We start from the raw sequence: 57,671 nt of genomic DNA, 5'->3' as shown, positions 1-57,671 counted from the left end.
CAAGGCTTAGTGGCCAGTTGTGATACCAGTGCCCAACCGAAATTAGCACAACGATTTATCGAAAAGATTGATAAACAATGGCCAGAGCAATTAATAAGCCATAGAACACTGGGCTCAATTGAACATATTGCGCAATTTATTCCGGCTTTTAGTAGCGCCGAAGCAGCAGCAAAACCGCTCTTTGGTGCCCAACAAATTCCGGGTGAAGATGCTGATTTACGCGCCGCCGATGTGTCTTTTTATGGTAAACACTATGCCCGTACTGAGATTGTAAAAGCCTCCTCTGCACTCGCTGCCGCGGATGCTATTTTAGCGGATTTAGTGGCTTGTGATTTAATATCGGCTGCAGAGCTTGGCTGTTATTTAACAGAGCATTACTTTCCTGTCAGCCAACAATGCAGTGAAGCACAAGTAAGTGATAGAGCCATGGAATTAGCAGCGCAACGAGAATACCCGCTTGCTTTGGCTAAAATATTCAGCTGAAGTTAAGACCTAAGACCTAAGACCTAAGACCTAAGACCTAAGATCTAATACTTTAGCTAAGTGCTAGCCTAAGCTAGTGTTGTAAAAAGGCAACTAAATCGGCAAAACTATCAAAGCAGTAATTAGGTTGGTAGTTGGCAATGTCTTCACCATAATTATAACCATAAGTTAAGCCGACACTGTCGATATTGGCCGCTTTTGCTGCCAAAATATCGTTTTTAGAATCGCCAATCATTAAACACTGCTCAGACGAAACATTAAGCTGTTTTAGTGCATAGTTTAGCGGGGCTGGATGGGGTTTTTTATCAGCTAACGTATCGCCGCCAATAAGAATTTCAAACAGCTCACCTATACCTAAACCTGTTAACAAAGGTTGGATAAACACTTCAGGTTTGTTAGTTATAATGGCTAAACGAAAGCCAGAATTTTTTAAGGTTATTAAGCCTTCTTTAACACCTTGGTATAAGGCAGAGTTGATACATACACCATCGCTATAATGTTGCAAAAATATTGCTAAAGCATCATTGACTAGCGCAGGCTCTAATTGCTTATTGATTTCGGCACTACCAGACAATGCTCGCTCAATTAACATCTTGGCACCATTTCCGACCCAGTAGCGAATTGTCTGCTCGTCATATTCAAGCAATGATAAATCTCTTAGGGTTTTATTCACCGCTAAGGCGAGATCAGGTGCGCTATCGACTAAAGTACCATCGAGATCGAATAACAGCATGTTTTTATTTTGAAGTTTCACAAAGGTCTCATCGGTGGAAAGTTATGCGGAGCGTAATATATCATGACTTAGCGAGTCTTTGCGTATGGTGACCGCTATTTTTTGCTTTATTAATGTCGTTTCACTGTCTATGGCAATGACTGAGTGATGAGCAGTCATTGCCAAGTTGTGGGGGCGTTACAATTGATGTATTGCTAATTAATCCCTATTTACTTAAAGTCTCGGCAAATTTATTGTTATAGCCTTGCTGTAATAAGCATAATTAAAGTTTAAAGGAAGTGTTGTGGAGTTTGCCAGCTTAACCATTGAAGTAGCCTTATTTTTATTTACCATCGCCTTGGTCGCGGGTTTTCTCGATACCTTAGCCGGTGGTGGCGGTTTGTTAACCCTGCCAGCGTTAATGATGAGTGGTATACCACCTTTAGCCGCCTTAGGGACAAATAAGCTGCAATCTAGCATGGGCACTGCTACTGCCACGGTAATGATGTTGCGTGGTAGGCGAGTGCGTTGGCAGCAAGTGAAATACCTTATGCTTTCGGCCTTTATCGGTTCGGTGATAGGCACTGTGATTCTGCAATTTATTGATGCACAAATGCTGACGGTTGTTATTCCTATCGTTATTAGCATTATTGGACTTTATTTTTTATTTACGCCGACAATTGATGAAGATAACAAGGTCGAAAAAGTCTCATCGGCTAACTATAAAAAATTTGTTGTGCCGCTCATTGGCTGTTATGACGGCATCTTTGGACCTGGTACCGGGTCGTTTTTCACCTTGGCAGGCCGTGCGTTACGCGGACAGAAATTTCTTGAAGCTACCGCGATAGCAAAAACACTAAACTTTGCTACTAATATAGCTTCGTTGATTATTTTCATCTTTGCCGGACAAGTCATTTGGTTGGTTGGGCTTATTATGATGTGTGGCCAGTTTATTGGTGCTTGGCTAGGCTCCCATTGCTTGTTCAAAATCCCCGTGACTTACTTACGCTATTTAGTGGTGTTTATGTGTTTTGCGATGCTAATTAAGTACGTGACTCATTAGCATTAGAGCGCTAGGTAAGTATTGAGGAACCAGTGACTGCCTTTAATGTTTCAAAAGTAAAAGTAAGCGTCGAGTCGAGCATCTCGATTCAAAGCTTATTTTGAAAAAACTAGATCGCTAAGCGCATTCTTAAGCCATAAATAAGTGTGCTGCTATCAATGGCATTTAATGCCGGGTTGGCAATGTATTGCACATCAGCGGTCACTTCTAAATAATCTAACGGTTTCATAATATAGAAAACCTCAGTGGTGTATTGGTCATCACTGCCTTTCACTTGTCCCCAGTTCATCGCCACACCAAGGTTGTTTGCTTCACCACCTAAACCGTAATAGCCAAAACCAGCACTGATAGATTTTTCCATTAAGGTGCCAGCATCTTGAGAATAACCGGCGCGAACAAAGGGTAACCATTGACCTTCAATTAAGCGTGAGGCAGAAAAATTTACTCCGTAACCTTTGGTTGAACCTTGCACTTCACTTGCGTCAGCATGCCAAAGCGTGGCGTGGATATTATCAACATAAATTTGGCCCTGAGATTTGGTCCAGCCCAGTTCAATACTTTTAAAGTATTTGTTGTCAGTAAAAAAAGAATCAAAGCCGTCAAAAGGTTTAGAGGAGACTGAGTTCATATCTGCAAAACTACCAACAAGGTAATATTCGTCGGATAACATCATACCGCCAGCGATCCCTAAGGTAGCATCACCAGGCAATGCTATGGTGGTAGTGCCGGTACTAAAGGCAAAGTTCATAAAACCTGTCCATGGGCTTGCCATAGCAAATACATCAACAAAGTCAGTGACATCAAGAAATCCAGCGACAATAGTCGCTTTACCGTCCATTAACTTTTGCTTCCAATACAAGTTTGTTAAACGGGTGCCTTCATCGCTAAAAGGTGGCGTTATTAAGCCTAAGCCGCCAGTACCAAATTCAAAGTCTTTCACTGAAGTATCGGTATAAGAATGTCGATGTTCTACTTTCCATACTAAACCGCCGGTGTCTTTAGTACCGATACCAACAGGATTCCAGCTACCATAAAAACGCATCATGCCACTACCAGCATTATCATCTGAGCCAGGTAATACATTATTGGCACCCAGAAATATCGCTGAGTAATCTAGACCCATGCTGACATTATTTAGCTCAAGCTGCGTTTTAAAATCAGGTTTTGATTTTTTGTTATCTTCGGCTATTTGGTTATCAACGGCATCAGGGCCACCAAAGTTAATGCCCTTGTTTGTTGCGGAAACAGTTTTTTCGGAAAGGTCTTCGGTCGCCCAGGTAGGTAATGATATTAATATGCCAGATAGTGCAATACTAAGTAGAGATATTTGAGTCGACATAAATTTATTCCATTATTGTTAAAAGTATATTTGCTTGAGAATTCTTCACTCTTAGCAACAGTTCTCAATTGTTAGCTTTATTGAAAACAAAAAGGTATTTACCCTAAAGTAAATACCTTTTTAGTTAATAGGCTAATGGCTTACAGTGTGTTTTTATGCACTTGACCATTTTTAATAATTAACTTGAACTTAGTTTTGTATTCATTCAATACGTTAATATTTTTAAGTGGGTTACCATCAACTAAAATTAAATCGGCATAAGCGCCTTTTTTAATCACACCTAAAGCACCGTATTTATATGGGTTCATACCGCCAGACCAGCCTAATACTTCAGCGGCGCTAGAGGTACCCATTTTCATAATTTGTAACGGTGTTGCACCTACAGTTTTCATCCAAACCATATTATCCGCTTGTCTGCCGTTGTATGCAGGTCCAAACATATCGCCACCAGTAACAATTAATAAGTCATGTTTTAGTGCCCATTTAAACATTTGTGTCGCACCTGCATTGACGGACTTCGCTTTTGCTTTTTGATCAGCGCTAAAGAAGGTAATCGACTCTGGATTTGCAAAGGCCTCAAGAGACATTACCGCTTGTGCAGATAGAGCTACTCCTTCTTTTTTCATGCGCTTAATAGTCTTTTCTGAAGCTAAAAAATTATGCTCAATAACACGAACACCAGCGTCAATGGCGCGGTTTACACTACGATCATGGTAGGCATGAACAGTTACATAAGTGCCATAATCTTTGGCGACTTCAACCGCCGTTTCAAATTCTTCTACTGAAAATTGAGTGGTATGAATTGGATCAAACTCACTGGCAACACCACCACCAGCCATTAGCTTTATATGTGTTGCTCCTGAGCGTAAATTTTGGCGGGCGGCGCGACGGATTTCAGTTTTACCATCAACAATGTAACCAAAACCGTGACGTTCTAAATCATCAATCCGACCGGGCATATCATTAAAACTACCAGTATCGGCATGGCCACCGGTTTGGCTTAAAAAACCACCGGCAGGGTAAATACGTGGTCCTATTAATAAACCATTATTTACCGCTTTAGCGATACCTAATACGTTACAACCTACATCACGGGCGGTAGTAAAACCTTGGTCTAAGTATTCAACCAGTGAGTGAGCAGTACGTGCGCCCATTGCCATTTGGTCGTAAGCATCACGGCCAACTAACATACCCTCTTGTAAACACAAATGTGCATGCATATCGATAAGGCCGGGGATCATGGTTTTACCTTGACCATCAATTACTTCCACATCAGCAGCAACCTTTAGCCCAGTGCCAATGGCTTTAATTAACTCTCCTTCAATGAGTACATCTTGTGTTTTACTTAATTTACTTGCAGTGCCATCCCAAATCTTAACGTTTTTAATTAATGTTTGCTCGGCAGAAAAGGCTGCAGAGCTAAGTGATACTGCAATGGCGGCGGTAATAACTACCTTGCTAATTGCTTTACTTAATAGTGTGTTTTTCAAGTTCATTATCTATCCCTAATAAAGTGTAATGATGAGCTATAAGTCGATCTTGTATGCTAAGTTTTGATTGTTAAAGTATCAGTAATCAGTAATCAGTAATCAGTAATCATAGAGGTATATTAAAGATAATACTGTGTTTATTTCTTTGCAAGTCAATTAAAAATTGTAACATATTCAAAGGCTTTGTAGTCTTATTTATTTTAAGTCTCATCGTGTAACATTTCTTGTCATTTTGAGACAATAAAGGTAAGTTATTGCTGTGATTGTTAAAATGAGAATTACTATTCAGAAAAATAGGAGTCACTGGTGAATACCGATATCACCGTAGTAAAAGCCAGTCATCTTCAGCCATTTTTGACTTTTCTGCAGGATGTGGGGGCACCACTTGATAGTTTGTTACAGGCATATGTATTCCTAAAGCACTCTTGCTAAATAGTGCTGTAATAAAAACTAAGCTAAAAGTCGCCGGGAGTGTTGGTAACCAAGGCGTTATTTAAGCGTTGGTCAGGGTGACGACTGCCTGTATTCTCCGTTATGTAAGGATTACCCATGAAAAATATGCGCTTAATAATGGCTCTCCTCTTGAGTATTTTACTGTCATTATTAACGGCTTGTTCTTTACTGCCTACAGATTTTGAGCAAGTTGAAAGTTTGGCTTATACCGATACTGAGCAAACTTGGTTAGGGAAAACCGCCAGTCACCTTCAAGCAGAAAATCCTGAATATTCAAGCATGTATTTAATTGCTGAGGGTACCGATGCTTTTTTAACACGCATGGCGCTATTATCAAAAGCTGAGCGCTCGGTGGATGTGCAATATTTTATTTGGAAAGCGGACATTATTGGTAAATTGTTAATGCACCAGATGTTAGCCGTGGCTGATAAAGGCGTACGGGTTCGGTTGCTACTCGATGATTTAAATCTTGATAGTAAAACCAAAAAAATACTCTTTGCCATGGATCACCATGAGTTTATTGAAGTACGTATTTATAATCCATTCTCTTCTACGGGTTATAAAGCGCCTGCGGCTTTAACGGATACCGCACGTATTAATCGCCGCATGCATAACAAATCATTTACCGTTGATAGCCAATACACCATAGTCGGTGGTAGAAATATTGAAGAGAGCTACTTTTCCGCTAATGTCAGAAGCAATTATGCCGACCTTGATATTATTGCAATAGGACCGGTTGTGGCAGAGGTAAATGAGCAATTTGATATTTATTTTAATAGTCCGTTTGCCATTCCAGGGTATGTTTTTGATGATCATCAGTCGCAGCAAAAACGCTTGGCTGCGGTCAAGCAAGAATTGGCTGATTATGTTTTATCGGTAAAAGATTCGGATTATGCCAAAGATCTCAGAAACTCAGTAATGTATCAACGTATTGAAAGTGGCATAACAGGAGAAAATGACAAGTTAATATATCGTGGTAAGGCCCATGTTATATATGATAGCCCGGAAAAAACCTTAGGGAAATCTGAGCTTGAAACAACTTATTTAATCACCTTATTACGCTCACACGCCGATAAAATTGAACATAGTCTAGAGCTGATATCACCTTATTTTGTTCCCGGAGATAAAGGTACTAAGCATTTAGTCGCTTTAGTTAAACAGGGTATCAGCGTTAGAGTGATCACTAACTCACTCGCCTCTACCGATGGCATTATGGCGCAATCAGGTTATGCCCGTCAGCGCTATAACTTACTCAAAGGTGGCGTTGAGTTATATGAACTAAAACCCAAGGCAAAATCTAAAGCCAGTCGTTCGTTAAGTCGTAGCGCCGAAGCCAAGAGTGCCTTGCACGCGAAAACTTATATTTTTGACCGCAAAGAAGTTTATATCGGCTCATTTAATTTTGATCCCAGATCAGCCAATATTAATACGGAGCTTGGCGTAGTCTGTGAAATCCCAGCGATGGCAGCATACATAGCGACAGAATCCTTTGATAAAAGTATCAAAACAGCGGCGTATAAAGTGACCTTGCAAGATGACAATGTGGTTTGGCTCGATAAGGTTAATGGCGAGGTTATTGTTCATAAAGTACAGCCTGAAACTAGCTGGTGGCGACGTTTTAATTTAAGCCTATATTCAATTCTTCCCATTGAATCTCAATTGTAAAAAGAGCAGCTACTTTGTTATTTACCATGATGGCAAGTTAATTAAAAATAATGCCCTTGAATTGATGGCAACCCTGATTCAAGAACAATAATTGGAAATACTTATGAAGCATTTATCTGTACTGTTATTCGCCTTAGCTTACCTTTGTTGGGCGCCGAATGTTGTTGCTGAAGAAGACGATGAACTAGGTTACGAAGTAGGCCCAGATACCTACAAAGAAAATCCTGAATATGATGATTGGAACTACCTTGTTGCCTTTCCAATGATCTGGGCACCATCAATTAATGGTTCAATAGATTCAGAAGGCGAAATACTGGATATTGAAATTCCTTTTAGTGATATTTTTAAAAATTTGAATTTTGGTGTTATCGGCGAGCTTTATGCGCAAAAAGGCAAGTGGCTTTATAGTTTACGACTCGATTATATGCATGTTAGTAGTTCAACAGATACTGAGGGTTTAACCGGGCCATTAACCGGAGGTATCATTGCCCCTGCTCATCGCATTGAAACGACCATACAAATGGCTGCCAATGACTTACTGGTTGGCTATGAACTCTATCCTGGTTTGCGTTTACTGACGGGTGTTAGGCATATTTATGCCAAAGTTGATTTAGCGGTATCACCCTTATCAGATGATGGTTTTATCCATATAGATAATAAGTTCAATATATCAAAAACTCATGACTTTGATTGGTTAGTTGGGGTTACCTATCGCTATTGGTTTAGCGATGACTGGGGTATTGCCGCTTCTGTTGATACTAAGATTTATGGCGATAACGATAGAGACCGAGGTTTTAATGCGCAAGCTATATATCGTTTTGGTGGTTTGCATAATGTCTGGATTGGTTATCGCTACCTGGAAATTGGCAATGACAGTGTCGAAAATGGAATTTCCACTAAAGTAGATTTTATTCAGCACGGACCACAGCTTGGTTGGGCATTTACTTTCTAAGATTAACTTTGGATTAGGAAGATGTAGTGCAGAGCAATGAAAACTTAACTGCCGCTATTGCATCATCTTACCAATGGCTTGTGATAACTCGGGCTCACTGGCTAAGATTGGTTTGATTTTTTCGCCCGGCAACCAAATAATATCGACTAAAGACGTCGCGGTAATACTCTCGGCAGAAAAGCCGGAGAGTAACGATATCGCACTCACTGTTTCCCCCATGCCTAAGACACTGGTGATGGTTTTACCCTCTTGCTCGCGCACTAATTCGACAGTGCCTCGGGTGATTATGCCTAAGGCGCAAAAAGCTTTGCCTGCCTTGGTTATTTCTTCATTAGGGTTATAAATACTGTGCTGCATAATGGCGTTCACTTTATCTTGGGTGCTTTTAGGTAGTTTTTGCAACCAAGCCAGTTGTTTTATTAACTGTTCGCCAGAAATTGAGCTCTCAATGTTGGTCGCCTTATTGAGTGCCGCCATACGTTGTTCCACCGCCATTATCATGCGTTCAGCTTCGGGTTTATCAAGTACCGCTTGTTTGAGTTGCTGTGCTATAACCGCCCGCTCTCGATACAAGAGTAATCGACAAGCAGAGTAAGTTTCTAAGCTATGGATGATCTCTGGGAAAGCTTCTCGCAAGCTGGCGATATAACACATTGTCGTTTGTTTATTTTCTTCGACCATAACATGCACTGTTTCTGCGGCTCTCTCGTTTGGCGCTAACTCATCAATATGAGATTTAAGTTCATTTTGCGCCTGAATAAAACCTCTAGCGACTTCATAACTTAATGACAAGCGATTAAAGCTAAGTGTTAAGGCAAATTTCTTCATCGCTTTGATATTTTTCAACGCATTTAACAGTGGTGGCGTTTGCCATAAATTTTCTAGCTCAGTACGTGGCGCTATGGTGGGGGAGCCATCTAAGGCATGTTCAACCGAGGATACTAATTTGTTGGTCGCCCCTTCACCCAAGGTGCCTTGTTCAAATTGAGTCCAATAATGTTTGCGCTCTGTTTCGAGCAAGCGTCGTTGGTAGGCGGTGACCAATTCTTCTTCGCTGATTTGCTCTACTTGGGTTTGTCTACTGACCGCATGAATACCGGAAATCTTCTTCACTTCTGGCCAATTAGCACCTTTTAAAAACTCATCAGCCATCATCTCGGGTAAAATAGCCGATAAGGTTTTATTAACCTCGCCCCCCGCTTTATCAACGGTGGCTTGTTTTGCTTCGGGTAAACGATTTAGCGCTAATTTTTTCAGTAACCAACCCATGCTGCCACCATTAATTAACATGGTGAGCACGACAATGCCGGCGCATAAAAACAGAATTTGATCGCCAATTTCTCTAGGGATGAGTTCATTTTGGGCAACGGTAAGTGCCAAGGCTAATGATACCGCGCCGCGTAAACCACCCCAAACTAACACAATGGCTTTTTCACGGGTAATGCCAATGCCAATACGCTTAAGTAACGGCATAAACAAGGCGACGGAAAAGCTGCGAATAACCTGTATGCTGATATATAAAATTAGTAGAGTAAACCACATTTGGCTGTTATCTAGTTGCACTCTGCCAGCGATGAGAGTACCAACCAATAGAAAGATAATGGTATTGGCTATATGTGCCATCATCTCCCAAAAATGATGTAAGAAACCACTGACCTCAGGAGATATTTTAGTACGGCCTAAGCTAGCAAACATTAACGCTAATACCACCACCGCGACCACACCGGAAACATGTAATGCTTCGGCGACCATAAAGGCTAAGTATGAGACCACGATAGAAAGGGTGATTTCAATCATGGGATCGTTGAATACGCGGCCAATCCAATGAATAACGATAAGACCAAAGGCCACGCCGATAAAGCCGCCAATAAAGACCACTCGCAAAAAATCCCAAGCAATAAGCACAGGGTTTATGCTCGCTTCGCTAGGGCTTACCACCATAGAAAGAAATAACATGAAAAAGACTATCGCGGTGCCATCGTTAAATAAAGACTCGCCTTCAATTAAAGTTTCCAGTCGTTTACGTGAGCTTAATTCTTTTAGTAACGCCACCACAGCAACAGGATCGGTTGCACTAATAAGAGCGCCAAACATAAAGCATAATGGCCAACTCCAATCCCAAGGAAAGGCATATTTTGCCAGGATTGCGGTTAACAGGGTTGCTACCATCAAACCAGGTACCGCCAGTAGTGCTATTTGCGAAAAAATACGCCGAAATAAATGCACTTCCATGGCGAAGGCGCTTTCAAAAATAAGAATAGGTAAGAATAACCACAGGATTAAATGCGGATCGACTTCGGCGATCATCAGCACAGTTTCATCCATTAGCGGCATATATTGCGCGAAGATGCCACTACGTTGGATTAAGCCAAGCGCTAAGCCAATAACCAATAGCGCCACTGAATAGGGAATAGGAGTGTTTTTTAGGACATCACGGGTGATAGCACCAATTATTAGTGATAACACCACAAATACCAGTACCAAAATGCCGGTATCAAAATGCATAATCCTTACCTAGCTGTGAAGGGCGGATTCGTTAAGTATAGTAAACTTTATAGAAAACCGGCTTTAACCACTGACTTAACTATGTTAACAAAATCACACTTGATGTTAATAATATTTGACATGGCATATGGTGGTTGTTACCTTATGTTAAGTATTATTAACATTAAAAGTGTAAAAAAGGATTAAGTATGTTTTTAAAAAATAGTAGTTTTAGTGAGCAAACCGCATGGATTACGATAGCTTTTACGATATTTATTGCTTGGTATTATGGCAATGGTATTACTGAGCTTGAAGGTTTTTTTTCAACTCATGCCGACCAAATTGTTTGGTTATGGATCAGTACCTTAATCGTTAGCATCGTTTTTGCTGTTATTGCCTTTACGGTTTTGACTGTGATAAGAAAAGTGAGTGGCGATGATGATGAAGATGTTTCCTTGGTGGATGAAAGAGATCAAGAAATAGAAGATAAAGCAACTGCTTGGGCATACTTTACTCTTAGCTTTTGCATCATGGCTTTGCTAATTCATGTATTTTGTCAGGGGGTTATTCCGGGTTATCCATTCTTCTCTGATGTGCCGCCATTGGACTTCCTCATCCATGGTCTGATGTTTTCCGGCTTATTAGTTGAGTTTGTTGCACGTGTTTCACAAATCTATCGTTACCGTATGGCCGCCTAGTTACTGTGCTGAATCAATATGAGTAGATAAAGGGAATAGTAAGGATAAATCATGACTAAAAAAGTAAAAGGTATTATTAGTAATCAGCTGCGAAAAAAACGCTTTGAAAAAGACGAAATGACCCAGCAAGAACTAGCCAAAGTGTTAGGTGTAACCCGCCAAACTATTGCGGCTATTGAAGCGGGAAAATACTCACCGTCATTAGAAGTGGCATTTTGTTTAACCGACATCTTTGCAACAACGCTAGATGAGCTATTTCAGTGGCAAGCCAATGAGAGTGAGTCTGATAAAGACTAAGCGAGTAAGGCTTCACTTAGAAAGTTAGCACCACCGCGGGGACACTTGTGGTGATGCTTATTTGTATACAACTGTGTGTCTAGGCAGGGAGGGTGGGCTTATCAATTGAGGGATCTTTTGCCCCCATAATTAGTAACCATAAACAGTTACTAATTTCAGCAATTGATGCCGGCAATCCGACAAAACTAGGAATATGTAGCTCTGGCAGTAGGATTGCTCCGGTAAATTGAATCAAATAACTAAAACAGCCAAGCATTAATAAGATGCCAAATACTCTCGGTATCAGTCTAGATTTAAATATTAAATAGCCGAAAGGAAATAACCATAACCCCCAAAAAACTTGGACTATTGTTATGCCATTATTATATGAGCGTAACATCGTCATAACTTGTGCACTTATTTGTTGTGGGGAATATACCTCCAATAGCGCTTTGTTATTGATGATTGTTAATACATCTAACTTTCCAATCAAGTTAAAGATAGATATATACCCAAGCTACTTCAAGATGCTCGTTTCAGGACGGCTGAGTAATTCATAGTCAAGGCGCGTATTTTATTAATGGTTATTCCCTTAATCACATACGCAACGATGAATATGATTTGTTCATGCGTCCCCGTAGGGTTGGTTTAGAAACGTTTTATCCATCGTTATTGATTTCGACAAGGGAATAACCATTCTCTTCAATCAACGCCTTGCCTAAAGACGTTTCTAATTCCAGCTGAATCCTGCATCTTGAGGTTGTTTGGGTATAGACACACTAATCACGACCAGAAGGATCATAAGTTTGGCAACATTTTGGTTGGTCTTTTCAAATAATTTAAAAAGAGTAAAGGCTAAAATTAAAAAAGCGAGGTAACATAAAACGCCACTCTAAATAACCACTCTGAAGCTTTGATGTTCTCTACTGTTAAAGCGGGGTTATCCCACACTATTAGTTGTGAGGGAACGTAAGCTAAACTGACAATGCCGGTAATGACAACAATGAAGTAGAGTAAACCTGCAAGTCTAGCATTTTGATTTATGGACATTTATTTATCCTTGGTTCGAACTAACTTAATGGATTTGGTATAGGGTTATTTTTTTGGTTTTTTAATGGCTCATTAGCTTTTGGCCAACGCCAAGCACTCCAAACGATGGATAAACAAATGAAAATCTCAATAACTCCCATCACTATATAGAAGCTCCGCCATTCGCTAATTGAAGAGTAAACAGTTAGTGTCATGATGATGGCATAAAAAGCGCCAAATAAGATATTGAGTACCTTACTAAATTTTGCTTTTTGACCTAAAGAGAGGTAAACCATTAATGCAGGTACAGACATTAGCACTGCGACGATAACAAGCTTCATCGGTGTTGTGGTGCCTAATCCCATCGTGCCATCATTGAAGCCCATAACTCGACCCGGTATCATCAGCGAAATAAAGTCAGCATAAATGAACATGAACATTAAGGTTGCCCATAATGCAGAGAGTTTTATTTTTATATTGATTTTAATGTCTTCTAGTTGCTTCATTTTATTTCCTTTAAGTAGTTAGTCGTAGAGCGCAAGCATAGTGCCATTATATATAGTTATGTTAAATCAATGCTTTAGGTCATTTTATATTGTTATAGGTATTCGGGTCATTGTCATATCCGTTATTCTTTACTAAATATCTAAACAGCTGTTAGTAAATTCGACCAGTGCTAGCAGTCAGTGGTTACTTTCAATGGCTAATAAGTGACTTTACTATTCATTTTTTAGTCGGAAAGTGTTGTTAATATAGCTAATTTTATAGTAAATAATTCGCTTAAAAATATCAGAGCATGAAAAACATGGCAGTAGTGGGGCTAATTCGGGAAAAAAAGTGCGCTATTGAGATGGGTAAGTACTCACTGTATGTGTGCTCGGTTTTTGTTTAACCGATATATTTCCCACAGCACTTGATGAGATATTTCAGTGGCAAGCCAATCAGAGCTAGTCTGATCAAGACTAAGTTAGAAAGGCTTTACTTCACTTCAATAGAAATAGCTTAGTTGCGAAAAAATACCGTGTTTTTTTGCAATACAATCTCGGGTTTTTCGATCGCTTGAATAATGAAGTTAAAATGAGTTATCTTCTTTTCTAGTTCATAGCCATCGATCGCAAGGGTAATAGGGATTTCTCGCATAGTCCCGGCACTAATAAGCACGTTTTTAGGTAGCGTTAATTCACTGTTGGTTAAGCTATCGACTTTGATATCAAAATGCAGTGGCGCTTGGGTTTTATTAAGGATTTTTACGGTATAAGTATTTTCTACTACTCCGGCATAATTAACCCGGTATAGGGCTGTTCTATCGCGAATAACATTGGCTTCTAACGGTATTCGGCTATCAATGGCGAACACCAGTAAGGCGGTAAAAATTAAAGTTAAGCTGGCATAAGAGACTAGTTTAAGGTTGAACCTATTGGTCTTTTTTCCTGCTAAGGCTTGTTCACTGGTATAGCTTATTAAGCCTTTTGCATAATTAAACTTTGCCATGGTCTGATCACAAGCATCAATGCAAAGGCCACAATTGATACACTCATATTGAATGCCATTGCGAATATCTATACCGGCAGGGCAGACATCGACACACAAGTTACAGTCAACACAGTCGCCTAAACCGAGTTCTTTGGGATCGTCTTTCCGTTTACGAGGGCCTCGAGATTCACCACGTTTGTTATCATAGGCAACCATAAAAGTATTTTTGTCGAACATGGCCGATTGAAATCTAGAATAGGGGCAGAAATGAATGCAAAAGTGCTCCTTCATCCAACCAGCATTGCCATAGGTAACAACCCCAAAGAAGAGTAGCCAAAAAGTGACAACACCGCTCAAACCAAAGTCGAACAGTCCTCGGTATAATTCGTCTACCGGCACAAAGTAAGAAATAAAGGTAGTCGCTGTGAATAAAGACATCAGCAGCCAACTACTATGTTTGAGGACTTTCTTGGTGATTTTATTTAGCGTCCAAGGAGCTTTATCGAGGGCTATACGTTGATTACGTGTACCTTCTATTCGGTGCTCAACCCACACATAGGCAAGTGTCCAAACAGTTTGTGGACAAACATAACCGCACCAGACACGGCCAATCCAGCTAGTAATAAAAAATAAGGCAAAGGCTGCCACCATAAAAATTCCGGCAAGTAAGGTAAAATCTTGCGGCCAGAAAGTCATATTAAAAATTCTAAATTCTTGGCTAACAACATCCAGTAAAACTGCTTGCTGATCGTTAAATTGCACAAAGGGCACGGCAATAAAGATAAACATTAATAGCCAGTTTATATAACGACGAATTTTTTGGTAAAAGCCTTTTTGTTCTCGCACATAGACAGATGTTTGAGAGTTATACGGCTTAATGATCAGGTGCTCTTCTTTAATATTAATCTTCATTCATTACTACAGGGTCATAATTAATTAATTACCCTATATCAATAAACGCGCCAGGTTTTATTGTTCATAAGTGACTGTATATTAACAATTAATATTATTGGTGAAACCGGCTGTGCCACGATATATCACGGACTCGCGATATATCGTGGTTTTTGTGTGAATCTAGTGGTTATTGCCATATGCCATGTGTAATGTGCAATGGGTATTGTCAGCTTGGTGGGCCTACTATGGACGTCGCTGTATTTTTAACTTTTTCATGCGCGACCGTAACGTACTATCAGGCAGACCAAGAATATTAGCCGCGCCCATGTCACCGCCAATTTTCCATTGGCAATCCGTTAATACCTCAATGATATAAGCCTTTTCGACCTCAGCTAAAGTTTTATTTATTGAACGAGTCATAACGAGTTTTTTACTGAATTTTTGTTGAATCTGTAAGGTGCTCGAATTCGATAAAATCACTTCGCGCTCGAGAATGTTTTGCAGTTCTCTGATGTTGCCTGGCCAGTGATAACCAGTTAACTCTCTTAGGCTTTTATTACTTATACCTTTGATATCTTTATTAAGTTTATGATTAAGTTGCGTTAAGATACTATGGCAGAGCATTGGTATATCTTCGATACGATCTCTTAATGCGGGTACCAAAATAGGAAATACATTTAAGCGATAATATAAGTCCATGCGAAATTTACCTTGCTCGACCATGGTGAGTAAATCTTGGTTGGTGGCGGTTATGATACGAATATCGACCTTAATGGTTTTACTGCCACCAACGCGTTCAAACTCTCGCTCTTGTAATACCCTAAGTAATTTACTTTGCGCATCAAGAGAGAGTTCGCCAATTTCATCTAAAAACAATGTGCCTTTATCGGCCAGTTCAAAACGGCCAAGTCTTTTCTCACTGGCACCGGTAAAAGCCCCTTTTTCGTGGCCAAACAGCTCTGATTCCAGTAAATTCGCCGAAAATGCCGCGCAGTTTACTTTCACTAAGGGGGTATTTTTACGTTGGCTTAATTGATGTAAGTTACGAGCAACCAACTCTTTACCGGTACCATTTTCACCTAGGATAAGTACGGTACTATCGGTTTTAGCCACCAGTTCTATTTTCTGTAACATGGTAATAAATTTAGGGCTGTTACCTTCTAGACCTGAACCACGCCAGCTTTCATTGATTTCATCTTGTAGGTAACTGTTTTCTGCTTGCAGTTTTTCTGTTAAATCTTGTACTTTTTTTAAGGCCGCTCGCAAGTTACTATCGGCAAGTCTTTGCTGACTCACGTCACGAAAAACAGCGACCGCGCCAATGAGTTCACCGTCTTTATATACGGGGGTTGAGGTATATTCAACGGGGAAACAACTACCATCTTTTCGCCAAAAAACTTCATCGGTAATTTTGCGCTCCATACCATCTCGCATGGTGTTATAAATATTACACTCATCGCTTGGATAAGGATCACCATTGGCGTGACTATGATGATGATATTGATGTATGTTTTTGCCCAATAACTCGTCGGCAGCCCAGCCTGTCATTTGCTCTGCTGCAGGATTGATGAAAACGGCATTGCCAGCCTTGTCAAAACCGTAAACACCCTCGCCAACGGCATTTAATAACAGTTGTGGGTGCGCTAAGAATTTCGTTATATCTGAGTTCATCTTGGGCCTTTATCATCAGCTAGGGTAACGGGCACGATATTTCGTGGCTATAGCGTAAGCCTAACAAATAATTTGAGAAAAGTGCAGGATTTTCCCTTGCTACGGGCAACCTCTTTTGCGGGGGGAGCCGATTTTTGAGCTGAACTCCGTAAATAGTTACTGTGTGCGATCAATGAGAGGTTTAGACGTTGGAGGCGATTAAGCCGTCACTTCGGCTTAGCTAGCAAATGCGGTTTTAAAAAAGCGTAATAAATTAATATTAAACTCATCGGGCTTAATGCAACAATCAATCTGATCTTGGTGTTTAGTTTGGCTAAGGTCTAGCTCTTGCATGGCAATAGCTTGATTTAAACGGGTGTTATAAAACACGCGTACAAAGGGTTGCAGTGGCTTACTTTTATTTAACTGGCTAATTAAACCCAGTTTACCACTGGTGAGTTTTACTAACGTGCCTATAGGATAGATGCCAAGACAATTAATAAATTGCTCCACTAATTGATTATCATAACTAGATGGTGAGTCTTTCATTAAAATTTTAAAGGCTTTAATGGGGTGCATACCCGCTTTATAAACGCGTTCTGCGGTCATGGCGTCATAACTGTCGACAATTGCAATCATACGGCCATATTGTGATATTTGTTGCTCTGTTAGTTGTGCGGGATAACCCATGCCATTTAAACGCTCATGGTGTTGTTTTACCATATTGAGCACTATATCGGTAAAACCAGGGGTTTCAACTAATATCTGTACCCCTAAATCAACATGACTTTTAATGATATCAAACTCCGCGGGCGTTAGTTTCCCTGGTTTATGCAAAATTTCTGGCGGCACCAATACTTTACCTATGTCATGTAAAAATGCGCCTAAAGCTAGCTGTTCTATCACCTGACGATCAAATTTTAAATGCTTAGCGAATAGTGCCATTAAGATAGCCACATTGAGGGAGTGTTCAACTAAGTATTCATCTTTCATCCGCAGACGTGACATACACAACAGCGCGTCTTGGTTTCGAAAAATGGAGTCGACAATAGCATCGGTTGATTCTTTGGCTTCAATGACATTAATGGTTTTGTGTTCGGTTAAGCTATTGAGGATTTTATGCTGTAATGTTTTAGCGTTATCGTAAAGCTTACTGGCTTTTTTCATCTCTTGATCAAGTGTGACAGTGCTGTTTTTTTCCAACTGAGGTGTGGTAACTGGCTCTGCTATTTCAGGTAATATTTTATCAATTCTTTCGGTTTTTTTTTGTCTACTGGGATCAATGGTGACGTGAGTTATGCCCGCTTTTATAAGTTTCTTAATACTTTCTTTTGCGAGAATATAACCTTCAGATTTTACGGTAAGCGTCTTGTGTTTAGAGCCTATTGATAAAACATACATGCCAGGCTCAAGCTGGTTAATGGCTATTTTTTTATGTGATGCTGAAGATTGCTGGTTCATAACTTACCTAGGATGAATACAGTTCCTTTAATAATAGAGAAAGTATCGGTAATGTCATGTTTTATTGTTGTATGTTGATAGTAAAGTGAAAATTCACCACCAGATCATAAGTACTCACCATAGCGGTGAGTTGCCTAGAGAGTATTATTTACCTATTACGATTGAGTGCTGATAATTCTTTTTTAGCTAAATAATTATCCATTTTTGAACGTAATAATTTATATAACAAGATTGAACCGTCTATCTCTTCTTTACGGTTGGTTAAGCTTTCAATATTTAAACCTAATGGTAAATCATAACTGATCACCGCATCTAAAATTTGTTGCAAACTATTGACGCAATTCTGAATTGATTCATACAAAGGGTTTTCAGCGTTAAGAATACGTAACTTTGTCGCCTCGGGCACATTAACGCCTAACCATTCAATAAACTCTAGCGTCTTTTCACTACCACATGGGGAAAATGTTAAGATCAAGCGTTGTGGTTTTACCCCTTGTTTTTGGCATTCAATAGCATAGCGGGTCAGTAAGTCTATGGTCGCCTGGGGGTTGTATATTGCTTGCGAAATAAAGAAGCTACAGCCCTGTTGGTGTTTGGTGATTAAGCGGTCATGCTCATCTTTTTTACTGGCATGGCGCTCAGCAATAGTAACGCCGCCGATGAAAAAGTCATGAGGGTTGTCTACTAAGGTTTTATAAGCACTCGCCAGTGGTAAGGAGATTTGATTGTTTTTTGATGGGCTACCCACTAACACCACATCCCTTACACCATACTTTTCCCATGCCTCATTTGCCCAGTCATTAAAGTCATCACCATTAGAATGCACGACGCTTTTATAAGTTATCACCGGACGATTACATTTTTTATTCAATAAAGAAGAATAAAGTCTGGTGTCATGAGTTGATTTAAATGGGAAAGGTCGAGGTTTACTAATGCGCGAATTTTCATCTTGAATGTCATAAACAATTAGACCATCAAAGTCGATATCACTGACCCGATCAAGTAGTTTTTCGGCAATCTCAGCCACTTTATCAAGTGGCGTATCACTCTTGGGTGGTGTGGTACCAATAAAGTAAACACCACGATTAATGTCATTGTATCTAGCTTGTAGCTCTGAATGGGTAGTCAAAATAGTGATTCTTTCTTTTTGTTCGGACGTTTAGATGGCTATATGTTCATTCAATTAGCATCTTTTGTCAACCATTGTAAATATAAATTTTATTCACTAAATTATTAAATTGAATATATGTCAGGATTTTTAAAACGCCGCTTTAGTCCTCGTTCTCTGATAAAGACCTTAGGGCATGAGCGAATGAGCGTACTCTAAGTTTTCATGGGATTTAGCATTACCCGTTAGGTTAATTAAACCGCACAGAAATTTCTGTACCCTGAACTAAATCGCTATTACTTTTCACCTTAAGTTGCCAGCCTTGATGTTCACATAAGCGCTTCACTATCGATAAACCAAAACCATAACCGGTACTTTGGCTACCTTTTACTGCAAGTTCGGTAACTTTGTCAGCAATATCAGCCTCTATGCCGGAGCCGGTATCGGCGATAATTAAACGATTATCGAGATAACTTATCCGTACTTCACCTGTGGCTGTGTACTGAAAAGCATTGCTGATTAAATTATCTAACAAGACTTTTAACATGCCTGGCTGCAGGTGAAGCTTAGTATTGGTATTGTCGTGAACTACTACTGTTACCGCTTTGTTATTCAACAAATAACTGTGGTCGATAACGGCTTGTTCAACCAAGGCGATTAAGTGCACTGCAGATTTATCAACACAAGTTTGCTCTTCTCGCGCTAAGGATAATAAGGTCACTACTGTTTGTTCCATTTGCACACTGGCATCACCAATACGTTTCATTAGCGTATCGACAGCTACTTTATCAATAGCTTGTTCAGCTGCATTTTTATCACGGCTTTGATAAACCTCTACGGCATTTTTAATGATGGCAACGGGTGTACGCAGTTCATGACTCACATCACGGGTAAAGTTTTTTTCCCGTGCCAGAGCTTGTTTCATGCGTGCCATGGTTTGCTCTAAGGTGCTGGCTAAAATGCCTATCTCATTACGGGGAAATTGCTCAGAAAAACTATCAGGGATATGCTCAGGTGCTACGCCATCTACCAAGTCAGCGAGTTGTTGCAGTGGTTTAGCGGTTTTACGCCCTAATAACCAAGCGATAAGGCAGGCGATTAGCATTAAGGTAAAACACAATATCAACATAAATTTTAATAGCCAGTCAGTGATGGGGCGTACCAACAACATTTGACTTACTTCTGCTAACAAATATACCTGTTGAGCCTTTGGTAGTTTATATAAGTGATAATGTTTGCCTTGTTCAGCAAAAAATTCAACTCGATTTGGCTCCAAAAGCAATTGTGACTTTACTGGCTCTGGTAAGTTATCCGTTGAAAAGTATAACTGCATAGTGCTATTTTTTGGTGCTGGCCAATCTCCATGTTGTTGATAGCCATCACTTAGAAATTTAGCTTCCTGCACCATGGTATTATTGATAAAGCGGTCTTCAATATCGTACATCAATAAAAAACTCATTGCGCTATATATGCAAGAGAGTATCAGGGTGAAAATACAGAACTGGGTGACAATACGTCGACTTAAGCTATGATACTTTTTAGATTTTTTCACGTTATTGTTCATCACTTTTTACCATCATTCTTTTCATCATTACCTTCATCATTACCTTCATCACTGACATCCAAGACAAAGCCAACACCATGGCGAGTTTTCAACAGTGCAAAGGAAAATGGCTTATCTAAGACAGTGCGTAGTTGATAAATATGAGAGCGTAGTGCATCTGATTCAGTCGGTTCATCACCCCAAAGTTGTTGTGATAACTGAGAGCGACTGACCACCTGTGGGTAAGCATCAATTAACACCGTTAAAATGCGATAACCCATAGTATGTAGGTTGAGTAATTGGCCAGCGCGCTGTACTGTTTGACGTTTTTTATCTAGCTGTAATGGACCTATATTAACCACATCTTCGCTTTGCAATAAATGCCTTCTCGATAGTGCCAAACAGCGCACTTCCAACTCTTGCAATGAGAAAGGTTTGGTCAGGTAATCATCGGCGCCAACGGTAAAACCAGACACTTTATCGTCGATACTGTCTCTGGCGGTAAGCATTAATATTGGGATATGACGAGGTGACTTTGCTCTAACTTGCTGGCAAACCACTAAGCCATCCATTACCGGCAGGTTTAAGTCCAAAATAAGCACATCATAGTGATTAGTTAATGCCAGATCTAAACCTTGCTGTCCTTGCGTGGCAAAATCAAGCACATGACCTTTTGCTTCTAAATAGTCAGCAATATTTCGAGCAATATTAAGCTGATCTTCAACTAATAAAATCTGTAGAGGTGCTGTTGTCATAGTGCCGTTGCCAAGTAAGTTTCGTTTAAGCTTCAGATCACTAAAGCATTTAAATAGCTAAGCCTCAAATGTCATGAGGCTTAGCTACCTGTACTATAACGTTTTTAACATATCTTTTGCTGGTTGGTAATCAGGTTTTTCCAGTAGTAGTTGAGTTAAGGTGTTTTTCGCTAGCTGTGTATCACCTAATTTATTTTGTGCTTCGGCAATTTTCATATCTAACATAGGATTATTAATCTCAGCTTGTGCAGTTATCATTAGACTTAAAGCATTTTCGATTTGTTTATTACTTTCAGCAATTTTTAAATAATAAAAGCCATACATGCCTACTAAAGCTAAGTGATAATCTTGTTGGTTTTCACTTAAGGTAGTTAGCACCGCTTTATCACCGGCTAGCAGTTTTGCTACTAAGGCTAAGGTTTTGTCATCTTGGTATTGTTCAGTGACAATGGCTTTAATGCCTAAGCTATGAACTAACGCATTTGCTACGCCTACCGTTGAACTTGGGTTTTGTCCGGTAATCAAACGACCATCAATGGCGACATGACTTAACATAATATCACTGGACTGAAATTTAGCACCACGCTCAATTAATTTGTCTTCCAACATAAAATCAAATTTTTCTAACCACTTTTTACCAAATAACTGTTCTTCGACATTGGTAAAACCATTAATTTTTTTATTGGCGACTAAGTAGCTACCATCATTTAACTTAACATCGACTAAGGCGGCCGGTCCATGACATACCGCGGCAACAGTACCTAGTTGCTGATAAATATCAGCAACTAATGTTTGCAACGCTTTATCTTTAGGCAGGTCAAACATAGCGCCTTTACCACCAACAATAAAAATACCGTTATATTTGCTAGCATCAACATCACCTGTGGCTAAGGTATGCGCTAGTTTAGCCATAATGGTTTTATCAGCCAGGGTTTTAGCATTGTATGTTGCCTTAGCATCATATTTATCAGCCTCAACTTTGCCACCTTTTGGGCTGGCAACATCAACACTAATGCCATTAGCCTTGAAAACTAAATAGGCTTTAGAAAATTCATCAAACTCATAACCCGCTGATTTTTCCTCTAAGCCATAGCCACTTACTACCATTAAAACCTTTTTACTTACCGTAGCGGCATTCACTTGCAGGGTGATTAGCATTAAAGTCGCTAAAGCTATCACTTGTTGTATTATATTTTTCATTACTGTCTCGCTTATTTATCCATTAATCAGTTGTGCCTAGCATGTCAAACTCAGTGTGAAACAAGTGTGAAATTTTTAATTTTTCGCCGTTTATTTTTATTCCGCCATTAGCTGTCTAATAGAGCTGTTAAGACTTTTCCTGCTGGCGTAAACGCCTAACGAGATAACACAGGCTAAAATGATAAATAATGTGCTTACTAGCCAAATAAAGTCAGGTTGATAAGGCAAAGAAAACTGCGATTGGTAAATGAGCACGCCAGCAAGGTAAGTACCCACTATTGCGCCGCCGGCAGCTATCATAGCCGTAATTAGCCATTCAATAATATTAAGCTTTAAACAAGTGGCTCGGTTAAAACCAAAACTCATGATAATGCTATTCTTTTTCTGCTCGTTCGCTTCAACCGCATTAATTGACGCCAATATAACGATGCCAGCCAGCAAAATAATTATGGCGGAAAAGCCGGATATCACCTTAGTTATCATCGCTAAAATATTGTCGAAGCGCTCTGTCATTTGTTGCAATGACACCATACGCAAGGTCGGAAATTTCTGCCATAGCTCAGCTAACAGCGGCTGTTGTTGTTCACTTACTTCTAAGCTCGCCATGCTGTAATGGTTAGCCTGAATATGCGCTAGTGCGGCTGTTGGCATTTGAACCCAAAAGGTAATAGAGCCATTACCAGGCTTGAATTCATGACTGGCGGTTATGGTAAAATCATAACGTCGACCAGCGATAACAAAAGTTAGTTCATCACTTAGCGACAAACCCATATCGGTCAGCACTTCTTGCTCAACTGAGATTTGTTGCCAGTTTTCACTATCAACTTGCCACCAAGTACCCGAAAGAAGTCGATTATTACTTGGCAGCTGATTATTCCAATGCATTCTAATTTCACGGGAGAAGGTCGCTAAACTCTCACTTGGTTTGTCGTTAAACTCAGCCAGTGATTGTTTGTTAATTTCAATAAGTTTGGCGTGCATATAGCTTTTATTTTGACGAATACTAATGTTATTTTCGCTGGCCCAATTTTTCAGGTAACTAAGCTGATCATTGGTTGCTTTCGACACCATTAGGTTGCCATCATGTTGCCGCTGATAAGATGACATCGTCTTACCTAAGTCATGCATTAGCATCAGAGTAAACAGCAATAAAAACGCGGATAAACCGACACCTAAAATTTGTGTGCTTTTACTAACCAAACGCTGTTTCATCATAAAAAACACAAAGGGTAATAAACCCGATAAGTTTTTTGTTAACTTTTCTCCCAGTGTTAATACTAACCAACTTAATAGCAGTATTAGCAAAATGGTTACCATCATGGCAGTTACCAGCATCATGGTTAATAAAGCATTATCTGAATAGGCTAAAACAACAATAACTAATACCGCAACAGTGACCAGTTTTTGGCCAAGATTACTGGCAGTGTTTTTTGCCTGATTAAATAATTTTCCGACACTGCTATTAAGTAATGAATACCAAACGGGTAGATAAAACAAAGCAAAAATACTACTAATGAAAACCAAGGTTTTAAGGCTAAGCGCGTAATGCCATTGCCACTGTAAATTTGGAAAACTGTCGGTTAAATAATGAATCATCAACCAATGACAAGCTGCAGCAGCAAGCAGGGCAACAGGTAATAATAACAGCAAGGAAAAACACCACTTCACTATTGAAACGACAATGCCGGTGCTTTTTGATGCCCCTAAACTCATACAAACTGCAGAGAAATACTGCTCTTTGTTTTGGTGTTTTAAGGCAATTTGTTCAATGGCAATAGCGGCCATAAAGAATAAAATAATGGAGGCTAAACCAATAAAATTTTCGGTACGTTGCCAAAACAATGCCAGAGGGTGATTACCTTGTTTATGAACAAGTTGCGCGGCCGGTAAATGCTGTTGCTGCCACTCTTGTAAGGACGGTATTTGTCTTGCATCAAGGGCTAATAAGTATCGATAATTAATAAGGTTTTCACTAAAATTAAGTTTTTCCATATCGCCAATATTGATCATGGCGCGCATAGCAACATTATGGCCTTCCATTAACCGGTCAGGTTCGTGTTTAAGTAACTTAGTGAAGGTAAATTCCTGCTTAGAGATTTCAACAGTGTCGCCAATTTTTAAATTAAAACTAGCAAACAAGCGGCTATCAAACCAAATTTCACCTTGTTTGGGTCCCGATAAGCTTTGCTCGGTGTTGCCAGCAAGTGACGTCGCGGTGAGCAACTCGCCTTGTAAGGGATAATTATCCGCGACTGCCTTCAAGCTAATGTATTGCCAGCTGTCTTGATGACTGAAGTTAATTTTAATTTGTTGAGTGGCTACTAGCTGTTCTACCTGCGCAGATAAATCGTTAAACTGTTGGCTGGTAAAAGGTTGCCGTTGACTTATTTGCGCATCGGCGCCCAATAAACCTTGTAGATTTTGCGTTAAATACTGCTGCACACTAAAACTCGACTGAGTTAACGCCAACATAAAAATAAGCAATATCGCTTGTGTCCAGCGTAATAGCTTTTGCTGAGGCAAATGATATTCTTGGCGATAAAACTGCCAGGCCAATTTAGTGTTTTCGAGTAGGGATGTGCTCATGCTTAACATGCCAGCTCCACGGGTAATACATCACAGTTATTGCCCTTAACTTTTATTAAACCGTTGTGGCTCAAATGATAAACATGTTCGGCTTTATTGGCTAATACCTGGCTGTGCGTCACCATGATCAAAGCGGCATTGCTGTCTTTGCAACAATTAAGCAAAATATTGGCAATTTCCCTAGCACTTTTTTCATCGAGATTACCAGTCGGTTCATCGGCAAAAATAAAACGAGGTTCAAAAACTAACGCCCGTGCAATCGCCACTCTTTGTTGCTCGCCGCCACTCAGTTCATTAGGGTTATGGTTGATTCGGTCTTGTAAACCCACTTTTTCTAACATCACTTTTGCTTTATTGATGGCCTTTTTATCGCCACGTAACTTGAGTGGTAGGGCAACATTATTAAGTGCGGTTAATTCGGGTAATAAATGAAATTGCTGAAAAATAAAACCAATATCTGGCCGTAGCGTTTCTAAACTTGATTCATGCTTGTTCTTTAAGTCGCCTTTAACATAAACACCTCGTCCTGAGCTCGGCTGCTCTAAACCAGACATCAACATCAGCAAGCTAGATTTTCCCGCGCCAGAAGGCCCCATAATGGCATAGGATTGCCCTTGCTTGATGGTGAGGTTCAGTTGTTCGAATAAGGTGACCTTTGTATTATTAAGCGCAAAGGACTGGCTAATATTACTTAATTGAATATAACTGGCTTGAATATTACCGGGGTGAGTAGTACTAGACATGGTTTGTTGCCTTTAATTGCATGAGTGACAATAAGGTTAGAAGGGCAGGTGTGAAATCGATGTGAAATGTTATTTCAAAACTTCCCATGTTAGGTTTTTCTATCGCTATAGATGAGAGTATTGATACCTTAATGCATGGCTAGTGTTGATATTCTTAGCTATATGGCAATATTCCCAAATATTCAGCTAGCTGATTATTTCTTAGTATAATAATAGGAAGTTCATCGGTAAATCAAAGAAAAACAGTAGTTTAACCATGCCATAGCGTTCCTCATTGTTGGCGCTGATCCACAAAGAAGCCTTTCAGGCACGCACAGTCGCATTACAGCACTAATTTAATCCACTTAACTCAGATTTATCAATATGTTAGTCGTTCAGGTGTGTTGGCATTTGAACTATTGATAATGCCAAGTTGTCTAATGAACCGTGAACGATTTAGCGAGATGTGAGGCTAAAAACACGACAAGCTACAGCCCTTGATTCTAAAGGGCTAGATAATTATCGGGCATAGGGAAACCTATAGAGAGAAAAGGGTTGCTCGAATTAATTATGGACGGTATGAACACCACCGCAACAGGAGAAAAACGACTAGGGATAATCAGCACGCTTAAAGATGATTACGCCTAATTCAGGCGACAAAAATAGAAAGAATGACCTTATTTTACATCATGTTTCAGTATATTATCAACAGCTTACCTATGACAACACGCCGGCGTTTGAACTTAATAGACGTATCGTTGTCTAATGTAACTCACAAGGTTTACCGATCGGTTAAACTATGTACTAGTGGCGCTACATACCACGCCATCAAAGGGCTAGATAATTATCGGCCAATAGAAGAGAAAAGGTTTCTCGAATCAATAAAACCACCACAGGAGTCCGATTATGGATAATCGACAAATTGCATTGATCAAACTGATGCACATCAACGGGTATACGGGCTACGCAATAGCCAAGCTACTAAAGATTAGCACTTCAACCTCTGCTAAATACGTGAAAGTAGCACAGGAGGCCATTAAGCATGTCAACGTCTTACGTTAATTTACATTTAAACCCTGCGGTAAACAAGAAGTTAACCGCTATCGCTGACTCGCTGGGAGTATCACCACAAAAGGTACTGCGCGACTTAATCAAATCTTATCCAATGGCACTGGGAAATAATACAAATGGAAGCACTAGAACAAACACTTGAGACTTGCTTGGCTAACGACTATTGCCTAGAGACAATTCAACAGCTTGAAATAGGTGAACACGTTACTTATCAAGACGACAACAATAACGATGTTCGGGTATACCGAAACGATACGTCTTATGGCGTTAATCCGGTGGCGTGGAATGGCGTTGATGTAGTGGAGATTGACGGTGTGGTAACGCTGGATAACGGTTACATGGTTAATATACCAAGCTACCAAGTGCAAGAAGAGGTCGAGGCAGACTTTGAGCCAGTACAAGACACCACAGCAACCACTAGCAATAGCTGGCGCTTTAATCGGTTCGTGCAGGTAATGACTAACTGGCACAATGGCACCAAAGAAAGTCACCCGTATTTAGATAGAAAAGGCATTGCACCAACAGACGTTGATTTTGATTACCGAGTGTTTAATGGCGAACTTATATGGCAAGCCGGTGCTAACAAGTTTCAAATCATTAAGGCAGATGGCAGTAAGAAGTTTTCAGTACTAACCGAGGGAACAACAACGAGTGCCATAGTAGGCCAAGGCGTTGTTAAATGGGTCACTGAGGGCTTTGCTGATGCCGTAACGGTTAACATGGCAACTAGTGAGGCCGTGGCGATTGCTGGCTCTGATGGCGCGCTAGTGGCTTGTGCTTTGAAGCATAAAGATAGCGTGATAGCTGGTGATAAAGATCCTAGCAAGAAGATAGCGAAACGTGCCAAGGCCGCTGGCGTGAGACTTATAGCACCAAGTGCAAGCACTGATGGCAGTGGCAAGGACTGGGACGAGGTACGGCAAGGTAAAGGCTTAGAGCATGTTACTAGCAGATTAGTAGCCGTAGTTAACTCGCCAGCTAACTATGTTAACCAACTGCTAGCCGAGGGCTGGTGTAAGAAGACTAACGGGCAAGGCAAGCTGATGTTCTGGAATAGGTTTACGCAAGCGATACTCGATGATAGTGCTATGGAGTCTAGGATTGACAAGGCGAACGTAGGCAATACCGCTTATATACTCAAGGTGTTAAATAGGAAGATGATACATGCCGTAGGGCAAGCTTTCAGACCTGATGTGGTTGGCGACATTGAGTTAAGCGGCTCGACTTGGGCAAACACTTTTAAACCTATAACAGCTACCGAGGGCGAGCTTGAAGAGGGCGAGGCCGATGTATTCATTGAGTTAGTTAGTCGCGTGTTTCCTAATGCAAAAGACTTCAAGTGGGCAATGGGTTGGCTAGCGCATATGCTACAGAAACCACATGAGCGACCTAGCATTCATCCAAACATACGAAGCGACCACGGTATCGGTAAAGGTGTCTTAGTGGAGATAATGGAAGCGGTATTAAATCAACAGGTGGTGCGTACCGACCTAAACAAGCTGCTTGGTAACTTCTCAACGGATAACACTGGCTGCTTGCTTACCTTTGTTGACGAGTCGAAGACTATGGGCACCAAGGCATACCAAAAGCTAAAGGGCATCATGGCAGATAACAGCATCAACACTGAGCGCAAGTATGAGCAAGCCGTTATGGAGAATGTTTACAACCGACTGATGTTCTCAGGTAATGATAAGGGTGTGAATATACCTATAGAGCAAGGTGATAGGCGCTTCTATATCACTGAGTACGCGAGTCATAAAGTATCTAAAGAAGAAAGCCAAATCTTCTGTAGGGGAGCCAAAGAATGGGCATTGGGTGGCAGTGGTGTCGACAGTATTAAGAAGTATCTTCTAGGTTTAAATATTAATTACTGGCAGGCACATGACTCGCTGGTAGCAGATACGCCAGCAAAGCGAGATTACATCGATGGCGGCATAACGAGCGTTTCAAGGCTTATACAAGAATATCCTCACATTATCATGACTCAAACGCTATGGGACAACTACATCGATTCAGTGGCCGCTGGTGATGGCTTTAGCTATCAAAAGCTAACCATAAACAAGGGCGAGTTCTTCGAGTCAAAACTTATCAGTGAAGATTGGTCAGTCAATAAGCGTTGGAGCGACCAGCGCTCAAAGTTCATGGGCAGGATAAAGGGAACCAAACCAACGGGCAAAAGAGCGGTTGAAATGTACCGCCAAATAACCTTGTTGCCAGTGCAAATTGACCGAATATTAACTGCCGTTGAAATAGTGGAAACTGAGGCTAAGATGACAACAAAAGAGATGGAGATAGCGACAGGATATTCTGTTTAAAAGTACTGGCATAACCACTTATATTAAAGAGGTTTTTTTCATGTATGGCATAGCTGGCATAGATTCAATATAGCCCTTTGGTGGCGTGGCCTTTAACTATGCCACACTTGGGTTTAAGCTATGGCATAGCTATGGCATAAATGAGCCAAGCTATGGCATAAATCGTTTTTAACCGTGGCCTAAGTGCTGGCTCAATTGCCATTTAGGCCGCACCAAATGACCAATGATGGTCGCTAATAACAAGGAGAAAACAAGTGAATTTAACCGATCAAATCAGGCTAGCTAAGATGGAAAAGGTGGAGCCAATTATCATGCCGATACCGCATCAAATACCAGTAACGACAGCTAACGAAATCAACCGAATCTGGATGATAAACAAACTGCTAAAACAGGCTGATGTGGCATCAATTACCATGAGAAAGCCAAAGCCCAAAGATAGCAAAATGATTTACGACAAACGGACGAGCCAACATGTACCGCTTGAAATCATGTTAGCCAAAGAGGCCACGTTGATTAGTGCTGATGCAAGCTTACCGATTCACCGCCAGCAAAAGTCAAAGAGTCTTAGGCAACTCATAGCCAAGAACGGGGCCGAGATAGCGCCAACGAAGCTGTTAGACGATAGCAAACCGTTACCCAAGGCCAAGATAGAGAAAAAGGCTTTTGTCGCTCCACTTGTCGCAGGGGCGCGCGGGCTAATGACCATTGGCAAGGCAGTTAAACCACAGTTAGCAAAAGGTGTCGCTGGCATACCTAAAGCCAAGCGCTTGGCTGGTACTGCGCGGAAGTCTTACAAAGGTTTACCAACTGCTCAACAGTCAGGTATCAAAACAGGCGCAAACATAGCAGAGACGTACTTTACAGCGAAAGCGAGTAGCGCTATTTCAGATAGAATTAAGGCCAACAAGGCCGACAGGAAAGCCGCTTAATGGCTGCCGTTGACTTAACGCTTGATGATTGGTTTAGGGCAATTGAGATTGCCGAGGCCGTAGGCATTACCGTTGATGAAGCGCTGATGCAAATAGCTAAAGAAAAAGGCTGAAAACTGGGCGGGGGATTTTGGGAAAAAAGCTTAGGTAATTGCCGGTTTCCTAGGTAGTAAAACCCGTGTGCTTTCAACGCCTTAGACTTACAAATCAATGAATTAACCTTGCCGATAGTGAATAATTGAATTCATTTTTGGTGAAAGCAACTAGCTACGTGTTCAGCATGGCAAGCCGAGTACCCCAGCACTACCCCCTACCAATCAATAAGGAGTACACAAATGATGTGACCAAGCAGCGTACCACCAGCACCACAACACACAATTAAATAGCTAAAGGATTAGACGAATATGAAAGACGTAAACAAGATGGTACAACTAGTAGCAGACAGAGCAGAGCAGCAGAGCGCACATGAGCCGCAGGGTGAGTGGGAAGCACTGTTTAAGTCAGTCATGGGTGACTACATCAAGCAGACCTCAACGCTTGACTATAAGGCCATGTTCGAGGGGTATGCCAGAGAACTTAGCAAGCAGTCAACGCTAGAAGATAGTGAGACATACTTAGCAGACCACAGGGCGCGTGTAGCAGCATATGATAGCTATTCAGAGCAGACACCTTGGGATTGCCTCATGACCGTAGTTGATGAGCTACTGACCCGACTAGATAAGCGTGAAGTGCTATTGCATAAGCTAATTGATAAGCTCGATAGCAAAGATAAAACAATTGGTGAACTCAAGGCCGAACTAGCAGAAAAGGACAAAGCGCTTTTAACGCTGGCTTAGGTAGCGGCTGCCAATTGTAACTTAACTGTCATTAACGATAACCCTTATCATTAGGGGTTATCTGGCAGAAAACGCCTAAATACTAAATGTAATCGCCGGTAACAACTTGGCTTAATTGATAACGCGATAACGATTGATTTAATGAAATGAATTTACCCGATTTGCCCTAATATCAATTGTCTATTTTAGGCATGTTAGGAAGATAGGGTGAACGATCAATTAGTGATCTACCAAGCTATAGTGGTTAGGTTGATATTAATCGCAGCCCTTTAGAATCAAGGTATGTAGTTAATTTGGCTAGGGTAACATTTAGTTACGCTGCGTCCAATACTGTCAAGTATTGGACATAAGGATTATTGCTTGTGCGCTCAGTGTGGTAAATAAGGTAATTACCCGTTATTTCTCACAGATTGTAAGGAATGGATCGATTTGTAAAGTAAAGATAAACATCAAACTATCACTTTAGGTAACAAGTGATTACATCTACGGAAAACAGTCAACCCTTAAGTGGGTTTTTTATTGCCTGAAATATGACAGCTTGGTGCGCTAAGGCGACATTAACAGCTAGTTATGGTTAACGTCCGCTTCACAGCTCTTTGCTGCCGTTGATCTTCCATCACTTGGTGTTTATTTGAGCCTCATAGCAGTCGTTATCGGACTGCGTGTAATGCCAATAGCGGACTATTGCTACTGCTGCATGAACTAGGCTTAATATTCATTTAAATCCTACGTATATTGCGGCTAAAATTGATTGCCAAAACATACCGTTATTAACCCACTTACTAGATGGTTCGAGCTATCTTTTTTCTGTTCATTTGAATTTAATAACAACTGATCCGCTAAGGTAACTTGTATTATTTCCAAATGCGTACTGTATACTTTAAACATTTCATGGCTATAATTGACTTTTAACCATTGTTCACTAAAAAGTGAGACGCAGTGCTAAGTTAGGTTTTACCAAAGGCTTTATTAATTGCTTTTTCTAGATCATTTCTTAGATGCACACTATCTTTTGCCGCTTTAGTTTCTGGATATTCAGCAATCAAATAGTCAAGAGTGCCTTTAGCATCAATAAACTTTTCTAAACCATAATAGTTAAGAGCTTTTAAATTAAGTAAAGAAGCTGTGTGCTCATTAGAGTATTCGTCTTTATGTTTTGATAAAAGCCTATTTACTTTTTCTATTGAGCTCTCATAATCCTTATCTATGTATTTATAATATGCACTTTTTAAGTGTGCATTCGCAAGATCAGAAGGTGAAGCGCACCCTATTTGAAATACACATATACAGATTAATAATAGGTAACTAAAAAAACTCATAAATATCTTCCTTATATAAAATTTAATAACGATTATATAGTGTTGTTAGATTCTGTCTTCTTTTTCCTTTCGCGCTTTTCTACATTTTTCATCGCTTTTTGATATAAAGCTACATGAGGTTTAGCGCGATAAGCCGCCTCAGTATCAGGATATCTATCCATGATATATAACCAGGTACTTATTGCGTGATTGTATTGCTTTAGTTTTGAATAATTTTGAGCTTTTAAAAACAATAGAGATGATTTGTCATCATCTGAATATTCACCTTTATATTGAACTAAAGCTCCTTCAATTTTTACTAAAGAATCTTGATGCTCACCATCGATATATAATTGATGAGCAATTCTCACCGAGGCGGAAGATAAAGAACATCCGACAATAGATAAAAGTAATAAAATAAGTAATAACTTCTTAAAATTCATCAATTTTTATTTTTGGGTATCACTGATTATGAATAATAAAATCACCATACCATGAAAGTGACCATTATTAACAATAACCTTTGCTAAAGCCTGATTTGGCTCCTACCACTCAAAAATTTATTGAAGTAAATGTGTACTGTCGGAAAACATCCGTTTTGATTGAAAGTCTCTCTGACCGCTTAGATGCGGAGCGGACTATTAGCTGTGATAAATTCATACCAGAATTAAGGCTGCTTTGTGGTAATAGTGAGCCTTAGCTCTTAATGATGAGCAATGATAAATAGCAGTAGAATAAATGATTAGCCCTAAGCACTTTGGCATCGGGCGATAGCTAAGACAGTGGCTCACCCTTAGCTTCTTTGGCTTGTCTAGTTAGTTCCTTAAGTCCTTCTATGAATTTACGTTTAGGCTTATACGGGTTGGATATCTCATGCACTAGTCTAGCCACACGCAACATACGCACCTCGTCATTGTCGCACTTCTCTTCATACTCGCGACCTACCTTAAATACCTTATCGCTAATCTTAAAGTTAATAGTGTTAGTCTTACCTTTATACCCTATCCACTCTATACGCTGACCCTCTGCACTAGCACCAGTGCTATCGACAACAATCTGATAACCAACTGACTTAAGCATAGTATTACGAGCGTGTAAGTCGTTGTCTAAAGCGTCACCACCGGTAAGCATAGCAGGGTTATAGACTGCTTTAATACCATCTAGGCCTGTTAGTAGTTGCAGGCGCTCTTCATTAAGTGCGTCTACCTCGATCACTATAGAGCCGATACGACCCTTCAAGCTGTCGCTACTACCTACGGCTATCATCAAGTCTATTAAGTCTTCCTTGTTCTTATCAAGCACTGATAGCTTTGCGTCTACTACGGTAATCTTGTTCTCAGTTATAGAGTTGCTTTTACCCTCGTAAATACGGTTCATAGCGTCCCATTGAGTAGCAACATATACAGTAAATAAGACGTCATAAGGCACATTCTTTTTATTACTACATCGAGTCTTATCGTGCGACCTTAACTGACAGTTCATAAAGTCTCTATTAGTACCATGACCTACGCGAAAGGTGTAGTTACTACCGCATTCAGAACACTTTACTAAACCTGATAACAGCTTGACGCGCTTAGGCGTTCTTGTCTTAGTAGTAGCTCGTTGCTGCCTTGCTGATAATGCCATATAGTATGTAGACTCACTTACGGCAGCAGGGAAAGCACCCTTTATGCCATGCCATTCACCAAAAGCCATTGTGTTTTTCAGTATGTGAGCTATCTGTACCTGCGAGGTCTTGCTAGGCATACCTGTAGTGTCTAAAGACCTTACCTTATCTAAGATAGTTACAGTGCCATAGCCTTCGATATACCATCTAAAGATAGACTCTAGGATAATCTGATGGTTGTCTTTAATGACATAAGTATCACCGACAGGTGTTAGCCAGAAAGGTGTTCTTACCTTAATCTGTTCGCCCGAACTAGCTTTAATTAAACGACCCGCGAAAGACGCCTTAAGGCGTTTAGATAACTTGTCTGAGTATGAGTAGGCTTGTTGTATCTGTCCTGCTAGTAAATAAAGCATACCGCCGTTAAGTGACTCACGGTCATATTGTTGATTATCTGCAAGAGTCACTATAATAACACCTGCCTTAATGATACCTGTAAGCAAGTGAAACATATCAGCAGCTTCTAGGCGTCCTATGCGGTCGATATTCTCAACTAGTAGATAGTCACCTGACTTAATACGACCGTTATCTATAGCCGCTAGTAACTGCCCTAAGCCATGCTCTAAGTGTGCGCCATGATACCCAGATAGTCCTAGATCCTGAAACGTGTCTGGGAATAGTGAGACGCTAGGGTTATCACTTAACCACTTGTCGATTAGCTCTTGTTGGCGTCTTAGTGAATCGCCTTTCTCTTGTTTGATAGCCGAGAATCTACGGTATGGAATTGCGTTTGTTATCATTTTGTATAACCTCAGTTGCCCTATAGGCGGCATTCTATCAGGATTTTAGTATTATTCACATTAGTAAGTTATAGCTAGTTATTTCTTTTGGAATAACTAAGAATACCCTTAGCTACTAGGCAGTTAATAATAAAAGTTTATAGTTATTACTCATTGGTAGTAAAACAAAGTAATCAGCGGCCGGCGCTTTACATATAACTCTATAGATAAAGTATTAATCAAATTATATGGGATATTACCAATGACATTAGGTGAACAATTAAAAAAACTACGTGCAGAAAGGACGTTAAGTCAGCCTGAATTATCCGAACTAGCCGGTATCGAGCAATCTTATTTATCAAAACTAGAAAATGATAAGTCACTGCCTTCTAATGAAGTCTTTAGAAAGTTACTGAGTGCTTTTTCGTTATCCGTTGCTCAGTTACTCGAACCATTAGATAAAAACTATATAAAGAATAATTTACTGGTGATCAGTGATATCGAACAATTATATCAACAAGCAAGCACTAAGCAGTTAAACCAACAGCGGAATTTACTCTATATCGCCAGTACTTTAATTGTTTTTGCGGTGACCCTATTTTATATTGGTTATAGCAAACAAGTTTTTAATGAAAATCTTTATGAGTATCGCTCATATGGCGTGGTGTTGGCAGGAGAGCCAAGTGATATCTTCCAGAACTGGCACGCGCTCATTAATATTAAAGATCGTAATGAGAAAGATGAAATTATGCGACAGCAAAAAGTTGTTATGGCGCAGCGTAGTGACATTCTGGTAAAGCTAATCCCTGAAAACAAAGGCTACTATTTTGAGATGCCCGTCGAAGGGGGTAGTCGTTTATTCCAAAGATCAAAACATGACATGCCTTTACAACAACCTAGAGCTATCAACGCTTGGTTGCAAGTATTGGGGGTATTGTTATTGGTTAGCGGTATCATGGGTTTCGTGCTAGAGCGTAGGTTATTCAAGTTAAGTAAGTAACCTCAACTCGGGATAAGCAAAGTGACTCAACAAGTTATTTTAGCGTCTATCTACGTAGGCTCTGCATCCAATAACCCGCTATTGGTTGCATAGAGCCGCTTTGATAAACACTAAACTATCAATGCTGAGAAATATGGATAGGCTAGCATTCCCAAAAACAAAGTTAACATAATAATAATTAGAGCTTGTGCAAATAACGCCATACATTCATTAACCCGAGCTGAGGTTAAGTAATAGCATTTGTAGATCAACATCAAGCTCAATAGGCTTATTATTTAGGTTATTTTGATCATAGTGGCTTCAGGTTTTGACGGTGGGAAAGAACTTAATCAACTTGGTATAAGTTGTTTTTTTATTGAGAGTGTTCTAGTTGTTGTCTGACGTGCTCTAAATCAGCCAAGGTATCAATATCGAATTTTGCCATTGTACAGCTGACTGCATCTACTTGTGTTGCATGTTTTTTTAACAATTGCCCAGCACCTTTATCACCTTGCAGTTTTATCAATTGTGGAAAGTATTTTTCCGGGAAAATAGTGGGGGCCATTAACTGCTCATCGCATAGAGTGGCGATTATTTTATTAGGCTGTTTTTTGCTAGCGTTTAGCAACGCTTGGTAATGATCCGTGGTAATTAATGCTTGGTCCGCTAACGCAATCAATACATGACTACTATGGGCTTTAATGGATTGCACAGATTCTGCCAAGGTATGACCCATGCCTTGTGACCACTGCTGACTGGCAATGACCGAAATATTTGGCGGTAATTTTTCTTTAATAACATTTTTATTTGCACCTAAAGTGACGTATAAAATATTAACGTCAGTATGGGCAAGTAAAGGCTGTAATTTATCAATACTATTGACAATGAGCGGCTTACCCTTAATTTTAGCGAGCTGCTTAATGGACTCGCAAGCCACTTGATTGGCAGCGGAGTCTTGAAAACGTTGGCCTTTGCCTGCCGCTAATAAAATGATGTTAATTTGCATGGTTAGCTACTTTGGTGATGTTGCGAATCTGACTTTGAAAATAACCCTAAGCTAACATAAATGAGAAAATTATCGAATTAAACCATTGTCGGTAATTAAAATGTAAGCAATTAATTAATGCTTTTACTCAACTTCACTACTTTTATCGTGAATGGCAATTTTAGGTTGCCATTCTAACCAGTCTTTATCGAGGTCTTGATGCAAAATAAAGCTGAGCGGTAGCGATGTTGGTTCATTTTCACTATTGGAATCAGTTTCCGGTGTTGCAAAGGCAATACCGCCGGCAATCAATGTTTCTATTGATTCAGAATCTATATTAACACCTGAGAAAATACCCGCTTCAATCCTAATACCACTAGTATTCCAAAACTGACTTTGCCCGTTAACTAGCGGAGCATAACGATTGACAATATTAATAAAAATATTCACTTCATCGGCGGTTGGCGATAGGTCAATACCAATTACTTTACCAACTTTAATCTGGCGGTATAATATCGGGTTACCTACACGTACAGAGCCAAGCCGGCTAGCCGTTAATTTAATATTTAACCCGTAAGCGAGTTTCTCAACGGTAGGGGCTAAATCGAGAGCTTGAAAGTGACCTTTTTCTGCAGCGTTGGCTGTGTGAGCAGGGAGTAAACCAATAAAAGCACCATCGAGTATGGCGGCAACATTTTTAGAACCGACTAAGCCTATTTGTGGTTCAACTTTCCAAAACTTTGTACCTTGCCTCGCATATTGACTGCCTTGGTCATTTAATAAAACCAGGGCGGTTACACCAACGACCGTTTTATTAAAAATTAAGCGTTCAATAATACCTAAGGTTTGCTCTTGATAAATAACTTTAGTATTAACTTTTAAACCGGCAAGATCATTAAAGTGAATACTAATTGATTGACCGGCATCTTTAGCATGTTCCTCATGCTTAAATAAAGTAAAGCTTGCCAATTCTTCTACGGGATAACTCGTTTTTAGCGAAGTTGTTAGTGCTTTATCTGGTGTATAAAAGCTAATGCCGCCACGTAAAATGGCATCTAAAGATTCTGTTTTGACGACAAAATCACTTAAACCACCAAAGATGCTAATACCGCCAGCATCATAAAAACGGCTAGTGCTTTGTAATAGATCTCGGTGCTCTTCATCAATAGTGATGCTGATTTTAATATTATCATCAGCTTTATTTAAGCTAATATTGTCTACTTGACCAATGGTGATGCCGCGGTAACTCACGGCACTTCCTGGTGTAGCTACGCTCGCATGATCTGTGGTTAAGGTTAGCTGTAAACCCGGTGCACTGGCGAGTTTTACCGGCGGCTTACTAAACAGGGAGAATTGATGTTGTATTTTACCTTGGCCAAGGTTAAAGGTAATGTAGCTACCACCGAACAGCGCCTCGGTATCACTGGCACCAGAGAGGCTTAAGCTAGGTTTAACTAAATAAAATTGTGTTTGTGCTTTCAATATATGTTGATATTTTTCTAGTAAACCAACCTGTAATTGTTGGTATTTCCCTTGATTAATAATTTTATGAACGGTACCAATTTCTACGCCTCGATATAATATTCGGGTATCGCTACTCACTTGTTCAATCGTGGCGACCTTTAAGGTGAAACTGATACTTTGCTGAGCTAATTTATTATTTGCATACAGTGAAAAATTATCGCCATTGTGAACCAATTCTTTTTGTGTATCTTGAGTCTTATCTGGGTTTGTAAAGGAAATACCGCCGGTTAAAATACTCTGTAATGACTGCGCTTGGATATCGACCCCTAATAAACTTGCCGAAATTTTAATACCGGAGTTATTATAAAAGCGACTGCCGTGATTTACATAATGGCTAAATTCTGGCTGTACATGAATATGAATTAAATGACGTTCAGGTGCTGTGGTTTCAATGGCTTGTATATTACCGACGACTTGTTGCTTGTAATAAATATTACTACCGACTTGCAATGAACTGCGATCATTACTTGTAAGCATTAAATGCAAGCCAGGTTCCGTGTATTTATAAGGCGGTTTATTGCTAAATACTTTAAATTTATTCCGAGATTTCCCTGCTAATGACGGTCTAATACTGATGTAATTACCGGTGAATAAAGTTTTCACATTGGCGAAACCGGTAAGACTAAATTGCGGTGAAACAATATAAAATTGTGATTGTTCTGTTAAGTAAGGCACAACACGCGGATTAACTTTGGCGATAGCGGTAATCTTCCGACTGACTGGGTCTATTTTACTGAATGACTCAATAAAACCAATCGTCAGACCTTGGTATAAGATGGCTGCATTGTGATCTATGCCAGAGTTCCAGTCTAAGGTTAGCTCAACTTCATGACCCATTTCAGCCGACTGAAAGTCAGCATGCAAAGGGTAACTTTGGCCATTTTTTGCTGGCGCTAAGTCTTGTTGATAACTCAGCGTATCAACGGATATACCACCGGCCAAAATAGAGGCTATAGAGTCGGTATTGATTTTTATTCCTGCAGACAGTGAAGCGGTTACCTGCACACCACTGGTATTATAAAACAATGAATTTTCTTTTACTAAGTGGGCGAATTCAGGTTTGATGAAAATGTTGATGGCAATTTTTTTACTGCTTTCTATATAGTGATAGCCAGTGACATAACCAATAGGAATTTGCTTAAAGCTGATAGGGGAATTTTCACTAATAGAGCCTAATACATCGGTATGTAAAGTAAGATGCAGACCAGGGGTCGACATATCTAATGTGGGAGGTTCAGTTAAGGCAATAAAGTGATCTTGGCTATCAGCATTTTTACTGGTATCAGGCATAATAGTGATATAACTGCCCGAAATTAGGGTATCTAACCCTGATATCCCTTGTAGAGAAATATCAGCACTGACTAACCAAAAGTGAGTATTTTCGGTCAGGTAACCGCTAAAACTTTTAGATATTTCAACTTCGGCGATAACACGTTTTAAGTCATCTGAGGGCACAACCTTTTTTACTAAGCCAGTTATTAAACCTTTATAACGGATTTGGGTTTTATTAGGTACTATGCCTGAGCCATTATCAAACTCTATGGTGATAAGGGTACCTTGTTCAGAAACCACCTTCACCATTAGCCACAAGCCAAAGATTAAGGCGATAAAAGGTACAAACCAAATAATTGAAATGCCTTGTCTAGGTACAATATCAGCACCCTTGTTAGTATTTTGATTATGCTCTGAGGCAGCAATATCGTTTTTATTGATCATGTCTATCCCTTTCCTTCTGGTAAAGTACCTGGTGTTTTTTCAGACAATAATGTTTCTTGAATCGCTGCTTTCTTATCCCACAATAAGCGCGGGTCAAAACTATTGGCAGCAAACATGGTAAATATTACTGTAATGGTAAAGTAATTTATTGCAGGGCCTGCCGCTACAGAGGTAACAAAGCCAAGTTCTACCACAGTTACCATTAAAGCGACCACGAAAACATCAAGCATTGACCATGGCCCGAGAAACTCAAGTACATGGTAAAATTTACTGTGTTTGTCTGGTTTTAACCGAATCCCTGTATGTGCTTTATAAACTAACACAAATAGGCCAATAATTTTCAATAAAGGCACTATGATGCTGGCGGTAAAAATTATCACTGCGATTGGGTATAAGCCATGATCAATAAACTCACCGATACCCGATAAAATCGTCGCATCACTACCGACACCTAATTGATAAACAATCATTATTGGGTAAAGATTGGCCGGAATAAAAGCGATCAAAGCGGCAATATTCCATGCCAATGTGTATTGTAAAGAGTTACGTTTACGTTGATAAAACATGCCATGACAACGACTACAGCGCTGATGCTCAGAAACGAGAGTATTGAGCTTATGGCATTTAGGACATAAAGTGAGCCCTTTGCTTTTAGCAGTGTTCATTATCACAGCTCCTAGGAAAAGCACGCTCTAATTTATCCCAGATAGAGTCTTGATCGAGTGCCGCGGCTGACATGGTTGAGCAAATCAACCACAAGATAAATGCCAACAAGCCCAGGTTGATCGATAGCTCAGTATCGTCGAGCAATTTATACATAGAAACGACAATGCCGAGCATAAACACATTGAGCATAGCCCAATGGTCAAGGTGATGATAAGCACGGAAGAAACTTAATAATGAAGGTTTCAAGCGATTAAATTTAAAACAATAACAGATATAAAGTGCGCCAGAGAGGCGTACGATAGGCACAGCAATAGCGAAGAGGAATACCAAGCAGGCAATCATAAAGAAGCCGCGATCAATCAGTACTAAAATACAATCAAATAACGAAGCTTGATGAAATTGCCCTGCCAAGGTCACACCCATAATAGGTAATAGAATGGCCGGTAACATGAGTATCAAGCCAGCAAGCGACCAGTGGAAGCTGCGCTCAATAGAATCGACTTTACGTTCTACTAACGTGCTGCCACAGCGGTTACATTTAGCGAGCTGCCCTTGTTTTAACTGTGGTTTGTCATAGAGCGCATCACACTGCTGACAAGCGACAAATAATGAGGTGTTCATGTTGTTGTTCATCTAGTTATTTGCTGTCCATTTAATTATCCGTTATCTATTCAATTGCGGAGAGGGCAAAATTTCAATGAAAAAAAAGCAGCGATAAACGCTGCTTCTTTATAAACTGGCTAATGAAGCAACCAATTCATTATTATTTTAATGAGGTGATGTATTGAGCAACCGCGTCAATATCAGCATCGGATAATTTAATCGCGATATTACGCATAATACCGTTGTTATCATTACCACGGCTACCATCACGGAAGCTAGTAAGTTGCTTTTTCAAGTAATCTTTACTTTGGCCAGTAAGGCTTGGGAAGCCGGCTTGCTTCATACCTTTACCCGCTACACCGTGACAAGCTATACAAGCAGTCACACCTTTAGCTGCATCGCCGCCAAGGTATAATTTATGACCTACTTCATTTGACTCGCCGGTTCCTGATTTAGCACTTTGTACCGCGAAGTAAGCAGCTAAGTCATTCATGTCTTCAGATGTTAGAGCTGCAACCATGCCAGCCATTACTGGGTCGCTACGTTTGCCAGATTTGAAATCAGCTAATTGCTTAGCAATATAGTTAGCACTTTGACCTGCAAGGTTTGGATAGATTGGTACTAAGCTGTTACCGTCGGCGCCGTGACAAGCGGCACATGCTAGTGCTTTGTCTTTACCTGCAGTGACATTACCGGCATAAATTGCGGCAGCAGGTGTCGAAGAAACAATTTCAACAGTACCGGCAGCGGGAGCACTTACTGGAGCTGAATCAGTACTAGAACCTGTACTTGCTGAGGCAGCAGCTTGTTCGTTGGCATTAGGTAAGCCTGAGAAGTGAGCCGCTAAATCAGCCATATCTGCGTCAGATAAGTTAGCCGCCATAGGCGCCATCATGGCATCGGTACGAGCGCCAGATTTAAAATCTTTTAATTGCTTGATGATATAAGCATCATTTTGACCAGCAAGGTTAGGGAACATAGGACTTGCACTAACACCAGTAGGACCATGACAGGCACTACACGTGGCCGCTTTTTCTTTACCTGCGTTAGCATCTGCGGCTTGTACAGCACTTACTGAACTTAAGGCTACAAATAGCGAAAAGATAATTTTTTTCATTGAGTTGCTCTCTGCTTGTCATTAATTTAGTTAGCTGTTTGATTAGTATAATAGCTATCTAATTAAAAAATGATAAAAAAGTATGATGGATGTTTCGGCATTTTACACGAATATTAGCCCGGTGTAATAGTTGAGAAGAAAAAATCCGGCAAAAAAACGTCAGATTTCACTGTTTTGGGTGTTTTTTGCATTATAACAGTGATTCTCTGTAATCAATGCCCTGAGGATAAGGCTTGTAATTCGCGCTGAGGACGAAATAACTTAATAGACTTGGTATAATTGCGCTAAAAAAACGCTATAATGTCACAAAATTTTTAACGAGTTATGCCCTTGTCTGCTACAAAGATACATTTAACTAAAGCCGCCTTTACCATTAGCGCACCAGATATTCGCCGTTTACCTGCTGATTCTGGTATTGAAGTTGCCTTCGCTGGCCGCTCTAATGCCGGTAAATCTAGCGCCTTAAATACGTTAACCAATCAGCGAGGCCTAGCGCGTATTAGTAAAACTCCAGGTCGAACTCAACTTATCAACGTATTTGAAGTTGCTGAGAATCGCCGTCTTATTGATTTACCCGGTTATGGTTTTGCTCAAGTACCATTAGCAATGAAGAAAAAATGGCAAAAAGCACTGGGTGAATATTTAGAAAAACGTAAGTGCCTAAAAGGCTTAGTTGTTTTAATGGATATCCGTCATCCGTTAAAAGACTTAGATATGGATTTAATTCACTGGGCAGCCGATAGTGAATTAGCTATGTTAATTTTGCTGACCAAGTGTGACAAATTATCGCAGGGTAAACGTAGCGCTGAAGTATTGGCGGTGAAAAAAGCCTTAGCGCCATTAAATGCCGACATTAAAGTACAAGCCTTTTCATCACTCAAATATACCGGCAAAGAGCAAGCTGATGCCATTATTTGTGATTGGCTTGAGCAAGAAAATGATCCTGAAGTTGAAAATAGTGTCGATCTTCAACTTAATGAGGAAGATGAAAATATTTTACCTGAAGATTTTCAGCATTAATTAAAGCAACTAATCCAAAATGAAAAAAGGAGAACCTCTTAGCGGTTCTCCTTTTTTTTATCGGTATTAACTTAACTTAGCTTACTTAAACTGTAGCTCTACTAATCGTTGATATAAGTCACACGTTTGCAACAATGAATGATGATCTCCGATATCAACTAACTGGCCTTGTTCTAATACGGCAATATGGTCCGCATGTTTAATTGTGGATAACCGATGCGCGATGATGATAGTCGTTCGGCCACGCATTAATTCTTCTAAGGCTTGTTGCACATGGTGCTCACTTTCACTATCAAGGGCACTAGTTGCTTCGTCTAATAATAAAATGTTGGGGTCTTTTAATATGGCTCGAGCGATAGCGATACGTTGGCGCTGTCCACCAGAAAGCCTAACGCCGCGCTCACCTAGAAAACTATTATAGCCCTCGGGTAAGTTAACAATAAACTCATGGGCATGAGCTTTTTTAGCGGCCGCGATTACTTCCTCATCGCTAGCAGCAGGTACGCCATAACGAATATTATGAAAGACGTCACTACTAAATAAAGCCGGTTGCTGTGGCACTAACGCCATTTGTTGGCGAAGATCTTTCGGATCAAGCGCGCGGATATCAGTGCCGCCTAAAGTTATGCGACCAACCTGTGGATCGTAAAAGCGTTGCAGTAGTTCAAACAAGGTGGTTTTACCTGCACCAGAAGGCCCTACTAAGGCGAGTACCTTACCTTGCTCGGCCGTTAAATTAAGTGCCATGGTAGCGGCTTGATTTGGCCTTGAAGGGTAGTTAAAGCTGACTTGTTCAAACTTGATTTCTGCAGTAAGTGATTTTGCTAGCGTGGCATTATCCTTTGGTGGGCAAATATGGCTTTCAACTTGCAATATCTCAATCAGCCTTTCGGTCGCACCCGCCGCACGTTGTAATTCGCCTAATACCTCAGAGATAGTTGCTAATGAAGAAGCAACTAAAATGGCATAAAAAACAAAGGCACCTAAATCACCGCCGCTCATCTTACCCTGAATAACGTCGCTTCCTCCCACCCATAACATGCCGGTAATTGCGCCAAAAACAATGATAATAACGCCAGCAATTAACGTGGCACGCTGTTTTATCCGGCGGCGGCCAATTTGAAATGATTTTTCTACTTCCTGGGAAAATGCGAGCCTTTCTTGTTCCTCATGGGTATAACTTTGTACGGTTTTAATGTGTTCGATAGCTTCGCCAGCATAGCTGCCCACATCGGCCATAGAGTCTTGGCTTTGGCGCGATAATCGTCTGACTTTACGACCATAAAATAATATCGGCACCAAAATAAAAGGTACTGATAATAAAACAATAAAGGTTAGTTTAATATTGGTCGCAAACAACATTACCAATGCGCCAATAAGCATTAAGGCGCTGCGAATTGCCATCGAAAATGAAGAGCCAATGATACTTTGCAACAACGTGGTATCAGTGGTGATACGCGACATAATATCGCCGCTGCCATTGGTTTCAAAATAACTTGGGTGCAAAGTAATAACGTGGTTAAAAATTGCCAAACGAATATCGGCACTGACCCGTTCACCCAACCAAGAAACCAAGTAGAAACGGGCAAAGGTACCACCCGCTATCAACACGGTAATCGCTAAGATAAACAGTACTGCTTGTTGTAATTGCTCAATGGACTGTTGGGCAAAACCCTCATCAATAAGCATTCTTACGGCTTGGCCAACAGATAACATTACCGCCGCAGTAAAAATAAGCGCGATAAAAGCGGCAAATACTTTACCTTTATAGGGACTAATAAATTGCATTAGCTCAAGCAGAATAGCGACCTTCTTTCTAGGTAAAGAGCTTGGTAAAGAGCCTTGCTCAGAAGTTGATGGAGAGCCTGGTTGAGTGCTTGGCGTTACACCGGATGAAGTATCACTAACCGTATGCATTTCTGGTTTACTGGTTGAGGCTTGATTACTGGTAGAGGATTGTTCAGACATAAGCTTCCTTTGTCTTTTGCTAACAAGGTGACGGTAACGTTGAAATAGCTAGCAAGCAGGTAAATTGAATTGTCACCAGTCTACGCGCTTCATACCCTGTGAACTAGTGAGTTCTACTTAATTTTAAGAGATGTTAGCGCTAGAGGTTGAGAGAATATGGAGGCGATAGGTAAATATCGTTTGAAATATGGGGCCCCCTCATAGCTAAAGATAATTTTTTCAGTAGAACAGAGCTAACGAGCAGGACAACCTTGGCAGTATTTGCTAAATTTTGGCTATAAAAAAGCCGATGAAATTTTCCTGACTGGGAGAAGTTAAGAAATGCATCGGCATACTAGCTTATGGGCAAGCTAAAAAACCATTACAAAAAGTGTTCGTTCGAGAACAAAATTACTATAAAGCAGTAGCTTTATAGTTGTAAAGTAACTTCGAAAGCAGTTGCGTTATTGTTGATTTAGATCATTATTTTGGTTTAAATAACGCCCTATAAACGATCACGTTGAACCTAAAAATGACGGCTCATTCATTTGTTTTTATGACTTCTCTGTGCGCTAAGCGGAAGTTAGCAACACCTTAACCCTAACGTCCGCTTCAAGCCTCAAAGCTGCCTGTGGGACTTCATACTAAGCGGCAACTTGGAGCGTTCTTTGGATGGTCATAAACGCTATCCTCAAAACTTAATTCACAATGCTAGGAACAAATCCCTTATCCGTTATAAAGGTATTCCTGCCAGAAGCTTTTGCGGTATATAAATGTACGTCAGCTCTTTTTAGAGCTGCTTTAAAGTTTTCATCATTACTGATTTTGGTATAACCAATACTTACGGTGATATTTTTGTCTTCTGGTAGAAATGGAAAATTAAGTAACGCGATAGACTGTTGTAATCGTGAAGCTAGTTTATGCATTCCCCCCTTATCAGCGCCGGGCGTAATAATGGCAAACTCTTCACCTCCTATTCGGCCTAAGGTGTCTTCTTTTCGTAAGCAATTACTCATTGCTTTGGATACTTGTTTAAGCACTTCATCTCCAGCATCATGACCATAGGTATCGTTGATTGCTTTAAAATGGTCTAAATCTAACATCATCACGCCAATATCATATGATAACCGTCGTGAACGGCTTAACTCTTCATTTGATGCTTGGAAAAAAGCGTTTCTATTAGCAATACCCGTTAGGCTGTCAGTATATGCGAGTTTTTCTAATTCAGCAGTGCGCTCAGCTACAGCTTTTTCTAACCCTATAGTATGCTTATGCACCTGCTGTCCCATCTCACTAATGGCCGATTTGAGTTTAACCATCTCGCTATCACTGCCTTTATCAGTTTCCAATGCAAGCGGACTGAATGATGATTCTGGCTTAAAGCTATTTAGCCAGTTAGATATTTCATTCAAATGACGAATCACCAAGTTATGAATAATAAAGAGGATAAAAATGGAAACAAAAAAGGTCTTAATAAACTGAGAAATAAGAATGATGATGAACTCATCCATGATTTTTTGTTTTATTGGGTCGATATCAATTTTAACTTCAATAGCTCCTACTGTTGTAAATCGTCCTCTAAATCCAAATATTAGTGGTTGCCGCCACCCTTGAGCCTTTATGTCTTTTTCACCTAAAAAGACTATTGTAAACCCATCTTTACCTTTGACAGTTATAGATTTAAAAAGGCCTGATTGAAACAAATCTCCAGCAATAAGAATGACTTGTTGAGTGTCGAGCTCCCAGGTTGATCGGGTCAAATGACCTGAGCTTGAGTTAACCCGTTGTTTAGATTTTTTTTGTAATTCTTCTATCTCATTTTGATAATTTAATGACAATTGGACAGCGGTAATTGTTACGGTAAATAACCCGCTAAATAGCAATATTCGAATCAATAAGACTCTTGATAATCGACTGGTATTTATTAACTTTGAGAGAAATGCCACACTACGTCCCTATAATTGCAAGCGGTACAAATTGGTAACATTCTAATAGAATGCAGATAATGTCAATTATTTGTACAAACAATTAAATTTTGATGGTTAGTTTACTGTCTACAGGGTAGTGCGATAAAAGACCGTTCATGGCATAAAGTTAACGTTCAATTAATTAAGTACCAATGACCGCGATGTTGTGAAGCGGACTATTATAGATGATAAATTCAAGCCAAAATTTAGACCGCTTTGTGGTACTTACCGCCCTTAATATCTCATTCAAAAAAATAGTGAACTCCAAATGAAGTAGTTTTTTTGTTAAGGGCTTCTTGGTGCGCATTCGAGACATTAGCAATAAATGTTTTGCTATATATTTTCTAATGAAATATTCACCTGATGTTACTGAGACGTCTTAGTAACACAACTCAACCAGTATGATGCTTTTATAACTACTTGAAATTATGATAATTAATCTATTTTTCGTTAGCTTATTACTGAGGTCTCTTAGTAACATCCAACCATTTATAAAAAAGTTATCATTTACGGTTTCTAATGTATTGATATTATGGGATATTAATATAAATTATTTAATATTTATGGTACGGACATTACTAAGACGTATCCATAATAAGCTTTAGGCAGTAAAGCGTATATTCATCGTAATAGGTTGTAATTGGCAATAAATATGAAAGAAAATAAAACAATATCTCAAATGTTCATGGGGATTATAAATCACCTGAACCAACGACCTATTTTAACATTGGCTATCGTGGTGACTCTCATTCTTGATTTTGTTTGGCTGAGTTATGCAAATTTTTTCAAGTCTGGCGTTTTAACCTATTTTGAATATCGTCCTTTTCAGGCTGGCTCTATTGTACTTGTAGCAATAATTACCATTGTAGTATTACTAAAAAAACTTGATAAATAGCCCATGAATTCAGGTGTTTGTCGTTACAACTGCCTAACAAGAAAATTAAGTGGGACTGCTAACAGTTGGCTAGGTTTCGCTCTGCTTCACATTTTAGCCAACTATTAATCAGCCCCTTATTTGGGCGTTAACTGGCAGGGATACCGATGACTCATCAGGCAGTTGTGGAAGAAGAAATATATACGCATGAATTCTTATGGCGTTCAGCCACTAAGGTATTATCAAATGAGAATGATGATTCATACCACTTCATAATGCCTTCACTCCTAATGAGCTATTTAGCTTTTGAAGCATTTATTAACTTTTGTGGGTATGCGTTATTACCTGAAGTTTGGAAAAATGAGAAAGAAAATTTCAAAGGAAAAGGGATTGAAGAAAAAATAAAAGTAATTACCAATGAACTCCCTAACTTCAATTGGAAAAAGGGAGAGAACCCTTATCAAACAATCAAAAGAGTAGGATGTTACAGAGATATGTTAGCTCATGGAAAAGTAGTACAGACAACCTATGAAACTACATTTAAAAATGATGGTTCACATTTTCGCTATGAACATGATTGGGATTCATTTTTAACTAGAAAATTTGTTTTAAGTGCTAGAACTTGTATTCAAGATTTTTGTAACTCACTACTCGTGGAACTGAGAAAGGTTTCTGAACATAACCACCTGAATTATGAAGCATTCAAAGGAAGTTTAGGGTCAGCAAAGGGATCGCCGACTGCCAGTTAACAAGTCAGTCAAAAGGACAAATAACAGTTGGTTTTTTCTCCTTCGTCGCTTATTTTAACCAACTATTTTATTGTCTGTTAACAGGGCGTTATGAAGATGAGGGTTCAATGGAACATCACGAAAATGTAAAGGAATTAAATCAGGTTCTTGATTTCTCGATTGCTCTATTTGAAGAATTGTATCAAGAATCAAAGCAAGCTCCATATATAACTATGATGGGGTTATTTGCAGCTATGGTCGAACAATGTCAGGCTTTGGGTACTTTGCTTGAACAACATCAGTTTGCCGCAACACAGTCTATAACTAGAAATGTACTAGAAATCTATGTTGATATTATAAATGTGAAGAAAGAGGGGAATTACGTCAACTACTTATGGGCTGAATACTATAATCGTGAAAAAGAGCTTGTTAAGGCTAAGACAAAGCAAAAACAATATCGAAAATTGCGTAATGATAGATTCTCTCTTTATCGTCCATCTCAAGATTTCTATTGTTTAACCATATCAGAAAAATTTACTCAGGCTGATCTAAAAGATGTCTATAGTTCAGTGTATTGCATACTATCAGCTCATACTCATAGTGGTGTGTTTTCCTTATTAAACAGAATTACAGAAGATGGGAAATCCAATAAGCTTAGTAACCAATGTTTATTTAAAAAAAGCCCTAGTGAAATAGAGTTTTTATCCATTCCGTTAATTACACACTACTTGCTAGATGCATGTGAAATCGTCGCTAAAGGGCATGGTGATGAGCCTTTAGCTATTGTGCAAGAAATTCGTTCGCACCTGACGGAAAAGCCTTCATAACAATACGCTTACATGCGTTCCTGCCAAAAAAAATGGACTCCACTGTATTGCCTACGGCAGCCTATTTAGCTAAAGCGTTATCAATACAAAATCTAATCCAACCTATCCAACCTATCCAACTAGCTGTAATAGCTAATGTCTCTTTTGTGGTAAATGTGATCGTTAAATAAATGGGTGCAGAGTAAATTTAAATGATTTGTCGCGGTGGCGACGACACCCAAAGGAAGACTGCCTCCGGCCTCCCTTTGGAATCCCTCGGAGCTGCTAACAAACGTATTCTTCAATTCACTCAAGTGTTATCGAGGTAACAGCGCTGATGGCACATCCATGTGCCGACAGCGCTTTATTCATCATCAGGACAATATGCTCCTGCATTGTCTAATAAGCTGCATCCATGCAGCGTCATGATGAATATACGTGAACACTTTCATTCATTTCATCGTTTGTTAAAGCAGATTGGGTACTTGTTGAGATATTGTACTTCTAACGTCTCAAAAACTTTTTACTCCTTATGATTTATGGACGGAGTTAAATACACCAAATCCCATCTCAGCAATTCAATCATCAACTAGCAAGGGTAGGCCTCGACCCGAGACAGGACGTCGAGGGCTGCCGTTGTTCAGGGAAGATAAATCGGCAGGAATCGTGGTTTACGCTAGTTGTTGATTGAATGTTCTGCTGAGTAGGGCGTCGCAGGGGTTCCAAGGGGAGGCGCGGCGGTACGTCGCCCCTTGGGTGTAGTCGCCACCGCGACGCCAAGCAGGAAAAACAAATACCAAGCCTAGCGATTAATAAGGCCAGTGTAATTAGAGTTAGGCATCAACCATGGAAAAAAATCACATTTAATCAAGTCATAGCACTTTGTGAATACATCATGTTATTACATTATTCAAAGCCAAGTTCTTTCCTGACGCGTTTAGTATCCGTTTTAATTTTCTGTAAAAATTCTTTTATAACGGGTACATTCAGCTTGTCTGCAAAGGTGTATTTAGCGGTTTTGCCATAAACCCAATATTCATGGTCTTGAGGAGTGTCATCTAGTAATTGCTGCGCTAGACTAAAGTTTTCAGCAAGAGTAGCAAGAACGAAGTGGGGCTCGAACAATTTATAATAATAGTAAGATTCAGGGTGACGTTCTCGATAATCCGCTAACTTGGGTAGTAAATTATTGGTGTAATGGTTAACCCGTTCCCTGTCGCCCATATGGTGTAACAGGGTTAAATAAGGAGTGGTCATTCTTAGGTGCTCGATGCTCCACTGTGGTGGCTCTAGTGCCAAAATCCGTCGTCTAAAGGCACTGGTTTTTTCCTCTTTTTTCGCTAAATCCCACATCACCAAGGCATATTGATAATGAAGATCGTAGTACTGGTCATTTTGTCTGGCATCAAACAGCCTGTCCATCGACATATAGGGTAGTGAATAACCATCAAAATAGGCACCAACAAAGCTAAAGCCTGCCCAGAAGCCTTTACTATTGAAATCGACTTGCTGGAGTAATTGTTTAACCTTTCCCCGCTCATTTAAGGCCGAGTAATAACCTATTAAACCTGTGAGAAACCGTTGATTAGGGTTTTTCTGATATCTAGCCCTTGCTTGCTTAAAAGCCTCAAGTGCAGAGGCATGGGGAGAGTCAAATTTTGTAATGTTTTCTGTGGTAGCTAATTGCTGTAAACGTTCAGCGGCTTGGGGGTCAAGGCAGCGTAACGTTGAAAAACGAAATTGATTGCTAAGTTCATCACTGAGCATATTTAACTGTATTGAGTCTAGATAGGTAAGAATTTCTGAGCAAGGAATATATTGCAAGCGCATAAGTCTAAAATAACCAATATGGAATTGTTCTTGGGATGGGTATTGCTGTATACCTTTTTTATAATACTCAGCGGCAAGGTGATAGGTTTGTTCAAAATCATCGAAGATCACGGCTAAGGTGTACAATGAATCGGCATTACTAGGTTGTAGTTCCAAGGTCCGTTGTGCCAGCTGTATTAAATCTTCTGAGGTCAAAGTGACATTCGCCGTTGCGGAAATCTCCAGCATAGCGGTAAAAACTGACAAGCCCATTATCTCAGGGGTGTCTGGATATTGTTCATTCAGCGATATCAAAATAGCTTTTGCTTGGTTTATACCATATTCGTTATATAGTTTAGCAAGGGCTCTGGCCTTAACCAGTTGCTCTACCGCAATATAATCAAGAGACTCCAGGGCAGAGCTGTAATAATTATCTTTGTACAGCAGGTTCAGTTTTAATGCGGAAGCGACCTGTTGGCTAACCTCTTCTTGCACAGCAAATATATCCACTAATTTACGGTTAAAGATGTCAGAAAATAAATGTGCCCCCGAATCCGCATCAATCAATTGCACCGTAATGCGAATATTTTCACCACTTTTCCGCACGCTTCCTTCTACTAAATAATTCACATTGAGCTCTTTTGCTATAGCCCTTAAATCGATGTTTTTATTTTTATAAGCAAAACTAGAGGTGCGACCTGTAACTTTCAGCCCTTTGATACGGGCAAGGCTATTGAGTAATTCTTCTGTTAAACCATCGACAAAATAGTCTTGTTTTTTATCATCACTCATATTTACAAAGGGTAAAACAGCCAGTGATAAAGCAGCTATTGATGCATTTTTAGGATCTTTCGAAACCTTATTTGAGCCTTTCATTTCAACGGTTAAATCAGTCACACTCTCTGACGAATTTGATTCAAAGCGGCTCTCATAAATGAAATAGGTCATGCCGACAATCAGCAAACCGATAATGATAAAATCTAGTTTACGACCGGTATGCGCAGCAATTGATTCTTCGGGGGAAATTTCAGACTCTTTTTTTATACCGTCAGGGGTAATTTCAAAAGCCCAGGCGAAAAACAGCGCAAAAGGAAAACCAATGACGCCAAGGAAAAAGACAACAGTGTTCATCCAGTCAGGCATATTGAATGCAGGCACAGCTGCTTGGGTAACTTGTACTACCACCCACGCCAATACAAGATAAGCAAAACCTACCTTGTATACATTACGCCTTTTAAGCTCGGAGAATATTGAGTCAGACAATGAATAACCTTATTTTCTTTCAAAAACTATCCCTTGAATTTTAAAGTCTAGGTCACTATTAGATATGTGCAAACTGTGTTTCGGTTCGGGTGGTGATGCAGGGTTAGCTTTTAATTAAAAATAATACCTATTGTGATTTAGTGATAGACCTTATTTACGGATTTGAATGTTAGCGTGAGTGTCTATATCTCCTTCCTCATTAATAACAATGACCGCTTCATTAAGTGTCATGACCACATTCATTTCTGCATTTTCAGTGCGTATAAAGCTAAGTGCATAGCCATAGTTATACATGGAACTTACCGATGCTTGCTGAACAACACTGAGTTGTGCCCATAAGGCATGTTTACTTGGACAAGTATGTCTGCGTTCCTCTGACTCCGATTGATTATCACTTGGCAAATTCTGCTGGTTATTACTCATTGAAGACATAAATTATTGACTACCTTGTTACCCTACAACCTCTACTAAGGTATAGCAGTTGCCAATTTTAAAGCAATTAGGGGGCTTACTTACCCTTGAGCTGTTTTCGCTAATCACTACGCCAAGCTACTAATACCTAGGTATAAATATGAAATATAAAAAATATAAAAAACATAAGAAATAAGCCAGAAAATCTACACTAAAAGGCTAAAGCGATGAAAGGTTTCTTGTCGGTTTATATGCTTGTTTCGTCTTGCTATAAAGGTCCAGAAAAATGAAAATTATGAAAAAAAACCTAATGAAAGCTGAAATGGAATGAGCGGTAAAGAGAATATGCCGCATGCAGGTACATCATCAGGGTGTCGAGGATATTGGTAATGACCCGACAGCCAAACATGAAAACATGCCAGTTTTTTAACTTCTTTTGAACATAATCATGCCAGATAGCAACAGTGCGGTTACTTTGACCTGATGAATTTCATTGAGCGTTTTAGTTTTGCCTTAATCAGTCGCCAATGGGTTCTCGGGGTTTTAGGTGCTAAAGCCAATAAATTTTGGTAATCAGCTGCTGAAAAGTTAACTTCGCCACCATGAGCAAGAATAATGCTAGTCGGCTTGAGTGAGATAACTTTGTGCAGTGAAGCGCGATATCGATTGGGGTAAAAAATAGGGAAGGGTGGAATAAATTTATCCTTCACTTTTACCATTAAATCTGCGACATAAATTTTATTGCTAGGTGTGTGCAGTAGCGATAAGTCTCTATCGGTATGACCTTGCGTTGATAAAGCAAGCCAGTCAGTAAAGCCCGGTAATGGTTCTCCATCATTAAGTTTGTAGTCAGCGGTAAGTTGGCTAGAATACCAAATTTTACCACTAGGTTTTTTCATGCGCTTAGCGACCCATTTAGTGAGGAGTATGTCAGTAATATGCATAATTCGGCCATCTAAACCGGAATACCACTGACCACTGACATTGGCGGTCGCTATTTTACAGCCAGTGATTTTACGCAGTTTATTAGCCGCGCCGGCATGATCTGGGTGCATGTGTGTTACCACCACTAAGGTTAAATCACTAAAAGGGCGTTGTAAGACATCGGTAATAAAATGTTTGAGCAGTGAGATATCTGAGCGACAACATCCATCAAGTAGAAGTAACTTATCAGGATACTCCGCCAGTAATATGGTTTGAATATGGCCAGCAAGGTGATGTAGTTTCATATTAAGACACTCGTTTGATTAAGTGGTCATTTGAACAATTATGCCACTAAAAATATAGTTTTATTTATTATTTACCTCGGGAAATATTTCGATAGCTCCCGACAAAGTTTATGCTAATGTATTGGGAAAATTATCTATAAAAAGAATAACAATATGAACAGAACCTTGAACTTCAAGCCGCTTTTACTGACTTTAGTTGTACTCGGTCTCTTAGCCTTTTTTCTAAAAATTCAATATACCACTACTATCGAACCCGTTGCCGCTAATGCACCGGCGAATACCTTTTCAAGTGAGCGAGCATTCCAGTATTTGCAACAGCTTACTAAGGAGCAAGTACCCCATCCGGTGGATAGCTTGGCTAACAGAGTCGTAGAGCAACGCATTGTCACTATCTTGGCTGACTTGGGTTATCAGCCTGAAATTCAAGAGACCACACTATGTCGAGACTCTACACGAGGATTCGCTCGCTGCGTAAAAGTCAGAAATATCATTGTCCATATTCAAGGCAGTAGCGTGGCGAAGGGCATTTTATTAGCAGCTCATTATGATTCTGTACCTGCAGGTCCTGGTGGCAGTGATGCGGGTGCGGCAGTGGGTACCCTTTTGGAGACGGCACGGCTGTTAACACTTACCGAGCCGCCACTTAATTCGATCGTTTTATTGTTTAATGAGGGAGAAGAGTTTGGTCTATTTGGCGCACAAGCCTTTATGGAACAACATCCTCTGGCGAATGAATTAACGCTAGCCATCAATATTGAAGCGCGTGGTAGTACCGGTAAAAGCGTTATGTTCGAAACAGGGGAGCATAGTGGTTGGCTTGTTGAACACTATAGTCAAACCACGCCAGCGCCTTTAAGTAGTTCGCTGTTTTATGAAGTCTACAAGTTTTTGCCTAACGATACCGATTTAACCATATTTAAAAAACATGGCTTACAAGGACTAAACTTTGCTCATGCAGACAGATTACCTCATTATCATACCCCATTAGATAATCTTGAAAACCTCGACCGCGGCAGCTTGCAGCATCATGGTGACAATGTTTGGGGCGTGTTAACGCAGATCAAAGATGCGGATTTAACTAAAGTGGCATTAGGAAACTTAGTCTATAGCGATATCGCCGGCTTATTTATGGTGCACTGGAGCGAAAGCACCAGTTTAGTATGGTCAATCGCTTTATTAATAGTCTTTAGTGCGCTGTGGTATTTGTTTAAAACGCCGTTACAGTTGAGCGCTAAACAACAGGCGAAAGGGCTTTTGGCCTGCTTGATGGTTTTGCTTAGCTCTGGCCTTATCGGTTATGGGGTATTGCAATTAGTCAGACTGTTTAGTGGTCACCAAATGCCTTGGCATGCTCATCAGTTACCCATGCAGTTATCGGTTTGGTTTGCTGTCTTACTTTTCGGGCTGATTATAGGTCGCTTAATTGTTCGAAATCTTAGCGCAATTAATGTCGCCAGTGCCGTGACCTTACTCTTGATAGTGCTAAGTCTAACAACTAGCATTTACTTAACAGGGGTAAGTTATTTATTCCTTATTCCCGCGTCAATGGGCATGGTTACTTTACTAATCTTTAGAGCCGTTACTGGTAATGGTGTACCTAAAACGCTGCCAAACTCGGCGCAGCAAGATATTTCTAATACCGTCACTAAGCCACAAGTTTCGCCGTTAAAAATAGCCTCGTTAATCACTCTGGTACTCGTAACGGCAATTATGTTCATGCCAATTACCTATGTATTAGAGTTAATGGTGGGTTATGGTATGTCAGTGGCTATTGCTGTGATGTTAGCGTTTATTGTCATAACGTTGTTACCACTGTTAACCTTTGATAAGACTAGAACTTCTCACCTGACTAGGTTAGTGATGGTCATCGTATTGTTTGCTAGTGCATCAATCGTGTGGACTAGCACCCAAGCTATCTATACTTCATGGTTACCACAGCGCTTGAATATTCAGTATGTACAAAATCAGCAAAACCAAGCCTTTATTACCACAGGAAGTTCCGCAAAACGTTTGTCAGAGTCATTAGTTTCATCACTGGCAAAAAACAACTCACAGCCGATACAAAATGTCGCCGTCTTTCCCTGGAGTAAAAGGAAATATCAGACCACTGTTGTCACTTCATTAAATAAAGTCGCGCCGGAATTTACCGTGCTATCGACAGAACGGGGTACCACTAAGTTAACCATTAAAGCGCAACTTATTACGGCACAAGTGAATGATGAAAATGCTCAGCTCAGTGATGTTAAATTGTATATTCCGGCAGCATCCGGCTTAAAATCAATAGAAGTTGGTGAATATAGCTTAAGTTATCAATATGATAAACGTAACAGGAATGGTTTTTATGAATATCATTGTCGAGGTATCAGCTGTGTAAATATTGAAATGACTTTAAATTACTATAAGCAAGAAAAACCGCAGCCGAAAACTGTCTTAGTTGTATCGGCTTACAGTGGCTTACCACAAGCATACAATGAGTATATTTCAGCACGTGGTGATAGCAGCGTGCCATCGCAAAATGGCGACCAGACTATTGTATATAAGCAGTTTGAGTTTTAGTTATTTAATCAAATTGGTATAATTTGTAATGAATAAAAAAGCCACAGAGACTAATCGCTCTGTGGCTTTTATTTTCATAATACCGAAACCAGTTAAACTGAATTAACGTTTTGGTAAGTTAACTCTTAAGCTTGTTTGCACTTGTTGAGTGCTTCTTCAGAAACATCAAATTCATGTTCGTCTAACTTGTGTCGTTTTTCCGCTAATAATAAATAAAAGCTCGGTAAAATAAACAAGGTAAAGAAGGTACCAATAAACATACCGGCGACTAAAATAATACCAATACTATTACGCGCTTCCGCACCCGCACCGGTAACAAGTACTAAGGGGAAATGTCCTAATATTGTTGCTGCGGTGGTCATTAAAATAGGGCGTAAACGTGTTGTCGCAGCTTCAGTCACTGCGGCTAACTTATTCGCGCCAAGTTCTTGTGCATGGTTGGCAAATTCAACAATTAAAATACCATTTTTAGCAATTAAACCAATTAAGGTAATTAAACCTATTTGCGAATAAATATTAATGGTGGTCAATTCCATATAAGGAATAAGTAACGCCCCCGATAACGCTAATGGTACACAGCCCAGTAGCACCACTAAGGGAT

General features: G+C 39.9%; 45 protein-coding genes and 1 pseudogene (2 of these 46 cut by a window edge). 15 read left to right on the top strand and 31 right to left on the bottom strand.

What is annotated here, in order from left to right:
* On the top strand, window positions 1-483 hold the final stretch of the coding sequence (locus tag F580_RS0118595; protein WP_019029257.1) for an FAD-dependent oxidoreductase. Its footprint begins 1,014 nt before the window's first position; only the last 483 of its 1,497 coding nucleotides appear in the window; its start codon lies off the left edge, out of view; it ends in the stop codon at window positions 481-483.
* A gap of 73 nt (window positions 484-556) precedes the next feature.
* Here F580_RS0118595 and F580_RS0118590 read toward each other — a convergent pair whose 3' ends face one another.
* Complete coding sequence (locus F580_RS0118590) at window positions 557-1,237, bottom strand: phosphoglycolate phosphatase (protein WP_019029256.1); 681 nt, start codon at window positions 1,235-1,237, stop codon at window positions 557-559.
* Window positions 1,238-1,499: 262 nt separating this feature from the next.
* On the opposite strand from F580_RS0118590, the gene F580_RS0118585 reads away from it, so the two are divergent.
* Entirely contained in the window at window positions 1,500-2,258 is a 759-nt protein-coding gene (locus F580_RS0118585; protein WP_019029255.1) for a TSUP family transporter, read from the top strand.
* A 109-nt stretch (window positions 2,259-2,367) separates the two neighbouring features.
* Here the strand turns inward: F580_RS0118585 and F580_RS0118580 are convergent, their stop codons facing one another.
* Both F580_RS0118580 and F580_RS0118575 read right to left on the bottom strand, forming a co-directional pair.
* Entirely contained in the window at window positions 2,368-3,597 is a 1,230-nt protein-coding gene (locus F580_RS0118580) for a carbohydrate porin (RefSeq protein WP_019029254.1), read from the bottom strand.
* A gap of 140 nt (window positions 3,598-3,737) precedes the next feature.
* Window positions 3,738-5,093, bottom strand: a complete 1,356-nt coding sequence (locus F580_RS0118575) for a metal-dependent hydrolase family protein (RefSeq protein ID WP_019029253.1) — start codon at window positions 5,091-5,093, stop codon at window positions 3,738-3,740.
* Window positions 5,094-5,636: 543 nt separating this feature from the next.
* Here F580_RS0118575 and F580_RS0118560 point away from each other — a divergent pair.
* Entirely contained in the window at window positions 5,637-7,205 is a 1,569-nt protein-coding gene (locus tag F580_RS0118560) for a phospholipase D family protein (protein WP_019029251.1), read from the top strand.
* 103 nt (window positions 7,206-7,308) lie between these two features.
* Window positions 7,309-8,157, top strand: coding sequence for a hypothetical protein (locus F580_RS0118555; RefSeq protein ID WP_019029250.1), 849 nt, complete (start codon window positions 7,309-7,311; stop codon window positions 8,155-8,157).
* 54 nt (window positions 8,158-8,211) lie between these two features.
* On the opposite strand, the gene F580_RS0118550 is transcribed toward F580_RS0118555, so the two are convergent.
* A complete protein-coding gene (locus F580_RS0118550; protein WP_019029249.1) occupies window positions 8,212-10,662 on the bottom strand; it encodes a cation:proton antiporter in 2,451 nt (816 codons plus the stop codon).
* 188 nt (window positions 10,663-10,850) lie between these two features.
* Between F580_RS0118550 and F580_RS0118540 the strand changes: the two genes are divergently transcribed.
* Both F580_RS0118540 and F580_RS0118535 read left to right on the top strand, forming a co-directional pair.
* Complete coding sequence (locus tag F580_RS0118540) at window positions 10,851-11,339, top strand: hypothetical protein (protein WP_019029247.1); 489 nt, start codon at window positions 10,851-10,853, stop codon at window positions 11,337-11,339.
* A 51-nt stretch (window positions 11,340-11,390) separates the two neighbouring features.
* A complete protein-coding gene (locus F580_RS0118535) occupies window positions 11,391-11,636 on the top strand; it encodes a helix-turn-helix transcriptional regulator (protein WP_019029246.1) in 246 nt (81 codons plus the stop codon).
* Window positions 11,637-11,715: 79 nt separating this feature from the next.
* Here the strand turns inward: F580_RS0118535 and F580_RS24970 are convergent, their stop codons facing one another.
* From F580_RS24970 to F580_RS0118475, 12 genes are all read right to left on the bottom strand, one after another.
* A complete protein-coding gene (locus F580_RS24970; RefSeq protein WP_425393358.1) occupies window positions 11,716-12,117 on the bottom strand; it encodes a DUF4386 domain-containing protein in 402 nt (133 codons plus the stop codon).
* Between the two features lie 359 nt (window positions 12,118-12,476).
* Window positions 12,477-12,665: a DUF4386 family protein gene (locus F580_RS24965; RefSeq protein WP_019029244.1), complete on the bottom strand. Its 189-nt coding sequence runs from the start codon at window positions 12,663-12,665 to the stop codon at window positions 12,477-12,479.
* A gap of 20 nt (window positions 12,666-12,685) precedes the next feature.
* Entirely contained in the window at window positions 12,686-13,150 is a 465-nt protein-coding gene (locus F580_RS24960) for a DUF6326 family protein (protein ID WP_019029243.1), read from the bottom strand.
* Window positions 13,151-13,646: 496 nt separating this feature from the next.
* Window positions 13,647-15,029 (bottom strand): cytochrome c oxidase accessory protein CcoG, encoded by a 1,383-nt coding sequence (ccoG, locus tag F580_RS0118515; protein ID WP_019029242.1) that lies wholly within the window; start codon window positions 15,027-15,029, stop codon window positions 13,647-13,649.
* A gap of 225 nt (window positions 15,030-15,254) precedes the next feature.
* Window positions 15,255-16,682: a sigma-54 interaction domain-containing protein gene (locus F580_RS0118510; protein ID WP_019029241.1), complete on the bottom strand. Its 1,428-nt coding sequence runs from the start codon at window positions 16,680-16,682 to the stop codon at window positions 15,255-15,257.
* A gap of 216 nt (window positions 16,683-16,898) precedes the next feature.
* A complete protein-coding gene (locus tag F580_RS0118505; protein WP_019029240.1) occupies window positions 16,899-18,122 on the bottom strand; it encodes a cyclic di-GMP phosphodiesterase in 1,224 nt (407 codons plus the stop codon).
* Window positions 18,123-18,270: 148 nt separating this feature from the next.
* A complete protein-coding gene (locus F580_RS0118500) occupies window positions 18,271-19,251 on the bottom strand; it encodes a methylenetetrahydrofolate reductase (RefSeq protein ID WP_019029239.1) in 981 nt (326 codons plus the stop codon).
* Between the two features lie 229 nt (window positions 19,252-19,480).
* Entirely contained in the window at window positions 19,481-20,794 is a 1,314-nt protein-coding gene (locus F580_RS0118495; RefSeq protein ID WP_019029238.1) for a sensor histidine kinase, read from the bottom strand.
* Window positions 20,794-21,528 carry a response regulator transcription factor gene (locus tag F580_RS0118490; protein WP_019029237.1) on the bottom strand — a complete coding sequence of 245 codons (735 nt, stop codon included), beginning with the start codon at window positions 21,526-21,528 and terminating at the stop codon, window positions 20,794-20,796. The genes F580_RS0118495 and F580_RS0118490 overlap by 1 nt, the downstream gene beginning before the upstream one ends.
* Window positions 21,529-21,621: 93 nt before the next feature.
* Window positions 21,622-22,728: a type 1 glutamine amidotransferase domain-containing protein gene (locus F580_RS0118485; RefSeq protein ID WP_019029236.1), complete on the bottom strand. Its 1,107-nt coding sequence runs from the start codon at window positions 22,726-22,728 to the stop codon at window positions 21,622-21,624.
* A gap of 96 nt (window positions 22,729-22,824) precedes the next feature.
* Window positions 22,825-25,314: an ABC transporter permease gene (locus F580_RS0118480; RefSeq protein ID WP_157443173.1), complete on the bottom strand. Its 2,490-nt coding sequence runs from the start codon at window positions 25,312-25,314 to the stop codon at window positions 22,825-22,827.
* Window positions 25,315-25,316: 2 nt separating this feature from the next.
* The gene (locus tag F580_RS0118475; RefSeq protein ID WP_019029234.1) at window positions 25,317-26,057 is read right to left on the bottom strand and encodes an ABC transporter ATP-binding protein; all 741 of its coding nucleotides are present in this window, start codon (window positions 26,055-26,057) and stop codon (window positions 25,317-25,319) included.
* Between the two features lie 1,166 nt (window positions 26,058-27,223).
* Between F580_RS0118475 and F580_RS0118465 the strand changes: the two genes are divergently transcribed.
* From F580_RS0118465 to F580_RS0118450, 3 genes are all read left to right on the top strand, one after another.
* Window positions 27,224-29,422 (top strand): DUF5906 domain-containing protein, encoded by a 2,199-nt coding sequence (locus F580_RS0118465; RefSeq protein WP_019029232.1) that lies wholly within the window; start codon window positions 27,224-27,226, stop codon window positions 29,420-29,422.
* Window positions 29,423-29,676: 254 nt separating this feature from the next.
* Window positions 29,677-30,351, top strand: a complete 675-nt coding sequence (locus F580_RS0118460; protein ID WP_019029231.1) for a hypothetical protein — start codon at window positions 29,677-29,679, stop codon at window positions 30,349-30,351.
* A 422-nt stretch (window positions 30,352-30,773) separates the two neighbouring features.
* Window positions 30,774-31,187, top strand: coding sequence for a hypothetical protein (locus tag F580_RS0118450; RefSeq protein ID WP_157443171.1), 414 nt, complete (start codon window positions 30,774-30,776; stop codon window positions 31,185-31,187).
* 947 nt (window positions 31,188-32,134) lie between these two features.
* On the opposite strand, the gene F580_RS0118445 is transcribed toward F580_RS0118450, so the two are convergent.
* The 3 genes from F580_RS0118445 to F580_RS0118435 all read right to left on the bottom strand — a co-directional run bounded on the left by F580_RS0118445 (window position 32,135) and on the right by F580_RS0118435 (window position 34,891).
* Window positions 32,135-32,506 carry a tol-pal system YbgF family protein gene (locus F580_RS0118445; protein WP_019029228.1) on the bottom strand — a complete coding sequence of 124 codons (372 nt, stop codon included), beginning with the start codon at window positions 32,504-32,506 and terminating at the stop codon, window positions 32,135-32,137.
* Between the two features lie 32 nt (window positions 32,507-32,538).
* Window positions 32,539-32,928 carry a tetratricopeptide repeat protein gene (locus F580_RS0118440; RefSeq protein WP_019029227.1) on the bottom strand — a complete coding sequence of 130 codons (390 nt, stop codon included), beginning with the start codon at window positions 32,926-32,928 and terminating at the stop codon, window positions 32,539-32,541.
* A gap of 331 nt (window positions 32,929-33,259) precedes the next feature.
* Window positions 33,260-34,891 (bottom strand): recombinase family protein, encoded by a 1,632-nt coding sequence (locus tag F580_RS0118435; RefSeq protein ID WP_019029226.1) that lies wholly within the window; start codon window positions 34,889-34,891, stop codon window positions 33,260-33,262.
* 241 nt (window positions 34,892-35,132) lie between these two features.
* On the opposite strand from F580_RS0118435, the gene F580_RS0118430 reads away from it, so the two are divergent.
* On the top strand, window positions 35,133-35,870 hold the full coding sequence (locus F580_RS0118430) for a helix-turn-helix domain-containing protein (RefSeq protein WP_019029225.1): 738 nt from the start codon (window positions 35,133-35,135) through the stop codon (window positions 35,868-35,870).
* 352 nt (window positions 35,871-36,222) lie between these two features.
* On the opposite strand, the gene F580_RS0118425 is transcribed toward F580_RS0118430, so the two are convergent.
* The 6 genes and pseudogenes from F580_RS0118425 to F580_RS27345 all read right to left on the bottom strand — a co-directional run.
* The gene (locus F580_RS0118425; protein ID WP_019029224.1) at window positions 36,223-36,855 is read right to left on the bottom strand and encodes a nucleotidyltransferase family protein; all 633 of its coding nucleotides are present in this window, start codon (window positions 36,853-36,855) and stop codon (window positions 36,223-36,225) included.
* A gap of 123 nt (window positions 36,856-36,978) precedes the next feature.
* On the bottom strand, window positions 36,979-40,074 hold the full coding sequence (locus F580_RS0118420; protein ID WP_019029223.1) for a PqiB family protein: 3,096 nt from the start codon (window positions 40,072-40,074) through the stop codon (window positions 36,979-36,981).
* 2 nt (window positions 40,075-40,076) lie between these two features.
* On the bottom strand, window positions 40,077-40,739 hold the full coding sequence (locus F580_RS24955; protein WP_019029222.1) for a paraquat-inducible protein A: 663 nt from the start codon (window positions 40,737-40,739) through the stop codon (window positions 40,077-40,079).
* A complete protein-coding gene (locus F580_RS24950; protein ID WP_169338323.1) occupies window positions 40,726-41,361 on the bottom strand; it encodes a paraquat-inducible protein A in 636 nt (211 codons plus the stop codon). Before F580_RS24950 ends, F580_RS24955 begins: the two co-directional genes overlap by 14 nt.
* Before the next feature lie 142 nt (window positions 41,362-41,503).
* On the bottom strand, window positions 41,504-42,073 hold the full coding sequence (locus tag F580_RS27350) for a c-type cytochrome (RefSeq protein ID WP_245560648.1): 570 nt from the start codon (window positions 42,071-42,073) through the stop codon (window positions 41,504-41,506).
* A gap of 117 nt (window positions 42,074-42,190) precedes the next feature.
* Window positions 42,191-42,460, bottom strand: a pseudogene (locus F580_RS27345) (c-type cytochrome); the annotation flags it as partial.
* Window positions 42,461-42,790: 330 nt separating this feature from the next.
* Between F580_RS27345 and yihA the strand changes: the two are divergent.
* Complete coding sequence (gene yihA, locus F580_RS0118400; RefSeq protein WP_245560645.1) at window positions 42,791-43,480, top strand: ribosome biogenesis GTP-binding protein YihA/YsxC; 690 nt, start codon at window positions 42,791-42,793, stop codon at window positions 43,478-43,480.
* 81 nt (window positions 43,481-43,561) lie between these two features.
* Here the strand turns inward: yihA and F580_RS0118395 are convergent, their stop codons facing one another.
* The gene (locus F580_RS0118395) at window positions 43,562-45,268 is read right to left on the bottom strand and encodes an ABC transporter transmembrane domain-containing protein (protein WP_425393357.1); all 1,707 of its coding nucleotides are present in this window, start codon (window positions 45,266-45,268) and stop codon (window positions 43,562-43,564) included.
* 857 nt (window positions 45,269-46,125) lie between these two features.
* Window positions 46,126-47,373 carry a GGDEF domain-containing protein gene (locus F580_RS0118390; RefSeq protein ID WP_245560644.1) on the bottom strand — a complete coding sequence of 416 codons (1,248 nt, stop codon included), beginning with the start codon at window positions 47,371-47,373 and terminating at the stop codon, window positions 46,126-46,128.
* A 673-nt stretch (window positions 47,374-48,046) separates the two neighbouring features.
* Between F580_RS0118390 and F580_RS0118385 the strand changes: the two genes are divergently transcribed.
* The 3 genes from F580_RS0118385 (at window position 48,047) to F580_RS0118375 (ending at window position 49,823) form a co-directional block, all read left to right on the top strand.
* Window positions 48,047-48,289, top strand: coding sequence for a hypothetical protein (locus F580_RS0118385; protein ID WP_019029216.1), 243 nt, complete (start codon window positions 48,047-48,049; stop codon window positions 48,287-48,289).
* A gap of 146 nt (window positions 48,290-48,435) precedes the next feature.
* The gene (locus tag F580_RS0118380; protein ID WP_019029215.1) at window positions 48,436-49,017 is read left to right on the top strand and encodes a hypothetical protein; all 582 of its coding nucleotides are present in this window, start codon (window positions 48,436-48,438) and stop codon (window positions 49,015-49,017) included.
* A gap of 107 nt (window positions 49,018-49,124) precedes the next feature.
* Window positions 49,125-49,823, top strand: a complete 699-nt coding sequence (locus F580_RS0118375; protein WP_019029214.1) for a DUF5677 domain-containing protein — start codon at window positions 49,125-49,127, stop codon at window positions 49,821-49,823.
* An 885-nt stretch (window positions 49,824-50,708) separates the two neighbouring features.
* Here the strand turns inward: F580_RS0118375 and F580_RS25675 are convergent.
* The 3 genes from F580_RS25675 to F580_RS0118360 all read right to left on the bottom strand — a co-directional run bounded on the left by F580_RS25675 (window position 50,709) and on the right by F580_RS0118360 (window position 54,514).
* Complete coding sequence (locus F580_RS25675; protein WP_019029213.1) at window positions 50,709-52,874, bottom strand: hypothetical protein; 2,166 nt, start codon at window positions 52,872-52,874, stop codon at window positions 50,709-50,711.
* A 150-nt stretch (window positions 52,875-53,024) separates the two neighbouring features.
* On the bottom strand, window positions 53,025-53,306 hold the full coding sequence (locus F580_RS0118365) for a hypothetical protein (protein ID WP_051092110.1): 282 nt from the start codon (window positions 53,304-53,306) through the stop codon (window positions 53,025-53,027).
* Window positions 53,307-53,755: 449 nt separating this feature from the next.
* A complete protein-coding gene (locus F580_RS0118360) occupies window positions 53,756-54,514 on the bottom strand; it encodes an MBL fold metallo-hydrolase (RefSeq protein WP_019029211.1) in 759 nt (252 codons plus the stop codon).
* A 153-nt stretch (window positions 54,515-54,667) separates the two neighbouring features.
* Here F580_RS0118360 and F580_RS0118355 point away from each other — a divergent pair, with 153 nt between their 5' ends.
* Window positions 54,668-57,070, top strand: a complete 2,403-nt coding sequence (locus F580_RS0118355; RefSeq protein ID WP_019029210.1) for a M28 family peptidase — start codon at window positions 54,668-54,670, stop codon at window positions 57,068-57,070.
* A 125-nt stretch (window positions 57,071-57,195) separates the two neighbouring features.
* On the opposite strand, the gene F580_RS0118350 is transcribed toward F580_RS0118355, so the two are convergent.
* Window positions 57,196-57,671, bottom strand: the 3' end of a protein-coding gene (locus F580_RS0118350; protein ID WP_019029209.1) for an efflux RND transporter permease subunit. 2,620 nt of this gene lie beyond the right edge of the window; the window shows 476 of its 3,096 coding nt (coding positions 2,621-3,096); its start codon lies beyond the right edge, outside the window — the gene reads right to left on this strand; the stop codon is at window positions 57,196-57,198.

This window comes from Colwellia piezophila ATCC BAA-637 (assembly GCF_000378625.1).
GTDB classification, from domain to species: Bacteria; Pseudomonadota; Gammaproteobacteria; order Enterobacterales; family Alteromonadaceae; genus Colwellia; species Colwellia piezophila.
Note: the sequence above shows the minus strand (reverse complement) of the source record. Positions and strands in the feature narration are given on the sequence as shown.

Bases quoted from the DNA above. Each gene is read 5' to 3' on its own strand.
- F580_RS0118560 (WP_019029251.1), top strand. From the start codon at position 5,637: ATGAAAAATATGCGCTTAATAATGGCTCTCCTCTTGAGTATTTTACTG.
- F580_RS24955 (WP_019029222.1), bottom strand. From the start codon at position 40,739: ATGAACACTGCTAAAAGCAAAGGGCTCACTTTATGTCCTAAATGCCAT.
- F580_RS0118490 (WP_019029237.1), bottom strand. From the start codon at position 21,528: ATGACAACAGCACCTCTACAGATTTTATTAGTTGAAGATCAGCTTAAT.
- F580_RS24960 (WP_019029243.1), bottom strand. From the start codon at position 13,150: ATGAAGCAACTAGAAGACATTAAAATCAATATAAAAATAAAACTCTCT.
- F580_RS0118420 (WP_019029223.1), bottom strand. From the start codon at position 40,074: ATGATCAATAAAAACGATATTGCTGCCTCAGAGCATAATCAAAATACT.
- F580_RS0118375 (WP_019029214.1), top strand. From the start codon at position 49,125: ATGGAACATCACGAAAATGTAAAGGAATTAAATCAGGTTCTTGATTTC.
- F580_RS0118440 (WP_019029227.1), bottom strand. From the start codon at position 32,928: ATGAATTTTAAGAAGTTATTACTTATTTTATTACTTTTATCTATTGTC.
- F580_RS0118395 (WP_425393357.1), bottom strand. From the start codon at position 45,268: ATGCAATTTATTAGTCCCTATAAAGGTAAAGTATTTGCCGCTTTTATC.
- F580_RS0118360 (WP_019029211.1), bottom strand. From the start codon at position 54,514: ATGAAACTACATCACCTTGCTGGCCATATTCAAACCATATTACTGGCG.
- F580_RS0118450 (WP_157443171.1), top strand. From the start codon at position 30,774: ATGGTACAACTAGTAGCAGACAGAGCAGAGCAGCAGAGCGCACATGAG.
- F580_RS0118555 (WP_019029250.1), top strand. From the start codon at position 7,309: ATGAAGCATTTATCTGTACTGTTATTCGCCTTAGCTTACCTTTGTTGG.
- F580_RS0118550 (WP_019029249.1), bottom strand. From the start codon at position 10,662: ATGCATTTTGATACCGGCATTTTGGTACTGGTATTTGTGGTGTTATCA.
- F580_RS0118540 (WP_019029247.1), top strand. From the start codon at position 10,851: ATGTTTTTAAAAAATAGTAGTTTTAGTGAGCAAACCGCATGGATTACG.
- F580_RS0118510 (WP_019029241.1), bottom strand. From the start codon at position 16,682: ATGAACTCAGATATAACGAAATTCTTAGCGCACCCACAACTGTTATTA.
- F580_RS0118575 (WP_019029253.1), bottom strand. From the start codon at position 5,093: ATGAACTTGAAAAACACACTATTAAGTAAAGCAATTAGCAAGGTAGTT.
- F580_RS0118425 (WP_019029224.1), bottom strand. From the start codon at position 36,855: ATGCAAATTAACATCATTTTATTAGCGGCAGGCAAAGGCCAACGTTTT.
- F580_RS0118505 (WP_019029240.1), bottom strand. From the start codon at position 18,122: ATGAACCAGCAATCTTCAGCATCACATAAAAAAATAGCCATTAACCAG.
- F580_RS0118535 (WP_019029246.1), top strand. From the start codon at position 11,391: ATGACTAAAAAAGTAAAAGGTATTATTAGTAATCAGCTGCGAAAAAAA.
- F580_RS0118445 (WP_019029228.1), bottom strand. From the start codon at position 32,506: ATGAGTTTTTTTAGTTACCTATTATTAATCTGTATATGTGTATTTCAA.
- F580_RS0118385 (WP_019029216.1), top strand. From the start codon at position 48,047: ATGAAAGAAAATAAAACAATATCTCAAATGTTCATGGGGATTATAAAT.
- F580_RS0118465 (WP_019029232.1), top strand. From the start codon at position 27,224: ATGGAAGCACTAGAACAAACACTTGAGACTTGCTTGGCTAACGACTAT.
- F580_RS0118475 (WP_019029234.1), bottom strand. From the start codon at position 26,057: ATGTCTAGTACTACTCACCCCGGTAATATTCAAGCCAGTTATATTCAA.
- F580_RS0118495 (WP_019029238.1), bottom strand. From the start codon at position 20,794: ATGAACAATAACGTGAAAAAATCTAAAAAGTATCATAGCTTAAGTCGA.
- F580_RS0118355 (WP_019029210.1), top strand. From the start codon at position 54,668: ATGAACAGAACCTTGAACTTCAAGCCGCTTTTACTGACTTTAGTTGTA.
- F580_RS24950 (WP_169338323.1), bottom strand. From the start codon at position 41,361: ATGAACACCTCATTATTTGTCGCTTGTCAGCAGTGTGATGCGCTCTAT.
- F580_RS0118430 (WP_019029225.1), top strand. From the start codon at position 35,133: ATGACATTAGGTGAACAATTAAAAAAACTACGTGCAGAAAGGACGTTA.
- ccoG (WP_019029242.1), bottom strand. From the start codon at position 15,029: ATGAAGATTAATATTAAAGAAGAGCACCTGATCATTAAGCCGTATAAC.
- F580_RS0118365 (WP_051092110.1), bottom strand. From the start codon at position 53,306: ATGTCTTCAATGAGTAATAACCAGCAGAATTTGCCAAGTGATAATCAA.
- F580_RS0118380 (WP_019029215.1), top strand. From the start codon at position 48,436: ATGACTCATCAGGCAGTTGTGGAAGAAGAAATATATACGCATGAATTC.
- F580_RS0118480 (WP_157443173.1), bottom strand. From the start codon at position 25,314: ATGAGCACATCCCTACTCGAAAACACTAAATTGGCCTGGCAGTTTTAT.
- F580_RS0118435 (WP_019029226.1), bottom strand. From the start codon at position 34,891: ATGATAACAAACGCAATTCCATACCGTAGATTCTCGGCTATCAAACAA.
- F580_RS24965 (WP_019029244.1), bottom strand. From the start codon at position 12,665: ATGTCCATAAATCAAAATGCTAGACTTGCAGGTTTACTCTACTTCATT.
- F580_RS0118485 (WP_019029236.1), bottom strand. From the start codon at position 22,728: ATGAAAAATATAATACAACAAGTGATAGCTTTAGCGACTTTAATGCTA.
- F580_RS0118580 (WP_019029254.1), bottom strand. From the start codon at position 3,597: ATGTCGACTCAAATATCTCTACTTAGTATTGCACTATCTGGCATATTA.